The organism is Paenibacillus sp. CR_12 (genome assembly GCF_041953985.1).
GTDB lineage: Bacteria > Bacillota > Bacilli > Paenibacillales > Paenibacillaceae > Paenibacillus_AQ > Paenibacillus_AQ lautus_A.
The window spans coordinates 57,672-115,342 of sequence record NZ_JAVFHO010000012.1; the positions used below are offsets into that span (position 1 = coordinate 57,672).

Below are 57,671 nucleotides of genomic sequence, written 5' to 3' on the forward strand. Positions count from 1 at the left end.
TTCTCTACCGTTCCGTTGTTCGTATTAACGAGTATGCCTATATTACTTCCGCCAGTGACGCTTGCATCTACCATAGCTATGTTTTTAATGGTTCCGCCATTGAGATGAAATAAGCCGCCATTTTCTGATTTAAAATTGGTTAAGGATTTATTGTTCCCATCAAACGTGCCAAGGAATGGCGTCGCTTTAAATAGAGGTTCAAATAGCCGCCCTTCAAAATCAAGATCATCCTCCAATATATAATTCTCATTTGGGAATTCGGATATCGTTTTTAATTCTTGAATCGAGCGGATGATGTAGTCCCCCTCTTCATTCCGATCAAGCTTCGGTTTTGGGATATTGTCTTCGTTAATTTGCTCCAAATTACTTTGCAGTAATGGACGTTTGGCATCTTCGTTCCAGATCCAGATCGTATCAAAATCCCAACCGAGAGTCTCAATGAAAAAGGATGGCTTCGAGAATGTTTCTGCACCGACCCCCTGTCCTTTCTCATTGTTCGGATCATTCGCCGTAACGTTCTCACTGCTAACAAACATATTTTCATCGGCGTAATTATTAACTAAAGTTGCCGTCTCCCCAGCTAGTACTCTGCCGACAATTCGATTCGATGCAGTACCTGTAACAATAGATGGATTTAATGCCATACTATTTCGAATAACCGTATTGTTATATCCGTATCCGCTGATGCCGCCAGCATTTGATTCTTCTGCTATTACGGCTCCGGTTGCATAGACCTGTTCTGTTGTACTCCCCCGGTTCGTAATCCCGATCAAGCCGCCGGCTTGCTTGCCTCGCGCATGGACTCGAGCTGTTGAATAACTGTTTCTAACGATACCGTTCGAGTAACCCACAAGACCGCCAACCGTAGAATTGCCTCGAATAGATCCGGTACTGTAGGCATATTCCACGATCCCATCGTTCTGATCAACCAGGATCCCAATATTACTTCGACGAACATCAATGTCGGCATTGATGATTCCTACATTACGGATCGTCCCTTCATTAATAGCAAAGAGACCCGCTCCGCCCGAGGAGACCATAACGCCTGTAATCGTATGCCCTTGCCCATCAAACGTACCCGTGAATGGAGTGCCATTCACGCCAATGGCTTCAAAAAACATGCCCTTACCGTTAATGTCTTGAGCTAAAACAAAATGTTTGTCCGGGAACTCATGCATTTTATTGAGTCCACTGGCACTTTTGATTTGATAGGGGTTGCCTTCCGAACCATCGCCCAGCATGCCTTCTTTAGCTATTAACGGTTCCGTTAACGGCTCTTGATCGATTGGATTATTAACCACTCTTACGACGATCGTATGTTCATCGCCAAATGCAAGAGGGTTGTCAAATAAGATGATTTGTTCACGTCCGAGATGTTCTAGCGTTGCTTCTTGAATAACCGTTTCCAGCAGCTGTTCACCTGTATGATCCCGCTTTTCCCCGATAACGGTGACACGTTCAGGCGAGTTCGGATAATTCAGGACCCCAACGCCCTTCAAGACGTTATTTTCTATTATTGCGCTTGTTAAGTTCATATAATTTGCAGGTTGTTTAATCGTAAATGAATCAATTTCAACACCGTCGCTGTTGTAGGCTTTCAACGTGAGAGATTGATCGTTTGATTCTAAAATAACACCCGTCTGCTTATTTTCATCATATACGATATGATCCCAGTCAAACGATTTGTTATCATAGAACGTTGGACCTGATGAACCAACTGTCACAAAGGTTGTACCTAGATTCATCGCTTCTTCCGATATATCTTTTACACCGTTTCGTATGGTTGTCCGTTTATACACATGATCATGACCGCCAATGTACAGACTGACACCAAGCCGTTCAAAGGCTTGAGACAATTTCACTCTCATCATGTCCATACCGGTCTCATCACCTGATTGACCGCCATAATAAGGATAGTGCCCCATAACGATTTTCCACTTCTTGTCGGTTGCCCGCAAATCTTTTTCCAGCCATGACAGCTGCTTGTCGAAATCCACCACGGAATTCAGAACAGCAATGTGCATATCGCCATAATCAAACGAATAATTCGTTTCCCGATAACTGCCTTCGCCGTTCTTCGGCAGGTTGAAAAACCCGGAGAATGGCCCGAATTTCCGCTCCGTCGCATGTTCACGATCCCCGACGATATGAGCAGATACTAGCCCCATATCGTTGTTGTAAATGTTGTTAAACACATCATTCCAAGCATAATGATTGCCGCCTAGTTCGACCAAGTCTCCGACTTGAATCACCGTCTGTCCGTTTGAATTTTTCTCCTGCAGAACGTCCAGCATATTGTTAAAGAGCTGGAAGCTTTCCGGATTTCGATCCGGAACTCCAAGATCCCCCATCACATACATCACGGCTTCCTCTGAAGCTGGTGCGGTCCTAAAGCTATAACTGTCGCTCCAAGGTCCAGTCGGCGACATTCCGTACCGATAGTCATACGTAGTCCCTAAGCCGAGATCTGTTACATTCGCTTCATGAGCTGCAAGCACCCGATAGTTACTCTTGGCAAACGTATCACCATAGGCGACTTGAAAATAAGAGACTTCCGCTTGTACTACTTCCGCATTGTCCCACGTCGTCTCGGACTGAGGTTTGTACTGAACATACGACGTTTCTAATGCCTTATCCGTCACTACATTTATTCCTACTTCACGTTCATTCCCGCCTACATTAACAATGGGTTGAAATTCATTTAAAATTTGTTCGGCATCCAGATTCTGCTGATCAACAAGGATTCGAATAAGTTCAACACGCGTATTTCCTTGAGCGTCGGTTGCTACATACTTAATGAAATACTCTCCATACATGTCGACCTTGAAATGCTGATTTAGAGCCGCTACTTCTCCCTTATCATTTAGAACGATGGCTTCCACCGATAAAGATTGACCGCTGTGATCTGTCGCCGAAGCGCCCAGCACTTCTATTTGATCCCCAAGCTTAATAGTATCCGGATATTGTCCATGAACCTTAATTTCAGGCGCATGCACCGTGCCCCTCGTTTCATCACCAATCCATATTGGAGCACTTATAGCCTCTTCACCGTCCACTTGGAAAGCTCTCACGAGGAAGTAGTCCCCATCTTTACTTGCTAAGGATACTTCCTGATTAAATTGATTGCTGGCAATATTGCCGTACTCCTTGATGATTTCACCGCTGTTTTTGTAAACAACGACTTTATCCAACACATCGTTAGCATCAGGGTCACTTATCTGTATCTTGAGATTAATTTTCTTTGTTTTGGCCGGAAGAATCGACCCCATCATCTGACCTTTGGCTGAAACCGCCATTTCTAAGTTGCGATCAAATGATACATAGGTGCGGTGGTTTCGCATCGCCTCGTAAAGACCTTCTCTAGTAAGCTTTTTTCCCCACATACCGGTCACATGGGGTTGAACCATCCCCCAATTTCCTTTGTGCTCGTCCCCGCCAAACACGGGAGAAACATGCCAGCCTCGATCTAATGCCTTGGTATAGATTGCAAAATCATTGGACGATTTGTATTCCATCAGATTAAGGTTTCTGTCAACTTCCCGGTTATAGTGTTTAAATTCATTGAAACTCCAATTTCCTGATGATCGTGGATGATTAAATTGCGCAATCGCATTCGGATCTTGGGCAAGTCTTGCGTAAAAGGTTGGCAGATCATATTTGATGTCGCTCCAGCCCCAAGTGCCATCCGCACCCACTCCATGTGTTCTTGCAAACCATGGGGCATTAAACAAATTGATATGGCCTGCTTCATCATACCAAGTCACTTCCGTACCCGGCAGCGTAATAAATTCGTTATCATGATTGTGAGCATCTGATTGCTCATGCAGCAGCTTGTATTCTTCTGAATAAGAGTCTTGAACATTCGTAATAAAGTCACTGCCCGTACTGATGTCATAGGTCACGTCGTGTTCCGTCACTGCAAAAAAATCAAAATCCGTATTACTTTTCACAAAATTATAAGCATCATTAGGCAGCAATATCCCGTCACTGAGAGAAGTATGGGAATGCATATGACCTTTGAACAGTGAATTTCCTAAGTACTTAGCTCTATCTTTTTTAGAGACAACATTCTCTGTCTCTGAAGACGCCGCGAATACATTAATGCCGTAATAAAGACTAACAACCCCCGCAATCATACAAGCCATCACAATAAAAGGTAGTCTTCTTCTTTGGGACTTCACTCAAAATCCTCTCCTTTTTCGGCTTAAAGTGTCTGACTGATAAACAAACAGCCCCTAAACCAAAAAATGCAGTCTGAAGGCTGTTCTATCCTCTATCTTGTTAATCACAGTTGCAACAATGGCTTAATGATTGGTGCAAGCGACTGTGCCATGCGCAAAAACCCGAGGTCCGTTGGATGTGTTCCGTCAACCGTACAATCATTTACAACGAAATCATCGCCCAGCAGCTTAAAGCCGTCAACGAAATGGATATTACGGTCTCCTTCTGCCTGCCTCTGTTCCACATGCTCGATCTGAATCAGCCTGCGGCGATCATGAAGCCCCCTTCTCTCCATATAGAACTGGTCTTCCGCAGTGTAAATCCTAGAGACTACTAATATAGGAACTTCGGGATGCCGCTCTCTCAAAATTTGGATGAAGGCAGGCAACGTTCGTGCAATGTTACCGGCCTCGCCCGTATTCCCTTCATAATCAAGAATGAATAGAGCCGGATCATCGATTTCCGACATGATATGCGCGAGCTCCGGCTCGCCCTTTCCATTCCCCGAGAAGCCAAGATTGACGAACTCCACCGGAATCATACGGCTGAGAATATTAGAATAAGCCATACCCGGCCGGGAGGCGCATCCCCCTTGCGTAATCGAAGTTCCATATATAATAACGGGTCTACTGTTTGCATAGGCAGGTGCATCGCTTATGACAGCATCCTTATCTACACCGATCCACACCTCTTCTACCCCTTGGTAGAGCGGCAAATTTAAGGTGACGGCCACATCTTTTTGGGAATCCCACTGATAAAGCTGTGATTCATATTCACTTTCCGTTGGTTTGAATTTAGCCGTGGTGATAAAGCTCTGCTCTCCCGGCTCTCCAAGATAGCAGTCAACCCCGCACTGCCCTGTAGGCGGCATATGATACATATTGGCCGGTCCGGCAAGGCGTACCCTTATGACCAGCCTTGAAGAATTGGTGCGAAAGCGAATTTGCCCGCCTGCCGTACAATAAGCAAGCGTATCAACCGCGGGAGGCAAGACCGCCTCGGAAGCCAAGGGCAGGCGTCTGTATATCCCATCCTGCGCAAGCCAAGGGAAGCCCGCGATGTGAAAGGGCGCTTCCAACGGAGAATGCCATCTCAACTCTTCGCCATTAGTTGTCTCCTGGTGTATAGTTCCGCCCAGTTGATCTAAGTTTATCTCTTTCGATTGAACGGTCATCTATTTCTACTCCCTCATTATATTTACTAGCAAAGCTGCGTTTACTCCATGTGGAATACATATCTCCGAATCGCCAGAGCAACGCCGTCCTCGTTGTTGGTAGCCGTGATTACGTCCGCTATGGATTTGATATGCTCTTCACCGTTGGCCATCGCAACACCGAGACCTGCTGCCTTCAGCAGCTTCGCGTCATTATCACTGTCCCCCATAGCAATGACATCGGACATCGAGAAGCCTAGCGTCTGACAAACCTCGCGCACTCCGCTTTCCTTTGTAATGCCTTTAACTGAAATCTCCATATTAGTAAGAGCCGAATGGGTAACCTCGAGCGTGCCCCAGCTGAGCAGCTCTTCCTTAATTTCCGCAAGCTTCCGCTGATCATTGCTGCCAATGCCGAATTTCATCCAATCCCGTTCGAACATCTCCGGCGTCCATTCCTTGTCGCCCGTCAAGCTTTCCACGCTGTAGCCCCAGTACCACTCGCCCCGCTTGGCAGCAATGGCGTGCATATCGCGGACCGTGTCCCGAGGGAGGAAGACTCGCTTTTTAAGCCTGCCCGGTCCCTCCCAAACTTCTGCTCCATTGAGCAGCACCATGGGGGAATCGAGCCCAAGCTCATCCCAGAAGCCCTTGGCAGTTTGCAAGCCTCTCCCAGTGGAGAACATGACTTTAACACCCTGATCTACTGCATATTGAAGCCACTTTTTGGTCTCATCCGTAATGTGCTTTTCATCCGTCAGAAGCGTCCCGTCCAGATCCAATGCAATCAGCTTATATTTCGCCTTCACTTGCTCTGCAGTATTCATCCCTTTACCGCCCCCATGGTCGCGCCTTCCATAAGAAGTTTTTGGAATAAGATATAAATAATAATGGACGGTACCATCGCAATGGTTACACCGGCAAACAAAGTCACCCAATCCGCAGTAAACTCCATTTGCTTATTCGCAGAATACATTTGCACCGCAATGGGATATTTCTTGGGATCGCTCAAATAGATGAACGGCGCTAAGAAATTGTTATAGAACCCTAAGAACTTGAATACGCCAACGGTTACAATTCCCGGTGTAGACAAAGGAACGATAACACGCCAAAACTTTTGGAACAATGTAGCGCCATCCATCGTTGCGCTCTCTTCAAGCTCCATCGGCAGAGAGCTCATAAACCCTCCGAGCAGCATAAGATAGAACACGCTTTCACCCAAACTAGACAGAAGAATTAATCCGGTCAAGCTATTGGTCAAACTCAGTTCCCGCATAATGACATACTGGGGTACAAGCGCATTGATGCCCGGCAGGAACAGGGACAACATAATCAAGCCCCAAATCAATTTTCTGCCTTTGAACTGCATTCGAGTAAGCGCATAGGCGTTAATTGTCGTAAAGAAAAGCCCAAGCACCAGACTTCCGCCAACATAATAAAGGGTATTTAAGAGTGATTGCCCAAAACCGTATTGATTCCAAGCCTTCGAATAGTTCTGCCATCTTAGTTCCGAAGGCAGCGCCCATATATCTTTAAAAAACTCAGGATTGCTTTTTAACGATTCATAGATAACCCAGACTAAAGGAAATAATATGGTCAGCGACCAAGCATAAAGCAGCACACGCCACACAACGTCCATAAACGTTCGTTTTTCCTTCAAACTTTATCCCTCCGAACTTCATATGGAAACTAATACTCGTAGCCTTTGTTCGGCACAAATTTATCGATTAACAGCTTTGCTGTTACTAATATGACGAACAGGATCATACCGACTGCGGAAGCGTAGCCGTAATTCCGATACTCTACGCCAAAAGCCAAGTTAAACATGTAGAGGCCGATAACATCCGTCGACCCGAATGGGCCCCCGTTTGTCATAATGAGGATGATTTCAAAACCCTTCATCGTGCCCACGACCAGGAACAAAGCGCTGACCCGAATAATTGGCGTAACAAGCGGCATTGTAATTTTAAACAAACGCGTCATATGTCCGGCCCCTTCAAGAATCGCCGCCTCGTACAATGACTTTGGAATCGCCAGCATCGCATTGGCAAAAATAATGACGTACAAGCCGACGCCGCCCCATACCCATGCCGGGATAATCGACGCAAGCGCCGTATTTTCATTGCCCAACCAATAGAAATTACCGGTATCAATGCCAATGAACTTTAGTAGCCCATTCAGCAAACCGTACGATCCGTCATAAATAAAAGCCCAGAGGAGCGCGACTACGACCGTAGATAAAACATTCGGAAAGAAAAACAATATCTTCAAAAACTTATTTTCTTTATACGATTTATTTGTAATTAAATAGGCAAGTATCAAAGAGATGATAATAACAAAGAAGGGCACCGTTATCATTAAAATCAAGTTGTGGGTAAGCGCGCGCCACACGTATTTATCTTGAAATGCGTTGACGAAATTGGACAACCCGACAAACGTCGCATCCGTAAACCCGTCCCAATTAAGCAGCGCATAATAAACGGATAAAATGTTCGGAAACAACGTAAAAAGCAAATATCCGCCAAAGGGAGGCACAATGGCTATGAACAGAAATATCCACTTCTGCGTATTCGCTTTATCAAGACCCAGTTTGCGCAGCACAGAGGGCCTTGGTGTCTTCACAGCGGTTAAATCAGACACGAGAGATCAACTCCTATCTTACTGGACGTGAAAATCCGACTTTTTGAACACGTACTATGTGAAGCCTATAGGGTCGCAGAAGTTAAAACGGAAGAGCGGAGATGAGTCCTCCCCGCTCCATCACGTCTTATTTTTTCATTTCAGCCTCTACAGCTTTCTTCAGCAGCTCTTCAGCTTGCTCCAGAATCGGTTTCGGATCCTGCATACCCATAGCAAATTTAACAATATTCTCATTCAATAATTTTTCCGCTTGAGCAAGATTCGGATCGGAAATACTGATAGACCGGCTTGCTTTATAAGTTTGAGCATTATTATCCGCAATGTACTTCAGAACAGATTGGGCGGAACTGGAAAGGTTAGCCGTTCTGGCAGGGTCTTCCGTCAAATCCTTGCGCATTGGCAAAGCGCCTGCCTTTTCAGCAGCAAATTGTTGATTTTCAAGCGTAACCATCCATGTGATCAATTCTTTGGCCCACTTTTTGTTAAGCTCTGGCTTAGCTGCCCAGATATAGTTGAAGTTTGAAGTTCCGCTTCGAATCCAAAGCGTTTGAGTTGTGTCGTCTCTGAAAGGAACAGCCATGAAGCCCCAATCGAAATCCTCGGGTGTTGCTTCCTTCATCTCATTCTCGACATGAGTCCCTGTCGATACCATCGCCGCTTGCCCCTGAATAACCTGCATTTGCGATTGCGTATGGTTCAATGCCGGAAGTCCTTCTGCAAAATATCCCAGCTTCCCAAGCTCATAGATGCGCTGCCAGGTTTCAACTGTCTCCGGATTTGTGTATTGCGGCAGACCATAGGTTCTATAATTTTCGATAAATTCATCCACATGGCCATTGATATCAGCCAGCTCAAAATTTTTGGCTGTTCCGAAAGCCCAGTTATGGTAGCTTGGATGAATACCCGGGAACGTTATGGGAGCAATGCCGTCCGCTTTAATGTCTGCTAGAAGTGCTTTAAATTCATCCCATGTGTTCGGGTTTTGGTTCCAGCCATGCTCTTCGAATAGCTTTTTATTAAAAAACAACCCGCCAAAGCTGCTCGCCGTCGTAAATTCATATCTTTTCCCATTGATCAGCTGCGTTGACTCGTACATGCCCGGCATCATAAGATCCTTGACCTTTTTGTCCGGCACGTCTGGAAGAGGGTATTCCCAAATGTCATCCATTGGTTCAAGCTTGCCGGCTTCAGCGAGCCCCACAATACCTCCCGCTGGATCGGTATTAAATAGATCAAACATGTCATTATCATTGCCCGCAGAGATTTTTGTAGAAAGAATCGTCTTCATATCAGCTGAAGCCGTGATGTCTACTTTGACATTTGGATACTTGGCTGTGAACGATTCAACTGCATAATCGAACCACTCCCGGCCATATCCTCCTACAAAGAAGCCTACCTTTAGCGTTACTTCCTCATTCTTCGGCAATCCATTCTCATAAACTTCTACTTCTGCAGATACACCCGGCTTATCCGAACCAGCAGGAGTTGTACTTGGACTAGCCTCGTTCTTACCGCTGTTTCCACCGCAACCAGCCAGCATGGCTAATGATAATGCCGCTGCAACACCCGTGCTCATGAATCGTTTCATTTTTCCATTAAACATTATTTCGCTCCCCCGTTAATTAATAAATAAATTGGATTAACTATTTAAGCATAACTATGATTTGTTAATCAGCAATCAAATCAGGGTAAATAATTTGTAAATAAGTACTGGCTTTGGCCTTTTAAGCCTCACCTCCCATATATTCTGGAAACGCTTACATTTTAATTATTAAACGGCCAGTTGTCAACCTTTTTGTCAATCGTTTTGATCATTGATGACCCTCTTAATAATAGGGAGAGTTAATCGAAATGCCCGAATCTCCAAAAATGTTAATTTAAGCTGGAATCCCACGATGCTTCTAAGGCTTCGATTGGCGCAGAATCCGCCCTTTATGCCAAGACGATGCATAATATACTTCGTGCGGCGGACATGAAATAAATTGGTTATGATAACAAAAGATTTTAGCTGGTACTGCTCCATCAATTGCTTGCTAAAGATTAAATTTTGAACGGTGTTGTTTGACTTGTCTTCTTCTAACACTCTTTTTGCTGGGACGCCCTTCTCAATCAGGTACTTCTTCATCAGCTCCGCTTCCGAGCGACGTGAACCAACCGCTCCCCCCGATACAATGATATATTTGTGCCCATACTGCCGAAATAGTTTGTACGCTTCATCCAGTCTTTCTTTAAGCAACGGGTGTATTCGGCCGTCTTTAGATACATAGCCAAGTACAATAAGTGCATCTGCTTTACCAGGTTGTAACATAACTGCATGCAGCCAGCATATGTAAGTCAGCACCGTCATCGCTGCTATTGAAATGATCCATCCAATCCATACCATTACTTACTCCTCTAGGCGTCAAATTATTGTATTTAATCAAATCAGTTTACAAATATAATATCCTTTTTTATCACAATGTCAATACAATTGGCTGCGTTTTTTTCATTGTTTTTGGATTGAAAGTTTCCGTACTGATTGTATCATGCTGCATAAATCCGCCATCTATCATCGTTTTTAAGAAATTTAAAAAAGTACGTTCGTTGAATTAAACGAACTTGCAACTTTTATTCGCCTCGTATTAATGCTACACTTGAAGCAAAGTATGTTCCTAATTTGTCAAATGTTTTGAATCTATATTATATAAAACGTTGTTGGAAAGAGGATGCATATCGTGAGTGATTCGGTTAAACAAACCAGCCATATGTTATTAAAATCAATAAATCAGCAGAAGGTTCTTTTTCTCATTTATTCAGAGGGGCCGATCTCTCGCGTAGAGCTTGCGGAAAAGACTGGACTAAGCAGACAAACGGTAACCAACATCGTGAATCGCCTGTTGAAGGAAAAAATAATCGTGACAGGGGAGCTTATGGACTTGGAGGCAGGCAGCGGAAGGAAAAGAGTCGGCCTTCATATCAACAGCGGCCATTTTTATGCCATCGGGCTTGAGCTCGCCGGCAAATACATTCGCGGAAAAGTGTTCAACCTGCGTCAAGAAGCTGTCGCATCCGCAGAACGCACAAGCAACAAATATGGTTCTATAGATGTGCTGATGCAGCTGTTGCATGAAGTTATCGATGAGCTGCTCACCCAGGTGCCCAACGCCTCCAAAGTAAAAGGGATCGGAATCAGTATGCAGGGCCTGGTAGATTCTCAGCATGGCATCGTTCTGCGGACACCCGGCATAGGCGTTCATCGCCTGCCGCTCAAGCAGCTGCTTGAAGACAAATATGACATACCCGTGTATATCGAGAACGATGTCAATCTTCTCTCTGTCAACGAGAATATGAACGGCTGCTTGAAGGATTCCAATAACAATATCACCATCAAGTTTGATTATGGTACAGGCGGCGCGATCGTCCATGATAAACAAATTATTGCAGGATCAAGCTTTGTTGCAGGTGAATTCGGGCATTATAAAGGCTTCTATGGAGAAGATGCCTATCCATGCCATTGCGGCAGATCCGGATGCTTAACGACGCTGGCTTCCAGCAGCGGACTTAGTGTTTCCATCAAATGCACACTAGAGGAGTTCGCAGAAGGCATAAGAACAGGAGATCCTAAGTTCCTTGGTTTATACGAAAAAATTGTCGATGGCATCGCGATCGCCGTTACCAATATCATTACATTTATCAATCCAGACAGCCTGCTTATGACTGGCCGAGTCATTCCTACCATCAGTCCCGAAATGTTCAACGAGATTAAAGCTAGGGTGATGCACCAGTTGCCTGTGACAGTTAATAACGTACAATTGATCCACCTTCAGGACAAACCGGATGAAACCAAGCTTGCTGCCGGGTTAGTTATTAAACGTGCATTTGAAATACCGCTGGATACTTTATCTCTTTAATTGCGCCCCTTCATGAATTCTCTCCCCCTTGGATGGAGTTCTTCCGTTAGATTTTTGCACGGTAGGATACCTTGATTTCTGGACTATAAGTAAAAGCAGGCCCTCTGTAAACTTGCAGATGGCCTGCTTCAATAACCTTTATCCTTATGCCTTTTTCTTCAGATCAGGAACAATCCTGCAAGCGGCAGGATGCATCAGCCAACAAATAGCTGTGCATATTCGTAGCCGTATTTGGTACCTTGTTGTTCTTAAATACGATGTTATTAAAGTACAGTAATCCCACTCTCAAAAATGACTTTCAAATAGTCACCTTCAACGTGAAACTCAACGCTCAAAGTCAAATCATTAGGTTCGCCATCGGTCGTCAATGCATATTCGTAAGCAATTCCGCTTCCATCGTTAAAGTGATAGAAAGATTCTTGTTGATAAACACTGCCATCTTTATAAACAGGCCTAAAGGTGCATGCTACATCAAACCTATCGATCTGTTCCAACTCATTATCTTCCTTAAAACTCTCGATGACCTCTTTTAATAGCTTAACGTCCCAATTCTGCATATCATCAACGTTTCGGGCAATTTCCTCATATCGTCCATCTGCGATGGAGTCAACAATCTCTTTTGCGAACGCCCGAATAACATCTTCCTCTTTGCCTAACACCCGTTTAAGCATACCATGTGCTCCTTTATCTCCAGAATCATATGTATCTTACGGAGACCGTCCTTTCACTGCTCCATCACGATGTCTTACTCACCTGCAGCAACTCGTCCCGCGCTTCGGTCAGCGCAAACCCCAGCAGGTTTCGCCCCCGCCATTTCACGGGATTCTCCGCATCCGGATTGGACTGGCCCATGCCGATCCCCCATATGCGGTCCCGCGGGCTGGCTTCGACGAGGATGCGGTTCTTCGTCGACTTGAGATAATCGCCGAGCTCCGGATTCTGCGAAAACTTGGCCAAGCTGGCTCTTTTGACGATGCCGTAGCATTCCTTGTCCCAAGCATCCTTGTCAAAGTTACGGACCGCGCGCCCATAAGCCTTCATTTCCTTGGGATGCTTAGCCTTAAGGATCGACTCCAGCATTTCGTTGTCGCCGAACAGCCTTGCCTTCTCGGCCATCATAAACTGCTCGGCACAGGAATACTCCGTCCCCTCTACCGTGAACGGGCACATCCACCACTGGCTGAAGCAGCTTTTGTCGACGCCCCCGTCCTTAGGCGGCGTATGGCCCCAAAAGAATACATACTTGAACGTTTTTCCTTCGTTATAAGCTTTTCTTAGCTCATTGAGATTGTAGATCATCCGTTAGTCCTCCAGTTTTCTCCGATACAACCGGGATGGTCGATGTCCCGCATTTTCGGTGTAATGATCGGTCTCCGCCACGAGATCGGCTACCTTGCGCCGGAAGGCCGCCTTCAATAGCTCTTTATCCATAATGACCTCATAAACCTGCTGCAGTTCCGTCAAGGTAAAAAGCTTTGGCATTAAGTGCAGCGCAATATCGGTATCATTCACTTTTCCCCGCAGCCGCTCGATCGCGCATGCTATAATCTTTGCATGGTCGAAGGCCAACCCGTTATTCGATACGATCTTATACTCCGTGCTAGTCGATGTCGTCTTCACCGTCAACGTTCTGGCCACGACCGCCGAAAGCTCCTCTTCACCGCTTAGCTTGAGTTCATACTCCAGCGTCTTGACGTATCCGTCCTCCATCAACTCTTTCTGCTCCCGCAGCTGCCGATAGGAGACCTTGAACCAAGAGGCGTCGGCCGCATCGTCTCCCGCTCTAAGCTCCAACTTATCACTGTTGATCAGCGCCATGTAGCTGCAGCTCATCACCCAGGTTCGGGGATCTCGCCCGATATCGCTGAACGTATATAGCTGCTCCAAATAAACGTCGTCCACGCCGGTTTCCTCACGCAATTCCCTTGCAGCGGCCTGCTCAGTCGTCTCGCTCGGCTGGACAAAGCCGCCAGGCAGCGCCCATTTCCCCAGGAAGGGGTGACCTCCCCGGCGGATGAGCAGGATGCGGAGCTCTTTTTCCGGTAATTTGCGATAACTGTCAGCCACCCCATTCGTAACCGTGAAGATCACCATATCGGCTGCCACCGAAGGCCGCTCGTAATCTCCTGCCCGGTACTGCTCCAAAAATTCGCGTTCCGTAAGTCCGTTCCGATCCAACAAATCCAATGGGGGCGCCTCCTTGTTTTTTGATTCTAAATGAGCTGTGGTTATGGGTTCATTTTACTCCCTGCCTGCATCCAATTCTAACCGTTCAGCTCCCCGAAATAGTTTCGATAGGGCTCGAACTTCGCCAGCACCTCGTCTACCTTGCGCATGCGTTCCTCCAGGCTTCCCCGCAACGTAATGTAGGGAATGCGCCGCTCCTTCAAATCCGCGATGATCTGCTTATGAAAAACATGCCGCTTCTGATCCCCGCTTCGATCCCACGTATCGTCGTAAGGAATATCGTCGTCGCACAAGAAGAACAGATCGTAGCGCTGCGCATTCTCCAGAGCAATCCGGGTCAATAGCCCCGGTGCCTCGCCGTGGTAATCCATAGCGAACATATACGTCGTAATCGCATTGGTATCAACGAACAGAAATCGGTTCGCCGAAAGCAAAGCCTGCTCTTCACGCTCGATATGACCTACTGCGATTTCATCGAACGCCTCTAGGCCGATTCTGCGGTCCACCTGATGCTCGGTCCAATAATCGCGTCCGTATTCGCTCGCGTAGGCCGTGTTATACCGTCTTGCCAGCGCTTCGGTGATCGTCGACTTCCCCGTTGACATCGCCCCAACAAATACCACCTTCGTGATTAAGTCCCGGTACACGATATCACTTATGAACTCCCTGTACTTATATGGGTCGGAACGGATCATCGTTGCAGAGATCGGAACCCGCTTGCGGGCATCATCGACCCGCCGGTCGACCGAGCCCAAAGCGAGACTCATATGACTGCCATAAAATTCGCTCGAGTAAAAATGCGTGACTTGCTCGCCGTTCAGTAAACCGAGTATATACTGTTCTTCCCGAATCTCATGCGCTCTGTCATCCGAATACCCGTCCGGTCCGTCCCAAGCTTCGATGACCCGGACTGCCGGGTATAGTCGCCGTATCCAATTCGCCCGGATATGAAGCGGGATCGGAGTGACCGTCGTCTCGTAAATGACCACGATTAATTCATCGACCTCTTGCAGCGCCGTTTCGATCATGAACTGATGGCCTTTATGCAGCGGGGCAAACTTTCCTAGCGTTAATCCGAGCGTTTTCATGCCGCCACCTCCTTGGCCCCTTTGTTCCAATTGTAATACCCGTATACCGCATTGACCAAATACGCGCTCCACATGACGATCATCAGCATGCCTTCGCTGCTGCCCTCCAGCAATCGAATCGCCCACAGCAGCACCGTAAACAAATTCAACACAATATAGACCAGCCATTGTTCCTTGAATCTGCGGACCATTAAGAAGGTAGCTACAACGGACAGCACCGTCGTAGTCGCATCGATGTAAGGCGAGTTCTGTCCGGGGATGAACGAAAGCCCATATCCCAGCAGCAAACAGCCCAATACACAGACTGCCCCAACGAGAAGCAGGCCTCTAAGCTCCATTTGGCGCATGATCAGCTTGCCGTCTTGGCGGTTATTTTTCCACATGTAGAAGCCAATGACGTTCATTGGAACGAAGAATAGCAAATTCAGCATGACCTCTCCAAACAAACCGTTAATGTAGGCAAGATAAGCGTAACCGACGGTATTGTACATGCCGAAAACATAGCTCATCAGGTTGCCCTTCGCCGCAAGCACCACGCATAGCACCCCGGTAATAAAAACGGTAAATCCGAATAAAGAGTCCTTTGAAATCACCGTAAACCCGACAGCGATCGAGGTAAACAGCGCCAACCACGCTATTTCGAACAGGCTCCAGCCACTCGCAACCTTCTTCACATTGCATCCCCTCCGTCTTCTCCACTGAGTTTACAGAGCGAAAACGCCCAATCAAACTTAGTATCATTTTGTTAATAACAATTTGTTACTATCAAAAATAACAGAAAATCCATCGTAGGGCAAGTGAAATCTCCCCATTTATCGCAGGCTTGATTTTTACCTTCTGTAGCCCGGTCAACAGATAACGAAAAACATGGGAGAGGACGAACACCACTTGTTACAACACGGAATATACATATATATAGGCACTTATCCCAATCATGCTTATTCTGTACACTTTGCGAATCGGAATAGGCACAAAGGAGTGTGTAGGTTGGTACTAAAATCATCTCACTATTTTGCCCACGGCAACACTGCGCGCGGGGCTCATTTCTTGTATACATCCGCATTTGATGGGTTGAACAAGATCTTTGTCCTTACGGGGCCCCAAGGCACGGGGAAATCGACGGTCATGCAAAGCTTGGCGGATAGCCTGCTGGATAAAGGCTCCCATGTGCAATGCTTCCACTCCCCTCTCCGTCCCGACGAACTGGATGGCATCATTTGTACGGAATTGAAGGTTGGTATTGTCGACGGGCGAGTCTGCAAGGGGATTTCGGATAGCGGGGCCGGTGACATCGTCTTTATCGATTTCGAGGAAGCGTTTGATGACAGCCTTATTTTACCGGGAGACTTCATCACGATAGAAGATCTTAGAGTCAAGCTTGAGAGTGCCTACTCCAATGCGTATGAAACGTTCGCAGCAGCATTGCGGATTCATGACGAGTGGGAAAAATTTTATATCGATAACATGGATTTCGCGAAGGCTGACCAGATTGCGCTGGAATTGATTCAAGAATTATACGCCGGTCATGAAAGCGATACGTCAACCACTTCGCGTCACGTATTTTTCGGAGCTGCGACTCCAAGGGGGGCTTATGATTTTATTCAAAGCTTGACCGCTCAGCTGGAAAGACGGATTTTCATCAAAGGAAGGGCGGGATCCGGCAAATCGACGCTGCTGAAAAAGCTTGCCTCCGCTGCCGAACAGAAAGGAATCGACGTTCAAGTGTTTCATTGCGGCTTTGATCCGAATAGTTTGGATATGTTGATATTCCCGAAGCTTCAAACAGCCATCTTCGACAGTACCGCTCCGCATGAATACTTTCCAGATCGGGACGGGGATGAGATCCTAGATATGTATATACGTACGATAGCTCCTGGAACAGACGAAGCCCACGCTGCCGAAATAGCCGGTATCAAAGCACGCTATTCGGAAAAAATGAAAGAGGCTACCTCCCATCTGGCCGAAGCCGAAGCCATCGATTCTCAAATTAAGGCCTACTATGTTGCGGCCACCGATTTTTCGATTGTAGAGAAACTCCACCTGCAATTACAGTCCGAATTGAATGAACTGATCGGCTCCATTCAGCCTTCATAATAAGATACCACCCAAAAGCGTTCGATTTCAGACGGGGCTCAGCAGTCTAAAACAAGCTGAGCCCCGTTTGAGATTGAATCTGCTTCCGCTTCTCCTATGGTCTTCTCCAAAACGACTGTGCGTATGGGACAGCAACGGAGCGCTCTCCCTTTATTCATGAATACATCTCTATGATCTGCATGTACAATTTTAATTCGGTTACCAATTTGCATCTAATTTTCGCCGTTACTTATACTTACGGCTCAACGCGTTGTCTGTAACGGCAAGTTTGAAGGCCATCCTTTACGGCCCGTCAATGTCTACCTCTAAACCGTTTAATCGCATCCTCGGTCACCGGCTCGAAGAGGTTAAGAAGGTTGCCATCGGGATCGCGGAACAGCATAGAACGGTTCCCCCACGGCATCATGGTCGGTTCCTTTACCCAATGTTCGACAAATGGCTTCAAGCGCACATATTCAGCTTCGACATCGTCGACCCGGAACTCGATAATGACCGTGCGATTATTGGCGCCCATTACTGAATCGGCACCGAATAGCTGCGTCGTCTGGGAGTGGCCGATGGCAAGGGTGCATGATGGCAAGGCGAGTTCGGCAAATACGGGCGCGGGTCGCTCCGCCGAAACCCCCATGACTTTCTCATAGAACTCAACAAGACGATCCACGTCGTCCGTAATGATCCGTACAGAAGCGAAATTCACAAGATATCATCCTTCCTAATAATAGGTTTGGCTGTGTCCCACAGCCGTTGTAAAACATACTTTTTACTTATCTATCTCCTTTACATTTACATGTCCAATATAAAAAAACGCTACTGACAACGTTATGTCAGTAGCGTTTTAGAATTCTTTGGGCATCCTCACGAATATGATTTCGGAATGCTTCGGGTTCCAACACTGTTACGCCCGCTCCCAGCCAAGCACCCATTGCAGCAATTCATCCAGCTGATTCCGCTGCGACTACCTCTGCAGGTCCTAGACTACTTTTTTTCTTCTTGTAAAGTGGCAGCCCCACCTATTAAACAGGGAATCTCAATATCATCAATGTCAATCATCTTATCCTTCTCTGCATCATAGTACTCCCCGAATAAAAATAGTGACTCACTTTTCCTATTCAATAAATAGGGGATAATTGTTTCACAAAATTCTGTAACGCTTTTAAACATACTCTCTGGTGCAATCCCCGTTTCATCGATAACCAACAATTCTTTGTGTTCAATAAGAGCAGGGTTGCGATTTAAATGGTAAAGTTGAAAAGAAGTACCCTTGCGATACGCTTTATAAATTGGAACTTCTATGTTTTCGATGAAATCTCCTTCCGTATAATTCAAGATAAACTTTACAGTCATCCCCAGTCTCCTTTCAACATGAGTTCAGCATAAATATATATGTTTCTCTATCGGTAATCCATATTTATTGGAGAGAAACTAACGGTCGTTTTCAATTTCTCCATTGCTTTTTTGATAAAAGAAATTAAACTCATCGGGCAATTCTGCACCCGTGCGTCAAGGATATTGAATTGTTCTTTGACGCTTCAATTAGCGAGATTTTCTTTGCGCCCTACTTATGATACGGTTCCCCCCGGTTAATCTTCACCGCCCGGTAAATCTGCTCCACCAGCACCAGACGCATCAGCTGGTGTGGCAGAGTCATCCGCCCGAAGCTGAGCTTCGTCTGGGCGCGCTTCAGGACGTCCTCGGATAGGCCGTTAGAGCCGCCGATGACAAAAGCCACGTTGCTGGTCCCGTACGTGCCCAGCTTGTCCATATGGGCCGCCAAGTCCTCGCTGGACCACAGCTGGCCACCGATCGCCAAGGCGATGACGTGGGTGTCCGGCTTGATGTGGCCAAGAATGCCGGCGCCCTCCTTCTCCTGCACTTGGCGCATCTCGGCTTCGCTCATGTTCTCCGGCGCCTTCTCATCCGGTACCTCGTGCACGGTCAGGCGCACATACAGCGCAAGACGCTTGCTGTACTCCGCAATGCCCTGCACCAGATACTTCTCCTTCAACTTGCCTACGCATACCATCTGTATATTCATGGCGTATTTTCGCTCCTTAAACTCTGTTGTTATGTCGTTCATTCTAACATTGTAACGCGGCCAATTAAAGGACATACACAGACCCTGCCCTGCCTTCTACAGCAAGCTCCCTCATTTCCTTGTCAATACAAAATCAATCCTGCAAAGCATTGTATTGAGAATCGCCAACTCGTTTAATTCTAAGCTTGCTCGACCGAGTTTGACCAACTTACATGAATTATCGAAAAAAAACCACTCTCCCTAAGAGTGGCTTTTCTCTTCCTATCTATTTTAAAATGACCGGCAGCTCTTTCAGCGCAAACATCATCGTGCTGTCCATCCGTGCCAGCTCTACGGAGCGGTCCCGGCGGTATTCGGGGTAACGGTCCAGCAAAGTCTGGAGGGCGATTCGGGACTCCATGCGGGCTAATTGAGAGCCCATGCAGTAGTGGATGCCGCTGCCCAGACCCAAATGAGGGTTCGGATTCCGGTGGATGTTGAATACGTCCGGCTGATCAAACACATCCTCGTCATGGTTGGCCGAGGCCATCCAGATATAAACGAACTGTCCCTGCTTCAGCTCCTGCCCACGCAGCACCGTGTCCTGCTTCACGCTGCGGAACATCAGCTGAACGGGCGAGAAGTAGCGGAAGACTTCCTCAATGGCCCCAGGAAGCAGCTGTGAATCTCCAAGTACCGCTGCACGGACCTCCGGCAGGCTGTCGAAGGCGAGCACGGCCGATGAGATCAGGTTGGTCGTCGTTTCATTGCCGGCTACGAGAAGGAGAATGCAGAACCCGATAATCTCCAGTTCGGTCAGGTGTTCATTGTCGATACGGGCCTCGACCAGCTTCGTGATCAAATCGTCCTGCGGGTGCCGGCGACGGTCCTCTGCGATCTCGGAGAAGTATTCGCTCATCTCGCGCTGGCATTGGTAATAGGCATCGGGATTGTCGCCCACCAGAGCATCCGACCAGGCCTTGAACCGTTCCCGGTACTCCATCGATACGCCGAGCATTTCCGCGATCACCGTGATCGGTAACGGACTTGCGAGATCGGCCACGATATCCATCTTCCCCTTCTTCTCGGCTTCGTCTAACAGGGATGTCGTGATCTCCTGGATCTTGGGGGCGAGCGATTCGATCATGCGAGGCGTAAAAGCATGGGATACCAGCTTGCGCAGCTGGCGGTGCTTCGGCGGATCCTGCCGCAGCACACTGGATTCAATAGGGTCATCGGAGGATGAGGAGCCCTGGGAAGAGAACACTTCGTAATTCGTGAAGACCGCTTTGACATCCTCGTATTTAAATACGTTCCAGGCTCCGCCACCATCAATCGCCGCCACCGGAGATTCCGTCCGCATCTGGCGGAACCATTCCAGCGGGAGTAAACCGTTCTTATTCCATTCCATGCTTAACACCTTCGCTTTCCTCATCAAATTTGAACTGACTGGTCAGTTATAGGCATGTAAAAAAAGAAGGCCTTGCTTATTCAAGCGATATAAACAGGCCTTGGGTAATCATCGTGAATGCAAACCGCTCCAGATCCTCGCGCGAATACCGATCTTGATGATTCAAGTAGTAATTGCAAGTGCTCTCCAGCGTACCGACGATGCTGGCAGCGGCCAGGTTGGGATCCACGGCACGGCACAGGTTCTCCTCACACTGTCCTTCCTCAATCATGCTTGCCAGAAAGCTTAAATAATTCCTCTTAAGATCCTTTAACTCATCCAGGACATCCTGCTCGATACCGTTCGAAATCTCATTGAATACGATATGCGAGAAATGTCGGGACTCAAGAAACAAATCCAAATGATGGCGAATCGTCCGCTCAATCTTCTCCTTCATCGGCAGCGAGGAATTCAGATCCGCTTCCGTCCGCTGCATGATATCCTCAAAGCCCTGCTTCACCACCGTCTTGAAGAGCTGGGATTTGCCCGGGAAGTTGTAGTACAGCGTCCCCTTGGCAACCTGGGCGCGGGCGGCAATCTCGTCCATGCTTGCGCGGTGGTATCCGTTCTCGGAGAATACTTCAATGGCTGCTTGGATAATTTTTTCTTTGCTCACAATAGGGTCGGCCCTTTCACAGCTAAATTTAGTTCACTGTTCTTATTCTGACTGGTCAGTTCAAAAATAAGATACCATGCTGGCAAAAATTAGTCAACAGATACGCCTTTCCTCCATATGAATGTTGGATTCCATCTCGATCTATTTCGATTCTTAGGTTTATTTCCGTGGTATCCTATACATATGGACAAATACGGTGTATATTTCAACAGGGCTGGTAAAGAATCAGCATATAGGAACAAGAATATACCGTAACGGAGTGATGGTTTGAGTAAATCCAAGGGCAAGGGCGGAACAGGCAGAGGCACGGGCAAGAAAGGCTGGAGCCGATGGGATGCAAGCGCAAGAAGAGCCAAGAGTAAACCCAAACCTTATACCAGTAAAGGGACCAAGCAGGCGGACAATACAGCGGACGCCGATAATCATAAAGGTACCCCATAATGAACATATGGTTTTAAGAACCCCTGATACAACCTAATGAAGGAGATGAACGGATTGGACAATCAAGAAGTTTTGACGGACATGCCGTCGAATTATGAGGAATTGAAAAGCTCCGCCAACCGAAACGCCAATTGGAGAGAACGCTTAAGCGCCGTTGAAGAGCTGGGAAAATGGAAAAATCAAAAATCCATCGATATTTTGCTGCATAGACTGAATACGGATGCGGTTCACCAAGTACGGGAGGCTGCCTATCATAATCTCCTAGCCTTTGGCGAGGACGTGCAGATGCCCGAAAGACGCAAAGGCGAGCTGATGAAAGACGTTTCGAAGGTGCTCCTGCGCATCAAAAAAAGCCTTCCCCGTGACCACACGTATGAGGACTTCAAAGAAAAGCTGAAGAAGATGAGAATCGACATCTACGATACGTACGAGGGTGACAAAGGCGCCGACTTCGACAGCTGGCTGGAGCAAACCTGGTCTTCCTTGTTAAGAAGATAACGGTGCGCTCAGCCTTCCGGATGCTCACCATGTATATGAGAATTCCGGTTATGTTATACTGAACACAAATATTAATTTATAGGAGTGGTACTCTGAGAAAGCAAAAGCCCATGTCGTTTGATGATCTGCTGAAGGAATTGCAAGGCCAAAAATCGGTACAGGAGGATCCGGATAACATCTCTCTGGAAAAGCTGTTTAATGAATCGTTTATGCGTAAGCATTCATCCCACAACAGCTTTGGGGATTTTGTCGTAAAAGGCAACTTCCAAGTGGAAACGCACGAAGATATCGATAACATTCCGGACGAACTGTTTGACCGTCATGTCTCCAGAGAAACCGATTTCCCGGATTGGAAATCGATGCTGGAGCAGGCCAAAGCCGATCATGCGGCTGCCATGAAGTAATATCGCTGCTATGACGCAGCTATGATCAGGGGCCGAAGGCCCCTTTTTCTATTCCATCCTTTTAACGTGGTATGCATTTCGACATCGACTTGCTTACTTCGACTCGGACTTGGATTCCGAATCCGGTTCCGTCTCGGCCTTCTCTCTGAATTTCTTATAGAGCTTTGTAATATTCGCCGTATTGATCTCGATGTTGTGCTCGTAAGCGTATTTCACTGCATATCCCAGCGCCAAGGTCGTAGCACCCGCTACCGTCGCTCCTGCGACCGATCCCGCACCAGGGAACACCTTCACGATCTGCCGGAAAATGCTCTTCCCGATATTCCCGAATATCGTGGCAATGACGAGCTCCTTCGCCGTCTCCTTGCTGATCGGCTTATTGTACAGCACCGCAAGCCGGGTAAGCAGACTCACTTGAATGCCGGTAATCGGAATGATATCCGACCCCGGGATGGGGGATGCGCCTACCGCTCCCGCCGAGATCGAGGCACCGATGATCCAACCGTTGGCGGTCGCCGACTTTTCCTTGATGCTTTTGGCAAAGAGGATGTCTTTAGACTTTTTTTTAAGTATCTCCAGAATGCTGCTCCGCAGCCGATCGATGTTCTGGCCCGTCCGTGAGGACACCGGCACAACCTCATAGCGCCCTCCGGTCTCCTTCCGGATACGAGCCACCAGGCGATCGATTTCATCCGCGGCGTCGATTTTGTTCAGCACGATCAGGATGTTCGAGTTAACGCCTTGAATTTTCTGAAACGACTTCTTCTCCGCCTCCGAGAAGACGGTGCCTGCAGCGTTCAGAAAGAACAGCACGATATCCGCCTGTTTATAGTAATTCAAGGTCACCTCCGAATTGGCGGTGTTCACATCATTCAATCCGGGTGTATCGATAAAGGATATATGGTCCTTGTACTTGTGCGGATGAATTTCCGTCGTTTCCCCAGGCTCTGCCCCGACGCCGGCCACCTCTTCGCCCACGATCTGGTTCATGGTGGAAGACTTGCCCGTATTCACATCGCCAATCAGCGCAATGAGGATTTCCTGCTTCAACTGGCGGTTGATTTCATCCATTTCCTTCTCGTAGGCCTCATCGGCTGCCCTCTTGATCTCTTCCTCCCAAGCTTTTCCGTAGTCATCCATTTCTGATCGTCTCCATTCACGATAGGTTTTCGCGCCTCCGTGCAATCTATACATTCATCATACACTACGCAGGACTGTCCACCGAAGCTGCGTTTCTTCGATTCCCTTCATGATTCTCTTAAACAAAAAAAGCGTGAATTCATCACGCTTTCCCATTCGCATTATTTATTGAATTAAAAAATTCACGTTACACAATTAAAAATTCAGCATGCTTCTCGCACTCCGCGCACTTCACCGGTGGGTCCCAGTCCGAAAACTCGGTCTCCTTCAGATCAACAATATCCGGGGCATCCTCATATTCATCCACGAAATTTTCGATCGCTAGTTCCACATGTTCCTTGCATACGACGTACATTCTATGCATCCTTTCTATCTTTCGCCTCATGTTGTGTTTACCTTCAAACCAGTATAGCCACTCTTCTGTTCTACCACACTCTACGAGAAAAAGAAATGTTTTTAACCCAATTGCCCATCCTCGTTGTAATTCAACCCACAAAAGCTTCCGATCGATCCATGGATTTCACATCCAAGGCCTTCCGCACAACTTGATACAGGTGTGAGCAGCAAAAAAAAGAGCGTGAAACACGCTCTTCTTTCGCGGCCGTTTCAACGGCTCGTATCTAACCTTTTTCAATCTCTCTATATATGGATACTATTCCATGCTAACGATAATATATACCCGCTATTTGTTTCAATAAACACCGAACAAACACATCTTTGCGGGAATTTGCACACTTACTGTGCAAAATCGTCCGCCAAGACAGCCTGCGTTATTCTCCAGGCTTCTCTTCCAGCTTGACCTTCAGCGACTGCAGCTTTCCGTCACGATAGAAGGTCACGTTTAGGTCTCCGCCCACCTTCGTGTTGTAGTAAAGGTGCTTGCGGAGCTCGAGCGTCGTTGTAATCGGTTTGCCATCCAGCTTCACGATCACGTCGTTCAGCTGCAGACCGGCATCCAGCGCAGGGCCAAGCGCATCCAGCACGACCACGCCTTCGGTTACCGTCTTCGGCAGCTTGAGATCCTCCTTCTCCTTCTTGCTCAGCGGAGCATACGGATTGCTCAAGTCGACGGTGTATACGCCGAGATAAGGGCGGGCAATATGCCCCTTCAGCATCAGCTCGGTTACGACCTCCGTAATTTCGTTGACCGGAATCGCGAACCCGAGTCCTTCGACGCCGGTGTCGGCAATCTTCATCGTGTTGATGCCGATGACTTTACCGTTCAGGTCCACCAAAGCGCCTCCGCTGTTGCCCTCGTTAATGGCTGCGTCGGTCTGGATGACCTCCTGCTCCCAGTCATAAATGCCGTCCTGGTTCAGGGATACCGGAATGATGCGGTTGGTATAGCTGACAATCCCGGAGGTCAGCGTATCGCCCAAACCCAGCGGGTTGCCGATGGCGATGACCGTTTCGCCGAGACGAAGCTTGGAGGAGTCTCCAAATTCGGCAACCTCGCCGATGCCTTTGCTGTCAATCGACAGAACGGCAATATCGCTGACGTTGTCCGTGCCGACCAAGGTCGCTTTTTTCTTCTCGCCGCCTACCAGCACAACCTCCAGGGAATCGGCGCCTTCCACCACATGGTTATTCGTAATCACGAAGGCTTTGCCCTCGAGTTTCTTGAAGATGACGCCAGATCCAAGGGCATCCTCTTGCGAGCCGCCGAAATCTTCGCCGAAATCAAAATCATCGCCGAAGTCGAACCCTTCCGGAAGCTCGAAGTCGCCCTCATCCTCAGGCAGCGTGCCGGATTCCTCTTCCAGACCTTCACCCTCGATCCCTTCCTCTTCAGGCAGCGGAGTCTCTTTGTGCGTCAATACGCTGACAACCGCAGGACGCACCTTCTGGGCAGCGCTAATAATCCGTTCATATGGATCGCCATCCGACGTGGACAGCTGATGGCTGCCATTGATCATGGTAATCGGTGACGACGTCGCAGGATGACCTGTAATGAAGCTGAACAGCATCACCGCAATCAAGGCGCTGCACACGGAACTGATCGCGGAAATCTGGAATGTGGATAAACCCTTCCTGCGGCGGGTGGACCGCCACTTCGTTCGCTCAGATCGGTCCTCGCTGGTATTTTTGCTCCGTCTGGAAATTTTAGTTGAATAGAAATCATCGTCAAACAATCCCATTGCGATCCCTCTCTCCCCTTGGTTGCTACGCGTCAAGATACTTTACCAGCTTCAGACCTACCGCCATTACCGACTGACCTACTAAAATCATCTTGTCGTCATAACAACCGCCTTGCACCGCATGTATCTATCTTTCTATGAATCGGCAGCGTGCCACCTGTTAAATATCTCTCTATTGTATGACTCTTCTGCGGCTCAAAAAGTTGCATTTTTGAGCTCTGTCTTTGAACTTTTAGTGAAAAATCGCTCCTTATCCAATATTTGAACCCACAGTCAGAAATCTAGTTCCAGAAAAGGTATGTATTGACACCCGACCGTTCAAAAAAGACCCTGTATCCTTCTATTACCACAAACAGGGCGTTTTAAGCGCGAAACATCCGTTTTTTTCTAAAAAAGATGGGAATACCTGGGTTGGCTTCATTTGACGTATACAAGCACCCTGTCCTCTAGTTCGTTGCAGGTGCTTAACCACAGCCCCCAGACCTTCCGGTGCTCCTATTGTACCACACGAACACAGGTTCACGTCAGCTTTCTTTGGTAAAAACAAATGCTAAATTGATGGCAATTTTAAGAGTCTGTGTAAAGAGAGATTTTACATTCGATCCATAGCGATTGTCCGGGTGAACACAATACCCTTGTATACGAGCCAGACAGCCAAAAGGTTCCATTTTTCGAGGATATTCCATGACCCCTTCTTCCGGCATTCCCGCAATCCTGGCAGCGGCAGCCCTTGATTCGTGCATTCCCCCTTTAAAGACTATACCGGACAAATGTGTTAAGAAAATGGCAACACGGTTGGTCTTCCAGGCCAAATATGTTCATTTCGGAGTACCGCGCTACATCTCTCCGGCGACCCACACATCATTCCTATTTGGATTCACCGTCACTTATTCTTTCCTAAGCTCTCCGCTGCAAAAATACTTCCCCGTCCCCTCTGCAGTATGCCTGCAGACAAGGCTCGTCTACCCTGTTTGGCCTATCAAAAAAGCACATTGCCTGCGCAAGCCATAGGATTTCGACCTGCTTCTCCGCTTTCTGGCACTGGTTAGGTTATCCATTCATCTGCAGGTTGCCCGCAGGGAATGTTATGAAGGGGAAACCATATGCAAGGAGGGTTAGGGATGGCAAGAAGATCACGGCGGCACCGGAGTCCCGAAATGCAGCAGTTCATGACGAACGTGATGCGAAACGAAGGCTATCAAGTCGACCCGCAGCGGCAGCAGGACCTCAAATATGAGGTAGCCAAATCACTCGGCGTACCGCTGAAACCCGGCGACAACAGAGACCTGACCACCGAACAGGCGGGTAAAGTCGGCGGTGCCATCGGCGGTTCCATGGTTCGGGAAATGGTTCGTATGGCGCAAGAAAACCTCAGCAAGCGTTAGAGACGAGCCGTTTCTCAGCATGTGATGCGTCCGTCCGCAACAGCAAAACAGCCCCACGTCATCATGGGGCTGTTTTGCTCATGCTTATTTTAAGATATCCATGTTATGAATGCTGAATTCGTCCAAGGCAAGCTGTCTCACTAAACTATTCCCCGACTTTATCCCAAGGGGTCGGACGGTCATAATACGTATCGCACAATTTAAACTCGCTGTCCTTGAAGAAGCAGCCGCGGTCTTCCATCGTATCGCGTACGGTCATTCTTGCCAGGTCCATCATGTTATGATCCAGGCTGAGATGGGCCAGATACGTCCGTTTGGTATCGCCCGTCAGCAATTCGCTTAACGCATCGCCTGCCGAATTATTCGACAAATGCCCCATATCGCCGAGAATCCGGCGCTTGGTATTCCACGGATACCGTCCCATCCGGAGCATCTCGATATCGTGATTGGCTTCCAGCACCAGCACATCCGATCCATCCAGCGCTTTCTTCACCTTGTCGCTGACATAACCGAGGTCCGTGGCAACGCCCAGCTTCTCGTCGCCGTCATAGAAGCAGTAACCGACCGGTGCCGCAGCGTCATGGGATATTTCAAACGGCTCCACCCGCAGCGTGCCAAAATCCTTGACCTCATGACTCTCCAGCACAATCCGGTTCTCTTCCGCAATCTTGCCCAGCGACTTGCTCATCGCTTCCCACGTCTTCTCATTCGCATAGATCGGCAGATTGTATTTGCGCGCCACCGCGCCAAGCCCCCGGATATGATCCGAATGCTCATGCGTGACCAGAATTCCGTCGATTTCTTCTCCCATCATTTCGCGTTCCTTCAACAGCTCATCGATACGCCTTGCACTTAGGCCCGCATCGATCAGCAGTGTCGTATCCTCATTGCGGACAATGGTCGCATTGCCCGTTGAGCCGCTCGACAGCACGGAAAATGAAATCCCCATAGTCTTGTTACTCCTTTGTCGTATCGCTTTTTGGCGTCAGCACGTCCCCGCTGATGCCCTGCACATAGATCATCTCGCCATGATCCAGCGTAAACCGCCAGGTCGGTGCTGCCAACTGATCCTCTGTATTAAACAACTGCCCATAATAACCAAGCTGAATATCGCGTACCGCCGAATCAGGCGGGATGAAATTACGTTCGATAAGGGTTTCCAAAGCCTTCGATGCAGGCAGAACCTTCTGTTCCTCCATATCGCTGCTTGGCAGAATCTCAAACACGGGTTCGCGAAACGCATGAATCTTCTGGGCTTCATGGATAAACTCCAACTCCACGTTAAACAGCGGCCATTCCTTCTGCACCAACGGCCGGAATATGAAGACATTCTCCTTGTCCGACGGCTCGTCATGGCGATAGTTCCCGAGATCCGCAATCTTGCCTTCCAGCGCATTGCGCAATTCCTTCTCATCGGCATAAATCAGCTTCGTGTCCACCGGCTGCTCCAGTCCTACCGGCTCGCCCTGGGCTTCCGCGCTGTAGATATAATTAATTTTGGGCAGCTGCGGCGTTTCCGTCGGGATCGGACTCAGCAATTGAATCCCATTCTCCTCCATCACCTGCTGGGTGCTCTCGGAAAGCGAGGTGAAATCCAGATTGGAGCCGACCTGCTCGCGGTAATCCATCCAGAGCTGATAGCCCAGTACCAGATTCAGCAGCAAAAACGCGTAAATCAGAACATTTTTGGCACGGCCCCAATCCATGAATATCCCTCCTTGTGATTCAATGTACCCCGTATGATTACTCGAGTATGACAACCGAGCCGTTCTGGAGCTTTAAAGCCCATACCGGCTTCAGCAGCAGCCCTTCTCCCGTCAGCACCGGTAAATAGGCGGGATCCAGACCTGTAACCACACTCTCCTCGTAAGGCTTCAGCTTCGCTTCCAAGGCCTCGCCTCCCGTAAGCTTTACCATCTGTTTCTTCAAAGAGGCCGGCTCGAGATATAACAGCGAGCGCTCATAGGAGGTTACCGTTCCCTGCTGCAAGTCCAATTCCATGACGCCATATTGGAAGCCTGGCGTATTCAGGATCGGAAATCCGCCGTAGTATTGCTGGAATTTCACCAGCGTCCGATCCTCGGATTCACCCGCTTTAGCCAGCCTGTATGTGCCGTTCCAGCCCCCGTGCTGATTCACGAAATCGATGGCGGACAGCACATCCTTGCCGGGACTGCTCTCTCCGGATGGCGGCGCAGCCGGATCGGTATAGCTGATCCATTTCTGTCCCTGGTCTACCTGGAGGCTCCGCTTACTGTCCGTATAAATCTCGGAGCCGTCTTTTTCCCGAATGTTGCGGGTGATGCTTGGGTCAAAAAACAGGCTGCGCTGCATTTGATCAACCGTATATTCCCCGATCGGCAGCTCAATGCTGACCATATTCAGCTCCTTCTCCGGGGTATAATACCGGCCTTCCACCATCTTATACGGCGTCCAACTCAGCCCGAAGTCCACCAGCTGATCCACGTCCTGTACGGTCAAATCCGCCTGGGCGGCTTCATAGACGACATCGCCCTCCGTACTGAAAAACATGACATGGATCTTCGCTTCGCCTTCCACGCTGTACAGCCACATTTTGTTGATGTTTTCCCCTTCAAACAGGGTGTCCGGGACGATTTGCATCACTCTCTGGAGCAGCGTTACCGGAATGCCTGAATCAAAGCTCAGCTCAATGCCTCGATTCTCGGAACGAACCTTGGCCCAATCGATGTTGCTGACCATCCGCCGCTGGAAATTATCAAAGGTCCGGCCTTTAAGCCGGTTATACACGAGATTATAGAACGTATCGTTCGGATAGAACACCGTATGCTTGTCTTCGCCCAGATGAATGACCATTTTGTCGGGAAAGAGCAGATTCTCGGGCTTCTCTTCCGGCCCCATCTCCTCGGTTCGGATATAGGCGTCCTTTGATTGCACAACCGAGTCGCTGCCCGGAAAACGGAAAATCAACACATAACTCTGTACCAAGCTGCCAACGACCAACAGGACCAGCAGCACGGTTTTCAATCGTTCCTTCACGCTAACACCCTCCCCTCATCGTCCAGGGGCAAGGTAAAGGTCACCGTGGTGCCCTTCTCCAATTCGGATTGAAGCGTAATGAAACCTCCATGTGCCCTGACAATTTCCCGGGCAATGGACAGACCGAGGCCCGTTCCGCCTAAATTGCGCGTCCGTGCTTTATCCACCCGATAGAAGCGCTCAAAGATCCGATCCAGATCCTTCTTCGGAATACCGATCCCGGTATCCTTAACGGATAAGGATAACATGCCTTCCTCCGTTATGCTTGCATCCATGGTGATGGTGCCTCCGTCCGGCGTATATTTAAGGGCGTTGGATATCAGGTTATCGAGAACCTGGTCAATGCCGTCCCGGTCCAGCATCGCCGTGGATACGCCCGGCTTCACTTCGATAATGGTGCGAATATGCTTTTGCTTCATTTGGAAAGAGAATCGGTCCTCTACGTCCTCCAGCATTTCCACGATGTCCGTCCGCTCCTTATGCAGAGCGGCCTCCTTGGAATCCAGCCGGGACAAATGCAGCAGGTCCGTCACCAGCCGGATCATCCGGCCGGTCTCATTCTGGATGACGCCGACGAATCTCGGCCCCATCTGTTTATCCTCCAGCGCGCCATCCTCCAGCGCCTCGGTATAACTCTTGATGGTGGTCAGCGGCGTGCGCAGCTCATGGGATACATTCGCCACGAACTCCCGCCGGGATGCCTCCAGCTTCTCCTGCTCGGTGACGTCCTGCAGCACGGCAATCGTACCCGTGATGCCGATCTCCCGCCGGTGAATCGGCGTGAAGGTCACGCGCATCATGAACGGCTCGCCGCCCTCGCGCGGCGTAATCTCAAGCAGCTTCGAATCATGGCCTTCGCCGCGCGCCAAGGCTTCGGATTCGGATTCTTCCAGGCCCAGCAGGGACACGATATCGTGTCCTGCCAGTTCTTCCCCCTCCACGCCCAGCATTTCGCCGGCGCGCCGGTTCATCAGGATGACACGCCCTGCCTCATCGGTAGCGATCACGCCGTCGCTCATATTCGTCAGGATCGAAGCAAGCTTCTCCTTCTCTTCTTCGTTCTGCGAGAGAGCTTCGCGCAGACGGCTGGTCATATAGTTGAACGCCTGACTGAGCTGGCCGATCTCATCGCTGCCGAATACCGGCGTTTTCTCGGTAAACCGGCCGTCCGCGACGGCCCGTGCGTGCTTGGTCAGCTCCTTGATCGGATGAGTAATCGTATGCGACAGGATGACGCCGAGCACCGCGGTCAAGCCGAGGGCCAAAAGAATGCCCGATATAAAAATATTGTTGATCCGCTGCATCGTGCTGTACAGCTCGCTCATGCTGGCTACGATATATATCGCGCCGACGATTTTCTCGTTGTACATGACGGGCTTGGCCACCACTTTTTTGCGGATATTATCATCGTCGATGATGTACTCTTCATTATCCTGTATTCCCTGCAAGGCCCGACTGACAACCGTCTGCGTGTTCTTGGTGCTCACATAATCGGCATGGGAGGGCAGCGAGGTGGTCAGCACCCGCCCGGTGGAATCCAGCACCTGGATCTCGGCGCCGTTCAGGTTGAACAGATTGTTCACCATGACGCGCAGGCTCTCGATCGGATCCTCCTCGGTATCGTTCTCGCCGCCAAGGGTTTTGGCCGCCAAAACCGACATCAGTTCGGCGCGTTCCTGCAAGTCCTTCGTGAAGTTGCTGGTCAGCGAGTTCTTCATCGCACTCACAAAATACACCCCGATCAGCTGCATCGCGATCAGAATGAGAAGGACATAAATGATGATGACCTTCGCCTGGATGGTGCGGAAGAAGGACAGCCACTTCATTACAGGCCTCCGTTTTTCGCGCTGCGCATCAGGTAGCCCAGTCCGCGCCGAGTCAGGATATATTCCGGTTTGCTCGGATTCTCTTCAATCTTCTCGCGAAGCCGGCGGACCGTCACGTCCACGGTTCGCACATCGCCAAAGTATTCAAAGCCCCATACCGCCTGCAGCAAATGTTCCCGAGTCATCACTTTGCCGGCATTACGGGCCAAATAATAAACCAATTCATATTCGCGGTGCGTCAGATCGAGCGCTTCCCCGCTTTTATATACCATGTACATGTCCGTATCAATAAACAGCTCAAACAGCCGCAGGCCTTGTCCGCCTGCACTTGTGCCGCCTGTGTTATCCGCCGAGTTGTCCGGCTTCTGCTGACGTCGCAGATGCGCCTTCACGCGTGCGAGTATTTCTCTCGTGCTGAACGGCTTCGTCACGTAATCATCCGCCCCGAGCTCAAGCCCAAGCACCTTGTCGATCTCTCCGTCCTTCGCCGTCAGCATGATGATCGGGATCTGCAGGTTAGCGGCACGTACCTCGCGGCACACGTCCATTCCGTCTTTGCCGGGCAGCATCAAATCAAGCAGCATCAAATCCGGCCGCTGCGTGAGCGCAATCTCCACGGCGCTGATGCCGTCAAAGGCGCAGATGACCTCATAGCCCTCTTTTTCCAAGTTAAACTTTAAAATATCGGCGATGGGCTGTTCGTCATCCACCACCAGAATGGTTCCCTGCATCTTCCTGTTCACCTCATACCTTCTTAAAGAGGATGTTCAAAAAGTCCCTTTTTGAACTCACACTTAAACGGTCTTCTTTTCATTTTACCACACCTGCCGCCGCTACACACCCACTGGTCCGCCATTCGGAGAGCGGCAGCGATCGCCTTTGGATTCGGAAAATCTCATCATAAGCGGCATTCCTATTTTCCGAATTCAACAGCGACGGAGGAGGATACCGCTTGCGACACCACTGCAGACTATTTTCCCGTTCGGCCCCACTCACACCGCCTCCCCTACGGCCGCCCCGATTCAGGGGGCGGCCCCCCGCTTCGCAGCTTAGCTGGAGTGCATGGGGATGGATCCGACAGATAAGGGAAATACCCTCTACCGCAGCATGCGGTGTCATTCGGAGAGCGGCAGCGATCGCCTTTGGATTCGGAAAATCTCATCGTAAGCGGCATTCCTATTTTCCGAATTCAACAGCGACGGAGGAGGATACCGCTTGCGACACCACTGCAGACTATTTTCCCGTTCTGTCCCACTCACACCGCCTCCCCTACGGCCGCCCCAATTCAGGGGGCGGCCATCCGCTTCGCAGCTTAGCTGGAGTACACGGGGATGGATCCGACAGATAAGGGAAATACCCTCTACCGCAGCATGCGGTGTCATTCGGAGAGCGGCAGCGATCGCCTTTGGATTCGGAAAATCTCATCGTAAGCGGCATTCCTATTTTCCGAATTCAACAGCGACGGAGGAGGACACCGCTTGCGACACCACTGCAGATTATTTTCCCATTCTGCCCCACATCCCCAAATCACCGCCTGCAAGACGCAAAGATGGCCGCCCCCGTTAAGGAGCGGCCATCTTCACTATTATGATATATGAACCAATAATGGCTTATGTCGCATTGGTTTACCTAGTATAACACAGAACTACAGATATTTCATCGGATTTTGGGCAACTCCATTTTTTTGCACTTCGAAGTGCAGATGCGTCCCGGTGGAACGGCCCGTATTACCCATGACGCCCAGCTTGGAGCCTTGTCCAACAGACTGGCCGTTGCCGACGGAAATCTTGCTCATATGCCCATACAGCGTGCGATATCCATTGCCGTGATCGACAATGACGACGTTGCCGTAACCGCTCTGCTGACCCGCGAAGACCACTCTTCCGGAGGCCGCTGCCATAATGGTGCTTCCGCCAACCATATCAATGCCCTCATGGCTTCTTCCCCACCGATGTCCGAAGGAGCTTGTAATGCGCGCCCCGCTCACCGGCCAAGCGAACATGCTGCCGCTGGACTTCTGGGTCACCGCTGCCGCTTTTTTCTTCGGTGCTACCTTGGTTCCTTTGTACACCACTTCCGGCAGGGATTCCTGAACCACCTGTTGGCCTGTCCACTGCTTGGAGATAACCTTGCCGTTCTCTTTGGTCACGATGTAATCCACCGTCTTCACGCCGTCGCGTCCGGGACGGACGACCTTCCGCTTGCCCAGCGGGAGCTCGCTGCTCTTGCGAACAATCGTCTCTGGTTTGCTAGGCTGCTTCACCGACACCGTCTCCACCGTTCTGACCGTCAGCGGCGCTTCCGGCTTCGTCACCTGCAGCTCGGCCCCGATCTGAACGTATTTCTCTTCGAGCCCGGGATTGAGCGCCATGACGTCGGCAGACTTCATGCCAAAATGCTGTGCGATCGAGGAAATCGTATCCCCCTCTTTCACCGTGTACACCACCGGCTTGTCCTTCGTGCCGGTCAGCACCTTGACCGCTTCTTCCACGTCCAGCACCTTGTTCGGGTCAGCCTTCGTGTTGGCAAGCGAAATCTTCTCCTTGATGTCCACGGACTCGAGCCCGCTTGCGTCATCCTTCTTCTTGCTCGATGCCGATGCGGACGTTTTCGTGAAAGCGACTCTCTGCGTCTTCTCCCTCTGCGCAGCAGCCGGAGCGAACTTCAGCTTAGCCGCTTCGACGGCAGCCTTGGCCGTCTGTTGATCCTTCACGATCGCCACCGTCTTGCCATCCACCTTCAGCTCCACGCCGCGGGCATATGCTTTCAGCATGCCATCCAGCTTATGAAGCGTCTCCTCGCTGTTCACGACCGGTTTATAAGAACGGTCGGCCTTCGTGGTGATGCCGTCGGTATGAAGCACCATGGGCACATCAGGGTACTTCTCCTGATATTCCTTTTGCTTCGCTTTCAGCAGCTGGTCAAGCTGGGCATCTTCTTGAATGGTACCGATCGATTTCCCATCGACATACACATGATAGAACGGAATTGTATTCGCGTTCACGTAAGCTTTTCCGCCGGTATATATCGATCCTGCTATGAGCAATACCCCTGCCGACATCCAAATCCATCTGCGCGGTGATGTCCACCCCCGCTTTGGCGGATTCGACGACATCGGGGACTCCTGATTTGAGTTGTGATTGAGGGTAGACTGATCGGCCGCTTGCTTGCGCAAGATGCTGTCCATCCACCGTTTCCCCTTAGAACCTTTCATGTCTCTCTCCTTTAAGCCTTGTCCATATGTAAGAATCCGTTATTCGTTCATCTGAACTTGCTGACTTAGCATTGAATATGACACAACCTGTCAAAAGGTATCAAAATTTTAACCTTTTCGATCTTCGTATACTTTAACATAGCCTTTACAATCATTTCAAGTTTACGAAAATAGCGAAAAACCCGCGCCCCGCGCGGGTTTCCTGATATTTTCCAATATGGGGCTTTTGCATGTCGGTGACAAAACGGTGACAGAGCCTGCCTGAAACCCGTCATACCACTATTCTTTGAGCATGGTGATCAGTTTATCGAATTCATCCGGATTCAAATATTTGGATATGCCCTGCTCGATCTCCGCAAGCTCCGCAGCGGTCAGACCGTCCTCCATCGCCTCAGAGATCTTCTGCATTTCGGATTGGGGCAGCTTGTTCATCAGCATGGTGAAAATCTCTTCCTTCTCCTCCGTTGGCAAACGGTCCTTCCGGTCCACGATGTCCCCCGGTGTCATGACAATCTCCTGATCTTCCAGGGAGGAGTCGCCAGACTCTGTCGTATTCGTGCCCATGACGGGCAGGGAATTATCCGGTGCCTCTTCATCGTTCGAAGTCTCCCCTGACGTTCCCGTTGATCCTGAACTCGTCTCTTCGTCCTCCTTGGCCCCTCCATTCGTTTGGGTGCCGGCTTCCGATTCCGGTTCATCGTCCGCAGCGCCCTGATCTTCTTCCAATTGGCGATTGTCCTTCGCGGCATTGACGCTGCCTGCATCCGGCTTGGTGCCGGAGCCCACGCCCAGCATCGACTTCATAATACCTCCCACCCCCATTGGCTCCGCTTCCAGTTGAATGTTAAAGCTGGATAACACCGATTGAATATAGGCATTCACGACGATGCCCGTGGTCACAATCGTAAGCGTGCTCACCAGAATGGCGGTCAAGCTGATTTTCAGCAGCCATTTCATCCACTTCATCCGTATCTCCTCCTTCCTCATGCACGCTGCAATGACATGACGATGATTGCTTTCTTTTTCCAGTATTGACCACTCGGTATTGCTTCAATCGTGGGAATCGCCAATTTTTCTACTTCGAATCTGATATATTTCATGATTCGGTTCCTTTTAGGCCACACTACTTCCATGCGATAGAGCGCTCCATCGACCGCACCAGGGAATGTATGATACATATATAGTCATTGGAACGCTTATGAAGGAGGTCAATCTAGCAATGATTCATATATTGATCGCAGATGACGACGCGCATATTCGAGAGCTCCTGCTATATCATCTTCAAACCGAAGGATACACGGTATTCACTGCAGCTGACGGGGAAGAAGCTTCTGCCCTTTTGGCGGAAGAACAGGTTCACCTGGCTGTCGTGGATGTCATGATGCCGAACAAGGACGGGTATCAGCTCTGCGAAGAAATCCGGCGTTATTATGATGTACCCGTCATTCTTCTGACCGCCAAGGATCAGCTTGTAGACAAAGAGAGAGGTTTTGCCGTCGGCACGGATGATTACTTAACCAAGCCGTTTGAACCAAGGGAGCTCCTGTTTCGAATCAAAGCCCTGCTGCGGCGATATCAAATGGTCAGCGCGGACAAAATCCGTCTGAACGAAACGACCATCGACCGCAAAAGCTACGAAGTTCAGGGACACGGAAAAGTACTGATGCTGCCGATGAAGGAGTTTGAGCTGCTCTCCCAGCTTGCGAGCTATCCGGACCGGACGTTCTCGCGCGAGGAGCTGATTCAGCTCATCTGGGGAACGGATTTTGACGGAGATGACCGGACCGTGGACGTTCATATCAAACGACTCCGGGAACGCTTCGCGGACCGAAGCGGCGATTTCCGAATACGGACCGTCCGGGGCGTAGGATATAAATTGGAGGCGGCGCCGCAGTGAAAACCCTCTATTCGCGCATCGTCCTCACCACCATCGCCATCATGGTGATCAGCAGCTTGATTGCTTTTGTGCTGTCTAATCTGTACTACCAATACAATCTCAAGCCCTTTAACGATCAGAAGGTCACCACCATGGCCAAGGATATCGGGGACTTTTATGACAGCCACCCGGAGACGGACATCCATGATTATCTCCATCACATCGGCCAGCTCGGTTATCAATTCTATTTGGTGAATGATCAAGGCAAGGAGTGGTTCTACGGCGGCATGTTCCGTGAACAGGACCTCTCGCCCGAAACGGTACGGCAAGTGCTGAACGGGAAGGTGTACCATGGCATTGCGGAGTTTCCGTCGGAGCTGTTCATTACCGGCTTTTTCGACAATGTCCTAAGCAACTCCATCGGCATCCCCATACAGGTAGAAGGCAGCCCTCACGCACTCTTCCTCAGGCCCGATATTACCGTCCAGTTCGGGGAGATGCGTATCTTCTTCTCCATCATTATGGTCATTGCCATCCTGCTGAGCATCCTGCTTGTCGGCATTATTACGCGCTATATCGTGAAACCGATCGTGAAGTTAACCGAGGCCACCCAGAGCGTGGCGCAGGGCCAATATGACATTAAGCTGAACGTTACCCGGCGTGACGAGCTGGGGCAGCTTGCGGACCATTTTTCCCAGATGGCCAAAGGACTAGCGCAATTAGAGCAGATGCGCCAGGAGTTTGTATCCAATGTCTCGCATGAAATCCAGTCGCCGCTGGCCTCCATTCAGGGTTTCTCGCAGACGCTGCAAACCAAGCGCTTGTCCGAGGAACAGCAGCAGCATTACTTATCGATCATTGAGGCGGAGAGCCGCCGGATGTCACAGCTCAGCAAACAGCTGCTTATGCTGGCGTCCCTGGATAAGGAAGAGAACATTCTCGATAAATCCACCTTCGACGTGGCCGAGCAAATCAAGCAAGTGCTGCTCCACACCGAATGGAACTGGCGCAGCAAAGATTTGACCATCGATATGTCGCTGCCGCCGACCTATGTTTACGGCGATCAGCAGCTGCTGCATCAGGTATGGACGAACCTCATCACCAACAGCATTAAATTCACCGCACCTGAGGGCGCCATCTCCCTGCGTGTGAACGAACACAACAAACAATGCCGCATCGAGATCTCCGATACGGGCATTGGCATTCCGCAGGAGCATCTGCCCCACATCTTCAACCGGTTTTACCGCGTGGATGAGGCCCGTGACCGCTCCGAGGGCAGCAGCGGATTGGGTTTATCCATTACCCAGAAAATTGTCGAACTGCATGGCGGACGTATTGAGGTCACGAGTCAGCCTGGAAAGGGAGCCACCTTCACCGTGATCCTTCCTAACGTATAATGCAGCCTAATCTCAAGTTCATGCTCTGTTCATATTCCATTCCTATACTTGGGGCATATCCCGCAGAGATTAATAACCGAGGGATGTGCTGCTTAATGATCAGGAATGGAGATGAGAAACATGTTTCTTGCACTGCGTGAACTTCAACATGCGAAGCTGCGCTATCTGCTGATTGGCTTCATTATGGTACTGATTGCCTGGCTCGTCCTGTTCGTCACGGGATTGGCTCAGGGGCTCTCCTCCGATAACGCCTCTTCCATACAAAATATGAAAGCCGACTACCTGGTGCTTCAGGAGGAGTCCGATCATCGGATCAATCGTTCCGTACTAACCGGCGAGATCTGGAACGAAGTGCAGAGCCGCCCGGGTGGAAACCCGGCCACTCCGCTCGGAGTACACATGAACACCTTGACCAAGGAAGGCTCCGCAGCCAAATTCGATGCGGCTTTTTTTGCCATTGATGTGGAGAGCATGCTGGCACCCCGAGTCGTTGAAGGCACCATGATTAGCAATACGGATGCCGACCTTGTGATGGCCGACCGCTCCTTGAAAGAGGACGGGTACCGGCTGGGCGACCGGATCGTGGATCAGGCTACAGGCGCCACGTTTACGATTTCTGCCTTTACGGAGGGACAATCCTTCAGTCATGCCCCGGTCATTCACATGAACTTTGAGGGGTGGAAGGCGCTTCAGCCAAACCCGTCGAAGCCAGCGCCTATCTATAATGCCATCGCTTGGAATGGAACTCCGGAGCAGAAGGAAGCCTTGGTCCGGGACGTATCCGGCATCGAGATGATCACGAAAGAGGAAGCCCTGCAGGGGATTCCCGGTTTTCAGGAGGAGCAGGGTTCTCTCATCATGATGATTGTGTTCCTGTTTGTGATTGCAGCCTTCGTGCTGGCCGTGTTCTTCTACGTCATGACGATTCAGAAAATGAATCAGTTCGGAGTCCTGAAAGCCATCGGCGCGGGGACCGGCTATCTGGTGAGGAGTCTGATCTTTCAGGTCCTGACCCTCACCATCGTCAGTCTTGCGATCAGCATCGGCTTGACGTACGGGGTTTCTCTCCTGTTGTCCGGGATCGTGCCGTTTTCGTTAACGCCTTCGGTCGTTCTGCTCTGTTCCTTGCTGTTCCTGGCGGTTTCCCTGATGGGATCGCTATTATCGCTATATCGGGTCATCAAGATCGATGCAATCGAAGCTATCGGGAGGGCTGCATAATGACATCATCCAAGCTGTTGATGGATCAGGTAAGCAAAGAATTCGGTGACGGGGACACCTCAGCTAAAGTACTGGACAACATTTCACTGGATATCAAGGGTGGGGAATTTGTCGCGGTGGTCGGACCTTCCGGTTCGGGCAAAAGCACCTTTCTCTCCATTGCCGGGGCACTGCTATCCCCTACCCGGGGACGAATATGGATGGGCGATCAGGAGGTCACCCGGCTCCCCGCCAAACAAATGAATCAGCTGCGGCTGCGCCATATCGGATTTGTCTTTCAATCCTCCAATCTCATTCCGTATCTGACGGTCCGCGATCAGCTGCTCTTGATGGCCAAGCTGGCTAACCAGCACGGCCAGGAGCCGCATCGGCGGGCAGATGATCTGCTTCACCGGCTGGGCTTGTCGCATCGCAAGTCTCGGTATCCCGAGAGCCTGTCCGGCGGCGAACGGCAGCGGGTTGCCATTGCCCGGGCATGGATGAACGATCCGGAGCTCATATTGGCAGACGAGCCGACGGCAAGTCTGGATTCCGAGCGCGGCCGGACGGTCGTTCAAATGCTCGCCGATGAAGTGAAGCTGCGCCGGAAAGCTGCCATCATGGTCACGCATGACAAGCGCATGCTGGATCTATGTGACCGGGTCGTCTATATCGAGGACGGCAAGCTGTCCGAACGGACGCAGCCGATTGTGTTGTAGCATGACAAAAACCGGATTCATCCCTAGGCAACCTAGTCGATGAATCCGGTTTTTTACTATGCTGGACCGCCGTGTACCTTGTCCAGCGCTCAAGAAGGCCATACGTCTATTCGAAGGTTCGTATGGCTTCTGTCCCCCCTACATGGATCTGACTGCATTCATCCGCTGTTTTTAGCCCCAATTCCAAATGATCAGCGTGCTGCCCTCTATGTCTATCTCCATTATAGGGTGGATGGGCGGATGACTAGGGGATAATATTCTTTAGCTGAAGGGACAAATTCTTCTACCTATTGACCAGCGATGGTATGATCGAAAGTCATCTCCTATCCCGGATCTTTCACAACCATAAAAAAAGCCCCGCCGAATCCAATCTTCGGCGGGTGTATTTCACATATCTTAAGGTTGAATTTTCACTCTCTCTATTCTTGGGCCAACGCTTGATTACTTCTCATAAATCGGCAGCACTTGATTCGTCTGCTCCCGGTTGCGGCCGACGGAGAAGATGGCAATCGGAATGCCGGTCAGCTCCGATACCCGCTCAACATAACGGCGAGTGTTCTCAGGCAGATCCTCCAGCGTCTTCGCGCCGGTAATGTCTTCGCTCCACCCTGGCAGCTCTTCATAGATGGCTTCGCACTCGGCTAGCATTTTCAAGCTGGCCGGGTAGTGCGTAATCTCCTCACCGCGGAATTTATATGCGGTACAGATCTTCACGGTCTCCAGTCCGCTGAGCACGTCCAGCGAGTTCAGGGACAGGCCGGTAATTCCGCTTACGCGACGGGCATGGCGCACAACTACGCTGTCGAACCAGCCTACGCGACGAGCACGCCCGGTTACCGTGCCGTACTCATGTCCTTTTTCACGGATATATTCGCCGATTTCATTATCCAGCTCCGTCGGGAATGGTCCGTCTCCTACACGCGTCGTATAGGATTTGGCCACGCCGATGACTTGTTGAATCTTCGACGGCCCTACGCCGGAACCGATGCAGACGCCGCCTGCAGAAGGATTCGAAGACGTAACAAACGGGTACGTCCCTTGGTCGATATCCAGCATGACGCCCTGCGCGCCTTCGAACAATACCTTTTGATTCTCATCGATGGCATCATTCAAGACAACGGAGGTGTCGCGCACATATTTACGAATAACCTCGGCGTACTCCAGGTATTGCGTCAGGATCTCTTCAACATCAAGCGCTTCCCCGCCGTACATCTGGGTAATCACTTGGTTCTTCTCCTTCACCATATGGCGAAGCTTCAATTCGAACTCTTCCGCATCCATCAGATCTGCGATCCGGATGCCGTTGCGTGCCGCTTTATCCATGTAGCACGGGCCGATCCCCTTGCGCGTTGTACCGATTTTGTTCGGACCTTTGCGGTCCTCTTCCAGAGCATCCAATACCATATGATAAGGCATGATAACATGAGCACGATCGCTGATTACCAGGTTGTCCGTGCTGAACCCGTTATCATGAATATAATTAATCTCTTCAATGAGTGCAGCCGGGTTAACGACCATACCGTTACCGATTACACAGGTTTTGTCTTTATAGAATACTCCGGATGGAATCAAGCTAAGCTTGAATTTTTTACCGTCAATCAGAATGGTGTGGCCGGCATTGTTGCCGCCTTGGTAACGGGCTACCACGTCGGCGCTTTCCGCCAAATAATCCGTGATCTTCCCTTTCCCTTCATCTCCCCATTGTGTTCCCACAACGACTACCGTTGACATATTCATTCCTCCGCCCGGGCTGTTACACCCTTATGATTTCGCGTAACACTGATGAAATAAATCTCTGCAGGCTGATTAAGTTCAACCTCACTGCACTAAAGCAGCAATACCAGTGTAACAGTCCCCATTTTTAAAGTCAAATACAAAAACGAACAATCGCACATCAGTGTGTACGATTGTTCGGAATTAGGACGAGATTATAGATGGATAACCGTATTATTCGGGGAACTCCCATAAGAAATGCCCTATACTTACAGCGAGCGGCAGGTATTGGCCCGATCTCCGAACTTTAGTTTAGAAGCTTCCTGTTTCATAAGCAAACATGAAAGCCCGGCTAAGGGTGAATACCGTCGCTACCCGGCGGCAAAGGCATCGGCATGCGTTCGCTCGTAATTGACGAATTTATTAAAGTTCTTCAGGAAGACCAATTCCACTGTGCCTACCGGACCATTACGCTGTTTGGCAATGATGATCTCGATGATATTCTTCTTCTCGGTTTCCTGATTGTAATAATCATCCCGGTATAAGAACGCAACGATATCGGCATCCTGCTCGATCGAACCGGATTCCCGCAGGTCACTCATCATCGGACGCTTGTCCTGACGCTGCTCCACGCCCCGGCTGAGCTGTGACAGCGCGATGACCGGCACTTCGAGCTCACGGGCAATTTGTTTGAGCGTACGCGAGATCTCGGATACCTCCTGCTGCCGGTTCTCTCCGGGCTTGCCGCGCCCATGAATGAGCTGGAGGTAATCGATCAGAATCATGCCGAGCCCCTTCTCTTTTTTCAAACGGCGGCATTTCGCACGGATATCGGCTACCGTGACGCCAGGTGTATCATCAATGTAAATCTCCGCCTCGGATAAAGCGGCGATACCCATCGTTAGCTTGGACCAATCTTCGTCGCCTTTGAAATCGCCATTCCGCATCACGCCCGCATCGAGGTTTGCCTCGGCACAGATCATACGCTGAACGAGCTGTGGCGCGGACATCTCCAGACTGAAGATGGCTACCGTTTCTTTGGCGCGAATGGCCACGTTCTGGGCGATATTCAGTGCGAAGGCCGTTTTACCTACGGAAGGACGGGCCGCCACGATAATCAAGTCGTTGCGCTGGAATCCGCTTGTCATTTTGTCCAGATCCACAAAGCCGGAAGGAATCCCTGTCGTATTCCCCCGGTTCTGATGAAGGACCTCCACCTTCTCGAAGACTTCCATCAGCACGTCGCGGATCGCAATAAACCCGCTGCCCGTGCGTCGATTGGAGATCTCGAGTATGCGGCGCTCCGCCTCGCTGAGCATACCGGATACATCTTCTCCTCCGGTATAGCCTTCACTGACAATCTGCGTTGCCGTTCGGATCAAACGCCGCAGCATCGATTTTTCTTCGATGATTTGGGCGTAATAATCCACGTTCGCAGCCGTCGGGACGGCATGAGCCAGCTTCGCTAAATAGCTGACTCCACCGATCTCTTCCAGCTGTCCTTTATCTTGAAGAAGAGATGTAAGGGTCACCAGATCGATCGGTTGATTGCCTTCCCCGAGCTGCACCATGACTTCATAGATCATCTGATGTGATTTATCGTAGAAGTCCTCAGCCTGCACCCGCTCCATCGCCGTGATCAGCGCTTCACTCTGCAGCAGAATGGCACCCAGCACGGCCTGCTCTGCCTCAAGGTTCTGCGGGGGGACCCGATCGAAATAGAGTTCTCCTCCCATATTACTCCTCCGTAATTTGAACCTTGAGCGTCGCCTTGACGTCAGGATGCAGCTTCACCGGAACCTGGGTAACGCCCAGGCTGCGGATCGGATCGCTAAGCTCAATTTTGCGTTTGTCGATTTTGATCTTCTGTCCTGCCAATGCTTCCGCAATTTGTTTGCTGGTAATGGCGCCGAACAGACGTCCGCCCTCTCCAGCTTTGGCTTTCAGGACCACCGTCATCTCTTCCAGCTTCTTGCCGAGCGCCTGCGCCTCTTCCTTCTCCTGCGCCTTGCGCTTCTCCTCGGAGGCCTGCTGCTGCTCCAGCGTTTTCATGTTCCCGTCGGTAGCCGGACGAGCGACTCCCCGCGGAATCAGGAAGTTTGTTGCATATCCTTCCGAAACTTCCTTCACTTCGCCTTTCTTGCCTTGGCCCTTCATATCTTTTATGAAAATGACTTTCATTCAAATAACCCCTCTTTCGCTTCGATGTCCTTCAGTACCTCCATCAACTTCTCCTCGGCTTTCTCAGGCGTTGTATCCAGTTGTACTGCGGCGTTCGTTAAATGTCCGCCTCCCCCGAGACGTTCCATAATCATCTGAACATTCATCTTGCCCATCGAACGGGCGCTAATGCCAATCTTGCCGTCGGTGCGCTCGCTAATGACAAAGGATGCCTGCACATCCGTCATATTCAGCAGCATATCCGCCACTTGAGCAATGAGCAGCTGCGGCATGGGCTCCCCGCTCTTCGCCACCGCGATAGCGATATGGTCAAATACCATTTTAGCATGTTTCACGATTTCTGCCTTCGCTATAAATTCTGTCAGATCTTCCTTGAGCACCCGCTGGATCATCATGGTGTCCGCTCCGTGACGCCGCAGGAACCCGGCCGCCTCGAACGTTCTCGATCCCGTGTGGAGGGCAAAATGCTTGGTATCCACCGTAATCCCTGCCAGCAATGCCGTGGCCTCAACCGGAGTAAGGGATACCCGGTCGTGAATATACTGCAGCACCTCCGTCACGAGCTCGCAGGTTGAAGAGGCATACGGCTCAAGATAGATCAGCACCGCGTCATTAATAAATTCTTCGCCGCGCCGGTGATGATCCATCACGACCACCCGGCTTGCGCGATGAACCAGCCTCGGCTCCATCGTCATGGAGGCTTTATGGGTATCCACGACAACGAGCAGCGTGTGCTCCGTCATCATCTGCATCGATTGCTCGGTCGAGATGAATCGGCTCATCAAGGCTTCATCCTTGCGGACCTCTTCCATAATCCTCGAAATGGACGGGTTCATTCCCTCCATCACGATATAAGCCTCGACTTTATACATTTGGGCTGCTTTCAGGATGCCGATCGCAGCGCCGACCACGTCCATATCCGGCAGCTTGTGGCCCATGATGATCACTTTGTCGCTCTCCTGCATCAAATCGCGCAGCGCATGGGATATGACTCGCGCTCTTACGCGCGTTCGTTTCTCTACCGCGTTGGATTTACCGCCATAGAAGGAGAGCCTTTGGCCGGCTTTGACAGCGGCCTGATCTCCGCCCCGGCCCAGTGCCATATCCAGACTGGATTGGGCTAGCTGTCCCAGCTCCGTGATATCGTCTGAACCGAAGGCAAGACCGACGCTCAGCGTAAGCGGTACCTTCAGATCGGCCGTCATCTCCCGGACTTCGTCCAGGATGAGAAAACGGCTGTTCTCCAGCGCATCGAGCGACCTGTGGTTCAGCATCATCAAATAGCGGTCCGAGGAGAGCCTCCGTAAGTAGACGTTGAACTCCCGGGCCCAATTCGTAATCTCGCTGGTGACCTTTGCAATGAGTGCCGTCCGCTGTTGATCATCCATTCCCTGCGAGGCCTCATCGATGTTATCCATCATGATAATGCCCAAGGCCAGCCGCTCATCCTCGTACCGCTGCCTGAGCACCGCCAGCTCGGTGATCTCATCCAGATAAATGAGTCGCTCATCCGGAATTACCGTGGCTCCATAGTACTTATCCTCATGGGAAATCTCCAGCCGAATTTCCTTCGGCGGCTTCTCTTTGCTATCCTTCTTCTCCTGGATTTCCTTTAGCGCTGTCACCAGCTCGGGGAACAGCTCCTGCAAGGAAGCGCCCACCAGCGGCTGTTGGGGAAACATATTGACTACGAATCGGTTATGCCATTCCACGGTCTTATCCTCGCTGTACAGCACAATGCCAAATGGCAGCACGCTGACCGCTTCGCCCTCGACCCGCTGAATCCGAAACGACAGATCTCCGATATAATCGACCAGCTCGCGGCGAAACTTCATCTCCGCCTTCAGCATCGCGTAGCCGCCTACCACCGCAAGCAGCAGCCCGACCAGCCCCAGAATCGTATTGTAGAACGACAGAAAAATAACAAGCAGAAGCACCAGCGCAAACGCCCAGACGGTATGATAGCCGTGCCAGCGTTTCTGCAGAAATTTAGGCATGACTCATCACCCTATCTTTTGTTTTTACTAAATGCCTGACGAAGTGGGAACGCCAGATCCAGGATTCCGATAATCATTGCCGGCGGGAACAGAACAATCGGTATGGCCGTCAAAAGCGGCGCGATGGGATGCCACTTCCGCTCGTGTGCCAGATAATAGAAGAAGCTCAGCGCTTGAATCATGAAGCAGATTTGCAGCAACGGCGTAGCGTTGGCTACTATCATCTTCATGAAGGTATTGTCCGAATTGACGGTTGCTATGTTGATGAAGAAAATGAGCAGGTAGTACCAGATCAGGGAACGCGGAAGCATCCATTCTCTGGCCGGCTTCAGCCGCGGCACGGATAAGCCCATGCTGTTGAGGGTGGGCCGTGCCAAAGCATGAGTGACCACCGTCATAAGGAACGAGCTGATAATCATCGCGAACGGAACCAAACGCATCGTTTGATCTTTAATGAGTTGTGTATCGAGTTCGGTGCCAAGGAACTGGCCGCCCAGGCCGCCTTCAACACCCATCTCGGTGAGCGGAGCGGTCGTCATCTTTACGATCTCATCCACATATTCCGACAGATTCAATTGGAAGAAGGCCGTGCTGATCATCAGCAGGACAAGCAGTTCCACCAGCATGACGGCCATGCCATACTTCAACACCTGCATGGCTGCCTTCCGTTTCCGGTATAAATACCCCATCACGATCCCCGGAATCGCAAAATAGATCGCAAGCAGTAAATAAATGGGATGAATCAGAAGAGCAATCAGCCACACCGGCACCACATGCATGATAAATGATTTTGTATTCAAAGCCGTAAACAGAATCGCAACCGGCAAAACCAACAAGAAAGCCGTTACGATCGAAAAGGGTGTGAGTAGTGACAGCAGCAGCAGCAAATATACAACGCTCCATACCGCCGTAGTCCAGCGCAATTTCAATATGTTCACCTCTTACGCAAATGTTCTTCGAGCGCGGAAATATCCTGGTACCAATCCTCCAGCTGATGTCCTTCCTGCTTATGCTTTTTCAATTTCTCCAACAAGAGATCGTCCAAATCCCGATAGGTCAAGCCGAGCCTTCGGCCCAGTATGTAGGAGCTCATCATCAGGCTTGCCAAACTGTCTCCAACCTTTGTAGTGCTGCCTTCCCATAGAGCTTTGAATAACCGGGATACATGATCAATTACTTCGGTTTTAAGCCATTCAATCACTTTGGCGCGTTTCGCTACATCCAAGTCCTTCGGCATATTCGGCATATCCATCTCTCCCTGAAAACAGCTTTATTCTCCATTATAGCATAAAAAAAAGCCGCCCACACAAAGGCCCCGGGGCACCCTGTCCAACCTTAGTCCCCATGGCGGAGATAACTTACCTTCTCTTTGTACTCCAAATGGCCACCGGTTATTCCCACTGCATGCCGGCTGCAGCCCCGTCTCTATAGAAATAGGACGTGTTACCCACGGTGTCCCCGTGGTCCCACGCCCTTTGTTGTTTGCGTTCCTACATGATTATGTTGCCCCTTGGGATTCCATCGTCTCCTTGGAAACAAAGCGTTCACAGTACTCGATGATAAGGCTTCTGCGGACAATCCCGATAAATCGGTTCATGTCGTCCACCACCGGCACAAAGTTCTGTACCTTGGCCAAATTAATCAGATCCTCCATCCGGGCATCGATCGATACCGGCTTGATATCCATGCGGAACGGAACATCCTTCAGCAAAAATTTCGAAGCGTTCTCAAAAGTGATTTTGCCTTCCGAGTTCTTCATATGCCATAACAGATCGCCTTCGGTTACGGTGCCTGCGTATTGCCCGTTCTTATCCAGCACGGGCACCGCCGTGTACCGGTGAAACTCCATCCGTTCCAGCGTCTGCCTGAGCGTGGAGTCCAGCGTTAAACAAATCACTTCCTGCTTCGGTAATAGAAAAAAAGCGATATTCATAATGCATTATCCTCCTTATGACTCCAACTTCATGGAGTCATGTTAAGTAACCTTCCTGATCCAAAAGCTTGGTATGCAGGTTACTCCTTCCCCTATCCATACTCATACATACGTTAACTCCGTCGTTTCGATTCCCTTGTATAGGGCACAAAATCAGCAGCCAGGCAATCCGGACTGCTGATTGAGATGAAGCAACGTACTATGACATCATCCGGATGTACCGGTGTTTATGTTACTGCAATTTCTGTTTCTCTGCATCTTTAGGCTGCAGCAGCTGGTCTGCCGGCGTATCCGGGTTCATCCAGTTGTCGATTAGGTCGCGGGCTTCCTGCACGTCCTCCATGTCGGCCTCATTATAATAGATGCCGTTAATTTTCATGCCTTCTCCCATGATCGTATAGCTCGTCATATCCACTTTGCCCCCGGTCAGCATCTGCTTCGCCAGGTCGATAATGAATTTAGGCTGCATATCGGTCTGGAAATTATCTCCCATAATCTCGATCAGTTCAGGCACCTTGCCGATCTGATCCAGCTTCATGACCCGCTTAGCCGCTACATCCAAAAATACCTGCTGTCTCTTCGCCCGATTAAAGTCGCTATCTTCACGATAACGGACATAATTCAAGGCTTCCTCGCCATTGTAAATCGGTTTGTTGGCTTCAATCGTGAACTTCTCATGATCCCTGCCTTTGTTGACGATATCCTTGCGGATCGGCAGCTCAACGCCGCCAAGGGCGTCAACGACATCCTTCAATCCTTGAAAATTAATGGAGGCATAATAATCAAGTTCCTCATCGAAAAATGCTTCCATCGTATCTTTCGCCATTTGATGACCACCATATGCAAACGCATGGTTGATCTTGTCTTTCTTGTCCTTGCCGATAATATCGACGTACGTATCCCGCGGTACCGAGATTAGGAGTACTTTGGACTCCATGGGACGTACAACCGCATAGATCAACGTATCCGAACGGGCCGGCTCGTCTTCCCGTTGGTCGCTTCCCAACAGCATGACCGAGAACGGCTTGCTCTGGAGTACGACCGGTTCAGGCGTCTTGTCGCTCTGGAGCGGCTTATACGATTTCTGTAACGATTCCTCTACGTCCTTTGCCATAAACAGATCAAATGCCACGACCGCAAGCTGCGTTCTGAACAGAAATGCAGAAGAGCCCAGCAATATGACAACAGCGAGCGTAATATATAATGATTTCCTCTTCATGAGTTCAATTCCTTCTTTATTATAAAATAAATTAATGGATAAGTCAGATCGTTAAAGGCCTTTGCTTGCACCCTAAGCTGCTTGGCTCACCCTCCTCTCTTATTAAACGGGAACTCCTCCCGTTGACTCACTTCATACTAGTAGGCCAGTTGCAACACATCATCTATTGTAAACCAGAATATTGTCAAATGTGAACCCTTCACGGGCAGTTCTATAAATCTACCAAATCCTCATTGATCCGTTAAACCGGTCTGTTCTCATGCTGAAGAGCGGCTGCGGTTCCCGAATATTGGAACCAGTCGTCCAGCCGCTCTCTCCACGTCAAGGTCTTGGAAAATCCGTAATCGAACAGCTTTCGCGTCTCTTCAAACCTTGCTTCTTTGGATTCGGTACCCATGACAACGGCAATAAGCCGGCTGCCTTGCTTTTCGGCTGTTCCCGTAAAGCAGTACCCTGCATTCGCCGTGTACCCTGCTTTTAATCCATCGGTGCCTTCGTAGGAATAAGGGCCGCCAAGCGAGGGCAGCATCCAATTGGTGTTGCTCAAATATAAATTGCGTCCGCTTATCTTCGTCTGCGTTTTGCTGGAAGTGCTTAGAATATCCGGATGGCTTCTAATGAGATGCGCGGCTAGTTTAGCCGTATCTTCTGCGGTCATTACCGTTTCTCCATCCGAGGACCAGGCGTGACCATTGGCATTGGCAGTGCCCTGCTCGACGCCTGATGCGTTCACGAAACGGGTCGCGCTGGATAAGCCAATCTCCTTGGCCTTGGCATTCATCTTCCGAACGAACGCTTCCTCGGAGCCCGCAAAATGCTCGGCAAGCGCCACGGACGCATCATTGGCGGAATAAACCGTTATGCTCTGGAACAATTCGCGAACCGTCAAAATTTCGCCGGACTTCAAAGCGATTTTAACGCCTCTGACGTCGCTTGCCGTATCGCTTATCTTGACTTCATCGTCCCAGGATCTCCTACCGGTCTTAATATCATCCAGAATGACCAATTCGGTCATCAGCTTGGACATGCTAGCAGGCGGTAACGGTACGTCGCCATTCTCGCTGAGCAAAATACGCCCGGTGTTTAAATCCATTAAGACGACGGCTCGCGCGTCGACCTTCGGTTTAAACCCCGCTCGTTCTATATTTCCTATGACAACCGCCCCTATGGGGACGATAATTAGCAACATCATGACCAGCCAAAGCCACCGTTTTTTCATAGAATTAGCCCTCCATAGTTATAGACGGTTGAAAGAGGCATTTGGTCTGCTTTTTTTTGAATTTTCTGTTTAGAAATTTTTGTAAATGAAACGAATGTGCCAGGAAAACAAAAAAGACCTCCAACCGTCCGCAGACGATAGGAAGTCCTTCTATGAGTCTGTAAATCTTCTAATCATCACGCTGATTGCTGTCAGAAAACCTGAATATGAAGAGTCCTATTAAGCGTAGTGACAAGCAACAAAGTGATCATTTCCTACATTGCGGTATTCCGGCACTTGCTGTTTGCACAGGTCTGAAGCCAGCGGGCAGCGCGTGTGGAATTTGCAGCCTGAAGGCGGGTTCGCCGGGCTTGGAATGTCGCCTTTCAGTACGATCCGGTCACGCTTCAGCGTTGGATCCGGGACCGGTACGGCAGACAGCAATGCTTTCGTATAAGGATGCAGCGGGTTGCGGAACAGCTCTTCCTTGCTGGCCATTTCTACCATCGATCCCAGATACATTACCCCAATTCGGTTGCACAAATGCTCTACAACACTGAGATCATGAGAAATAAACAAGTAAGTCAGCTGCTTCTCGCGCTGCAAATCACTTAATAAATTGATGATTTGTGCTTGAATCGATACATCCAATGCAGATACCGGCTCATCCGCGACGATAAAGTCGGGATTCAGAATCAACGCGCGGGCAATCCCGATCCGTTGTCGCTGTCCGCCGGAGAACTCATGAGGATACCGATCATAGTGATAGGCGGCAAGGCCGCAAATTTCCAGCGTTTCAATCACGCGGTCTTTAAGTTCCTTACGATTAACTAACCCATGGTCAATGAGTGCTTCGCCGATGGCTTCGCCCACTTTGATTCTTGGATTCAGTGAGCTGAATGGATCCTGGAATACGATCTGCATCTTTGGACGCAAGGCACGCATCTTCTCCTTGGACAAGGAATGGATGTCGGTACCATTAAAGATGACTTTGCCTTCCGTTTTTTCCAACAATCGAAGAATGGTTCGTCCAATAGTGCTCTTGCCGCAGCCCGATTCACCTACGAGCCCGAAGGATTCCCCTTTGTTGATGGTAAAGCTGACTCCGTCAACGGCCCTTACATTGCCCACGGTTCGTTGAAATACGCCGCCGGTGATGGGAAAGTATTTCTTCAAACCGTCTATTTCGATCAGTGCTTGACTCATTAGGCTTTCCCCTCCTCTTCATACAGCCAGCAAGCGACCTTATGGCCGTTAGGATCCGTACCGAGCGGAGGCGTTTTCTCCTTGCAGATCTGCATGCAGAATTCGCAGCGATCATGGAAATGACAGTTGTCTCCAAGATCTACCGGGTTAGGCACTTGTCCCGGAATCGAATACAGACGTTCTTGCGTCTGATTAATGACCGGCTTCGCCTTCAGAAGACCTTTGGTATATGGATGCTTCGGTTGTTTGAACAGCTCGATGACCGGTGCTTCTTCTATGACTTTGCCTGCGTACATAACAACAACATAATCCGCCATCTCGGCAACAACGCCTAGGTCATGCGTAATAAGCATAATCGAAGTGTTGAGTTTACCCTTAATGTCACGCATCAAATCCAAAATCTGGGCCTGAATCGTTACGTCAAGAGCGGTTGTAGGCTCATCCGCGATCAGCAGCTTCGGATTACAGCTAAGGGCAATCGCGATCATGATCCGTTGGCGCATACCGCCGCTGAGCTCATGCGGATAAGAGTCGAAAATCTTCTCCGCACGCGGGATTCCAACCAAATTAATCAGATCGATGGCGCGTTGTTTTGCTTCTTTACGGTTAACGAGCTGATGAAGCAGGATCGGCTCCACAATCTGCTCCCCGATCGTTAATACCGGGTTGAGCGAGGTCATGGGTTCCTGGAAGATCATGGCGATATCGTTGCCGCGAATCAAGCTCATCTCGCGCTTGCTCATCTTCAGCAGATCCTTGCCTTCATACAGGATTTCTCCCCCCACCGGAGGTGTATCGATCAAACGCATAAGAGACATGGCTGTTACGCTCTTACCACAGCCCGACTCACCCACCACGCACAGTGTTTCACCTTCACGGATTTTGAAGCTAACATCGTCGACGGCTTTCACGGTGCCTGCGGAGGTTTGAAAATGCGTTTTTAAATTGCGGAATTCTACTAATTCTTTTGCCATATTCGCATCTCCTACTTCTTCATTTTCGGGTCAAGTGCGTCGCGAAGCCCGTCACCGATCAAGTTGATTGCAACTACGGTAACAAGAATACACATGCCTGGCGGTATCCACAGCCACGGCCGCTTACGGAAATCAATCAAACTGTTTGCGGCCGAGATCATGTTCCCCCAAGAAGGTGTTGGCGGAACGACCCCAACTCCCAAGAAGCTTAACGCCGATTCGTAAATAATGGCTCCGGCTACGCCAAGCGTTGCGGATACGATAATAATCGGAATTGTATTCGGCAGCAGATGGCGGAAAATTTTGCGTCGGTCTTTAAGTCCCAGCGCTTCCGTTGCCTGCATAAACTCTTGTTCACGTAGCGTCAATATTTGTCCGCGTACAAGGCGGGAAATTCCACTCCAGCCTAAGATACCTATAATCAACATCAAGAAATAGATTCGCTCAGAAGGATCAACCTTTAAGTCTGACAGCACCGCGCCCAAAATGATCAGGATCGGGAGCGTCGGAATCGCCATAAATATATCGGCAATACGCATAATCAGAGTATCGACCCATTTTCGATAGAACCCGGCCAGCGCGCCAAGCGTCGCTCCCACGATGACCGAGATACCCGTTGCGACAAGACCGACCGTCAGGGAAATCCGGCCTGCAAGCATCATACGCAGAAGAACATCGCGGCCGAGCTTATCCGTACCTAGCCAATATTTGGAGCTTGGAGGCAAGTTTTTATCTTTTACACTGTAGTCATACAGTGAATATGGCGAGAACAATGGACCAATAAAACACAGCAAAAACATAAATACGATTATGATAAGTCCGATGACAGCGAGACGGTTTCTGGAAAAACGGCGAATAGCGATCCGCCACGGGGAATCCGGCTGCTTCTTCGGTACTGGTAGATTCGTTTTTAATGGTGCAGCCTCTGCGGACAAATGAATCTCCTCCTACTTTAAGCGAATTCTTGGATCTGCAGTTCCATACAGAACGTCAGACAACAGGTTGCCCAGAAGTGTCAGTACGGATATGAACACCGTGAAACCAAGCATGAACGGATAGTCCCGCATATTGATCGATTCCAGATAAACTTGACCGACCCCTGGCCAAATGAAAATTTTCTCCATGATGATGGCGCCGCCAAACAAAGCTGGCAGCTCAAAGCCCATCAGGGTGATCGCAGGAAGCATGGCATTACGCAGAGCATGCTTGAAAATTACCGTACGTTCCTTCAACCCCTTAGCACGAGCCGTCCGGATGTAATCCTGACGAATAACTTCAAGCATGCTTGTACGGAAATACCGCGTCAAGCTGCCTGTGCTAAGCATCGTGAGTACCGTAACCGGCAAGAACATATGCCAAGCGATATCAACCAATTGTTCCCACGTATTTCCATTCATTCCGGATGTCTTCATACCGCCAACCGGGAACCACCCTAGATCCAACGCCAAAAATTTGATGAGAAGAAGTCCGATGAAGAAAGAGGGCAGTGACATACATAAAAAGATTAATAGCGTAATGATTTTATCGAATAAAGAATACTGGAATTTAGCCGAGAATACGCCGGCAAAAATAGCAATAATCCAACTCAATATCAAACTGAAAATAGCGATGAAAAAGGAGTTCCATACATAATTGCCCATAACGGTTGTAACAGGTTGTTTGTGCACAAGGGAATCTCCGAGATTACCCTTCAGCATATTGCCGACCCATGTAAGATAACGCTCTACTGGCGGCTTATCTAAACCATAAATTTCCCGAAGCTGAGCTGCCTTCTCAGCAGTCATCGTCGGGTTATTCACTGCAGTGATATAGTCACCTGGAACCAATGCTGATATTGCAAATATGATAATCGAAATCCCGATCATTGTCGGGATAATCTGCAGCAGCCTCCGGATAATGTACTGCTTCATAATATTCCTCCCGGCTTATAAGTGGATATGCCCAGCTCTTGCGAGCTGAGCATATGTTTCCTGCTGTTATTGTTGAATTTCGGCTTTATAGAGATCGATGGTGAAGTCTTTGTATGGAGTGATGTCCATGCCGTTGATTCTGCTGTTAATACCCCACATATCGCGTCTTTGATAGATCAAGAGATCCGGAACGTTTTGGTTCAGCACTTGATATGCTTCAGCGTAAGCTGCTTTACGTTCTTCAAGATCAAACGCGTTCAGACCTTTTTTCATAGCTGCATCGTAATCTGGATTGGAGAAGCCGATATCGTTCTGCTGTCCATCTGTAATGTAAACCGTGGAATCCGGATCCGGAGTCAAGCCCCAAGCTGCGAAGAACATTTCGAACTCGCCTTTGTCCTTCTTATCCATGATAGCGTTGAAATCCAACGTTTCAGCAGTCAATTTGATGCCAAGCTCTTGGTAGTTTTGCGTCATAACCGGAATCAGAGCATCGATTACCGGGTTGTCGGCTGTTGCAGAGAAATGAATTTCGAATTTTTTGCCGTCTTTTTCGCGAGTACCGTCTGCGCCGGCTACCCAACCTGCTTCATCAAGCAGCTGCTTCGCTTTTTCCATGTCGAACTCGTACGGCTCAATGCCTTCGTCCGTGTAAGCCCAGGAAACGCTGGATTGTGGAATATTCAATACGTTCGCATAAGGACCGTAGATGATTTCTACTACTTCTGCACGGTTCAAACCGTACATCAATGCTTGACGAACCTTAACGTCTTGGAATTTAGGATCATTGTGGTTCATGGCAACATATCCGTAACCGTTGGTTGGGAAGATGTTGACGTCCAGGAAGCCCATGCCTTTCAATTCTTCTACGTTGTCTTCGTTAACGGTAACCATGTCCATATCGATTTCGCCGGACTGGAACATGGCCAATCTGGTTTCTTCAGTTGTAGTCTTGTAAATAACGTTCTTGATTTTCGGTGCGCCCAGGAAGTAGTTAGCGTTAGCTTCGAGTACTACCTCTTGACCTGGGGAGTAGCTCTTCAATACATATTGACCGCTTCCGATTGGTTTAGCGTGCAGATCTTTCATGTACTCCAGGTTGCCTTGCTTGTAACCTTTGCCATAGTAGGCTTCTGGTGCAAAAGCAACCGTACCGAGGTTATCCTTGGTCATTGCATTTGCTTCGGTAACTTCGATTTCAATGGTATTGTCGTCGATGACTTTAATACCGGAGATATCGGTAGCTTTGCCTTCGTTGTACTCTTTACCGCCTTTGATATGAACGGACAACAGATCGGATTGGCCGTCATAGCTGGAATCATGGTAAACTTTCATTGCAAAAGCATAGTCTTTTACAGTAACAGGAGTGCCGTCGGAATACGTCACGCCTGGCTTCAATTTGAACGTGTACTTCAATTTATCCTCGGAAACTTCTACGCTTTCTGCCAAACGGTTCTGGTACGTTCCGTCGCCTTGAACTGCGAAGAAAGAATCAAAGATAGCGTCTACGACATATTTGTCATAAGCAGTCTGCCAGTAAAACGGGTTAAATACCCCTTTAGGTGCAGTCATACCGACAACAAGCGTGTCTTTACGATTCAATGCAGTTGCTGGATTCAAAGATGGGTCTTCAGCTTCAAAATAGCCTTGGCTTTCGTCACCAGATTCAGCTGGCGGTTCTGTAGTTTCTTCGCCATCGCCTTCAGCTGGTGGAGTTTGCTCCGTTTGATCCCCTTGACTTGGTGGCTGTTCTGCTGTTCCTCCGCCTCCGCAAGCTGCTAATACCGTGATGGCCAGAAGCATGATTGCCAGCAGGAGTGACATTCTTTTCTTCATGCGAATCCTCCTCTTAAAAAATGTTGTTGCAATATAAATTATCAGGACGAATATTGAAATCATCCTTAAATAATTTCGGTACTGAACGTTACGTTCTCTAGGATGTCATTGCATGATGTGAAATAACTTGAAAGTTTTACAGAAAATATACCATTGGTCAATTAGTGCCAAAGTCTCTAGCAATATCTTCTTGCCTATAAAATTAATGTTATGATACGTGTAAATTTAGGTAACGTCAATTACTTTTTTTCATATTTCTCAAAAATCATGTTTTTATCGTCGTTTTCGAGGTTAATAATTAAGTTTATCTCCGTTGTATATCCTTAGTTTACTGAAAATGTATGTAATATCAAGATTTATTTACAATTTATAACTATAATCACTTTCGGTTTTGTTGAAATGATGTAATGTTATATTACAAATAATTTGAATTCAGATTTAAAACCTTGATTAAAAGTGCTAAAAGATAAGTTTTATGTTAAATTATATCACACCATCCTAGTCTATCTCTGCTCAATCTAAATAAAGCCCATTTTTATGTAATATTTCATCCTAACCGTATGCTTCAATTCCGTATTAGATGACGCCTGTTTGAAGGTATTGCCTTTCATGGTTTCGTCCCTCTACTGCATTAAAGCCTAAAAAAAGCAATCCGGGGGCATCTTCCGGATTGCTTTCATGTTCTGTTTTATGTCAGATAAATCAACCTCGTTCTTTCATACTTACGAACTACAGGTTCTTCACCCAAGCAAGCTTCAAATCCATTTCTTCAATGCACTGCTGATGATCATGCGTATCGTCGGCCACTAAAGGCGTTACCGGATATATGCGCATCTGTCCGCGGTAAGTATGGAGCAGCGGATGAACCGCATGCCTTCCCTGGATTTCCGGGTCC

52 protein-coding genes (2 of these 52 cut by a window edge) are annotated in these 57,671 nt (G+C 49.4%); 10 read left to right on the forward strand and 42 right to left on the reverse strand.

Annotation, left to right across the window (positions count from 1 at the left end; genetic code table 11):
- The 7 genes from RB297_RS28820 to RB297_RS28850 form a co-directional block, all read right to left on the reverse strand.
- A protein-coding gene (locus tag RB297_RS28820) for a CehA/McbA family metallohydrolase (RefSeq protein WP_375121988.1) crosses the window boundary here: on the reverse strand, positions 1–4,181 show its 5' portion. The gene continues 1,885 nt to the left of window position 1, outside the view; the window shows 4,181 of its 6,066 coding nt (coding positions 1–4,181); its start codon is at positions 4,179–4,181; the stop codon falls past the left edge of the window.
- Positions 4,182–4,285: 104 nt separating this feature from the next.
- Positions 4,286–5,395, reverse strand: coding sequence for an SGNH/GDSL hydrolase family protein (locus RB297_RS28825; protein WP_375121989.1), 1,110 nt, complete (start codon positions 5,393–5,395; stop codon positions 4,286–4,288).
- A gap of 41 nt (positions 5,396–5,436) precedes the next feature.
- Entirely contained in the window at positions 5,437–6,201 is a 765-nt protein-coding gene (locus RB297_RS28830) for a Cof-type HAD-IIB family hydrolase (protein WP_096777232.1), read from the reverse strand.
- Positions 6,198–7,034 (reverse strand): carbohydrate ABC transporter permease, encoded by an 837-nt coding sequence (locus RB297_RS28835; protein ID WP_015738071.1) that lies wholly within the window; start codon positions 7,032–7,034, stop codon positions 6,198–6,200. Before RB297_RS28835 ends, RB297_RS28830 begins: the two co-directional genes overlap by 4 nt.
- Positions 7,035–7,063: 29 nt before the next feature.
- Positions 7,064–8,014 carry a carbohydrate ABC transporter permease gene (locus RB297_RS28840; protein ID WP_096777234.1) on the reverse strand — a complete coding sequence of 317 codons (951 nt, stop codon included), beginning with the start codon at positions 8,012–8,014 and terminating at the stop codon, positions 7,064–7,066.
- 127 nt (positions 8,015–8,141) lie between these two features.
- Positions 8,142–9,617 (reverse strand): ABC transporter substrate-binding protein, encoded by a 1,476-nt coding sequence (locus RB297_RS28845; protein ID WP_375121990.1) that lies wholly within the window; start codon positions 9,615–9,617, stop codon positions 8,142–8,144.
- 195 nt (positions 9,618–9,812) lie between these two features.
- Positions 9,813–10,397, reverse strand: coding sequence for a YdcF family protein (locus RB297_RS28850; protein ID WP_375121991.1), 585 nt, complete (start codon positions 10,395–10,397; stop codon positions 9,813–9,815).
- Positions 10,398–10,719: 322 nt separating this feature from the next.
- On the opposite strand from RB297_RS28850, the gene RB297_RS28855 reads away from it, so the two are divergent.
- Positions 10,720–11,904, forward strand: a complete 1,185-nt coding sequence (locus RB297_RS28855; protein ID WP_277747393.1) for an ROK family transcriptional regulator — start codon at positions 10,720–10,722, stop codon at positions 11,902–11,904.
- A 263-nt stretch (positions 11,905–12,167) separates the two neighbouring features.
- On the opposite strand, the gene RB297_RS28860 is transcribed toward RB297_RS28855, so the two are convergent.
- The 5 genes from RB297_RS28860 to pnuC form a co-directional block, all read right to left on the reverse strand.
- Positions 12,168–12,575 (reverse strand): DUF7668 domain-containing protein, encoded by a 408-nt coding sequence (locus tag RB297_RS28860; protein ID WP_192570174.1) that lies wholly within the window; start codon positions 12,573–12,575, stop codon positions 12,168–12,170.
- A 64-nt stretch (positions 12,576–12,639) separates the two neighbouring features.
- Positions 12,640–13,203, reverse strand: coding sequence for a riboflavin biosynthesis intermediates N-glycosidase (locus RB297_RS28865; protein WP_375121992.1), 564 nt, complete (start codon positions 13,201–13,203; stop codon positions 12,640–12,642).
- Positions 13,204–13,206: 3 nt separating this feature from the next.
- The gene (locus RB297_RS28870; protein ID WP_096777240.1) at positions 13,207–14,091 is read right to left on the reverse strand and encodes an NUDIX hydrolase; all 885 of its coding nucleotides are present in this window, start codon (positions 14,089–14,091) and stop codon (positions 13,207–13,209) included.
- 77 nt (positions 14,092–14,168) lie between these two features.
- Positions 14,169–15,179, reverse strand: coding sequence for an AAA family ATPase (locus RB297_RS28875; protein WP_375121993.1), 1,011 nt, complete (start codon positions 15,177–15,179; stop codon positions 14,169–14,171).
- Positions 15,176–15,853, reverse strand: coding sequence for a nicotinamide riboside transporter PnuC (gene pnuC / locus RB297_RS28880; RefSeq protein ID WP_375121994.1), 678 nt, complete (start codon positions 15,851–15,853; stop codon positions 15,176–15,178). The genes RB297_RS28875 and pnuC overlap by 4 nt, the downstream gene beginning before the upstream one ends.
- 313 nt (positions 15,854–16,166) lie before the next feature.
- On the opposite strand from pnuC, the gene RB297_RS28885 reads away from it, so the two are divergent.
- Positions 16,167–17,273 (forward strand): PRK06851 family protein, encoded by a 1,107-nt coding sequence (locus tag RB297_RS28885; protein WP_375121995.1) that lies wholly within the window; start codon positions 16,167–16,169, stop codon positions 17,271–17,273.
- A gap of 292 nt (positions 17,274–17,565) precedes the next feature.
- Here the strand turns inward: RB297_RS28885 and RB297_RS28890 are convergent, their stop codons facing one another.
- From RB297_RS28890 to RB297_RS28910, 5 genes are all read right to left on the reverse strand, one after another.
- Positions 17,566–17,970, reverse strand: a complete 405-nt coding sequence (locus RB297_RS28890; RefSeq protein ID WP_375121996.1) for a VOC family protein — start codon at positions 17,968–17,970, stop codon at positions 17,566–17,568.
- A gap of 278 nt (positions 17,971–18,248) precedes the next feature.
- The gene (locus tag RB297_RS28895) at positions 18,249–18,617 is read right to left on the reverse strand and encodes a hypothetical protein (protein ID WP_192570169.1); all 369 of its coding nucleotides are present in this window, start codon (positions 18,615–18,617) and stop codon (positions 18,249–18,251) included.
- Between the two features lie 211 nt (positions 18,618–18,828).
- Positions 18,829–19,308 carry a 23S rRNA (pseudouridine(1915)-N(3))-methyltransferase RlmH gene (gene rlmH / locus RB297_RS28900; RefSeq protein ID WP_375121997.1) on the reverse strand — a complete coding sequence of 160 codons (480 nt, stop codon included), beginning with the start codon at positions 19,306–19,308 and terminating at the stop codon, positions 18,829–18,831.
- A 265-nt stretch (positions 19,309–19,573) separates the two neighbouring features.
- Positions 19,574–20,698 (reverse strand): cytochrome P450, encoded by a 1,125-nt coding sequence (locus RB297_RS28905; protein WP_375121998.1) that lies wholly within the window; start codon positions 20,696–20,698, stop codon positions 19,574–19,576.
- 76 nt (positions 20,699–20,774) lie between these two features.
- Positions 20,775–21,353 (reverse strand): TetR/AcrR family transcriptional regulator, encoded by a 579-nt coding sequence (locus tag RB297_RS28910; RefSeq protein WP_375121999.1) that lies wholly within the window; start codon positions 21,351–21,353, stop codon positions 20,775–20,777.
- A 267-nt stretch (positions 21,354–21,620) separates the two neighbouring features.
- Here RB297_RS28910 and RB297_RS28915 point away from each other — a divergent pair, with 267 nt between their 5' ends.
- The 3 genes from RB297_RS28915 to RB297_RS28925 all read left to right on the forward strand — a co-directional run bounded on the left by RB297_RS28915 (position 21,621) and on the right by RB297_RS28925 (position 22,696).
- A complete protein-coding gene (locus RB297_RS28915; RefSeq protein ID WP_015738091.1) occupies positions 21,621–21,794 on the forward strand; it encodes a DUF3934 family protein in 174 nt (57 codons plus the stop codon).
- A gap of 54 nt (positions 21,795–21,848) precedes the next feature.
- Positions 21,849–22,292: a HEAT repeat domain-containing protein gene (locus RB297_RS28920; protein WP_375122000.1), complete on the forward strand. Its 444-nt coding sequence runs from the start codon at positions 21,849–21,851 to the stop codon at positions 22,290–22,292.
- A gap of 110 nt (positions 22,293–22,402) precedes the next feature.
- Positions 22,403–22,696, forward strand: coding sequence for a hypothetical protein (locus RB297_RS28925; protein WP_090909598.1), 294 nt, complete (start codon positions 22,403–22,405; stop codon positions 22,694–22,696).
- Between the two features lie 93 nt (positions 22,697–22,789).
- Here RB297_RS28925 and RB297_RS28930 read toward each other — a convergent pair whose 3' ends face one another.
- The 3 genes from RB297_RS28930 to RB297_RS28940 all read right to left on the reverse strand — a co-directional run bounded on the left by RB297_RS28930 (position 22,790) and on the right by RB297_RS28940 (position 25,974).
- The gene (locus tag RB297_RS28930) at positions 22,790–23,836 is read right to left on the reverse strand and encodes a GTPase (RefSeq protein WP_375122001.1); all 1,047 of its coding nucleotides are present in this window, start codon (positions 23,834–23,836) and stop codon (positions 22,790–22,792) included.
- 187 nt (positions 23,837–24,023) lie between these two features.
- A complete protein-coding gene (locus RB297_RS28935) occupies positions 24,024–24,191 on the reverse strand; it encodes a CxxH/CxxC protein (protein WP_007129186.1) in 168 nt (55 codons plus the stop codon).
- 415 nt (positions 24,192–24,606) lie between these two features.
- Positions 24,607–25,974 (reverse strand): S1C family serine protease, encoded by a 1,368-nt coding sequence (locus tag RB297_RS28940; RefSeq protein ID WP_015738095.1) that lies wholly within the window; start codon positions 25,972–25,974, stop codon positions 24,607–24,609.
- Positions 25,975–27,095: 1,121 nt separating this feature from the next.
- Here RB297_RS28940 and RB297_RS28945 point away from each other — a divergent pair.
- Complete coding sequence (locus tag RB297_RS28945; protein ID WP_192570166.1) at positions 27,096–27,359, forward strand: alpha/beta-type small acid-soluble spore protein; 264 nt, start codon at positions 27,096–27,098, stop codon at positions 27,357–27,359.
- A gap of 145 nt (positions 27,360–27,504) precedes the next feature.
- Here the strand turns inward: RB297_RS28945 and RB297_RS28950 are convergent, their stop codons facing one another.
- The 7 genes from RB297_RS28950 to RB297_RS28980 form a co-directional block, all read right to left on the reverse strand.
- Positions 27,505–28,308, reverse strand: a complete 804-nt coding sequence (locus RB297_RS28950) for an MBL fold metallo-hydrolase (RefSeq protein WP_009591509.1) — start codon at positions 28,306–28,308, stop codon at positions 27,505–27,507.
- Positions 28,309–28,315: 7 nt separating this feature from the next.
- Complete coding sequence (gene yycI, locus RB297_RS28955; protein WP_009591504.1) at positions 28,316–29,065, reverse strand: two-component system regulatory protein YycI; 750 nt, start codon at positions 29,063–29,065, stop codon at positions 28,316–28,318.
- 37 nt (positions 29,066–29,102) lie between these two features.
- Positions 29,103–30,377 (reverse strand): YycH family regulatory protein, encoded by a 1,275-nt coding sequence (locus RB297_RS28960; protein WP_096777253.1) that lies wholly within the window; start codon positions 30,375–30,377, stop codon positions 29,103–29,105.
- Positions 30,374–32,203, reverse strand: coding sequence for a cell wall metabolism sensor histidine kinase WalK (gene walK, locus RB297_RS28965; RefSeq protein ID WP_015738098.1), 1,830 nt, complete (start codon positions 32,201–32,203; stop codon positions 30,374–30,376). Before walK ends, RB297_RS28960 begins: the two co-directional genes overlap by 4 nt.
- Positions 32,203–32,934, reverse strand: coding sequence for a response regulator YycF (yycF, locus tag RB297_RS28970; protein ID WP_375122011.1), 732 nt, complete (start codon positions 32,932–32,934; stop codon positions 32,203–32,205). The genes walK and yycF overlap by 1 nt, the downstream gene beginning before the upstream one ends.
- Positions 32,935–33,848: 914 nt before the next feature.
- Positions 33,849–35,417, reverse strand: a complete 1,569-nt coding sequence (locus RB297_RS28975) for a peptidoglycan DD-metalloendopeptidase family protein (protein WP_213580866.1) — start codon at positions 35,415–35,417, stop codon at positions 33,849–33,851.
- Between the two features lie 279 nt (positions 35,418–35,696).
- Positions 35,697–36,383 carry a hypothetical protein gene (locus tag RB297_RS28980; RefSeq protein WP_213580867.1) on the reverse strand — a complete coding sequence of 229 codons (687 nt, stop codon included), beginning with the start codon at positions 36,381–36,383 and terminating at the stop codon, positions 35,697–35,699.
- A gap of 253 nt (positions 36,384–36,636) precedes the next feature.
- Here RB297_RS28980 and RB297_RS28985 point away from each other — a divergent pair, with 253 nt between their 5' ends.
- The 4 genes from RB297_RS28985 (at position 36,637) to RB297_RS29000 (ending at position 40,609) form a co-directional block, all read left to right on the forward strand.
- A complete protein-coding gene (locus RB297_RS28985) occupies positions 36,637–37,314 on the forward strand; it encodes a response regulator transcription factor (protein ID WP_096777256.1) in 678 nt (225 codons plus the stop codon).
- Positions 37,311–38,690 carry a sensor histidine kinase gene (locus tag RB297_RS28990; protein ID WP_375122002.1) on the forward strand — a complete coding sequence of 460 codons (1,380 nt, stop codon included), beginning with the start codon at positions 37,311–37,313 and terminating at the stop codon, positions 38,688–38,690. The genes RB297_RS28985 and RB297_RS28990 overlap by 4 nt, the downstream gene beginning before the upstream one ends.
- A gap of 120 nt (positions 38,691–38,810) precedes the next feature.
- Positions 38,811–39,911, forward strand: coding sequence for an ABC transporter permease (locus tag RB297_RS28995; RefSeq protein ID WP_375122003.1), 1,101 nt, complete (start codon positions 38,811–38,813; stop codon positions 39,909–39,911).
- The gene (locus RB297_RS29000; RefSeq protein WP_096777259.1) at positions 39,911–40,609 is read left to right on the forward strand and encodes an ABC transporter ATP-binding protein; all 699 of its coding nucleotides are present in this window, start codon (positions 39,911–39,913) and stop codon (positions 40,607–40,609) included. The genes RB297_RS28995 and RB297_RS29000 overlap by 1 nt, the downstream gene beginning before the upstream one ends.
- Positions 40,610–41,050: 441 nt before the next feature.
- Here RB297_RS29000 and RB297_RS29005 read toward each other — a convergent pair whose 3' ends face one another.
- From RB297_RS29005 to RB297_RS29075, 15 genes are all read right to left on the reverse strand, one after another.
- Entirely contained in the window at positions 41,051–42,340 is a 1,290-nt protein-coding gene (locus RB297_RS29005; protein ID WP_375122004.1) for an adenylosuccinate synthase, read from the reverse strand.
- A gap of 353 nt (positions 42,341–42,693) precedes the next feature.
- A complete protein-coding gene (gene dnaB, locus RB297_RS29010; protein ID WP_015738106.1) occupies positions 42,694–44,058 on the reverse strand; it encodes a replicative DNA helicase in 1,365 nt (454 codons plus the stop codon).
- A 1-nt stretch (position 44,059) separates the two neighbouring features.
- The gene (gene rplI, locus RB297_RS29015) at positions 44,060–44,503 is read right to left on the reverse strand and encodes a 50S ribosomal protein L9 (RefSeq protein WP_015738107.1); all 444 of its coding nucleotides are present in this window, start codon (positions 44,501–44,503) and stop codon (positions 44,060–44,062) included.
- Positions 44,500–46,500 carry a DHH family phosphoesterase gene (locus RB297_RS29020; protein ID WP_036659567.1) on the reverse strand — a complete coding sequence of 667 codons (2,001 nt, stop codon included), beginning with the start codon at positions 46,498–46,500 and terminating at the stop codon, positions 44,500–44,502. Before RB297_RS29020 ends, rplI begins: the two co-directional genes overlap by 4 nt.
- Before the next feature lie 11 nt (positions 46,501–46,511).
- Positions 46,512–47,429, reverse strand: coding sequence for a DUF2232 domain-containing protein (locus tag RB297_RS29025; protein ID WP_009591515.1), 918 nt, complete (start codon positions 47,427–47,429; stop codon positions 46,512–46,514).
- 5 nt (positions 47,430–47,434) lie between these two features.
- Positions 47,435–47,737 carry a MazG-like family protein gene (locus tag RB297_RS29030; RefSeq protein ID WP_175320760.1) on the reverse strand — a complete coding sequence of 101 codons (303 nt, stop codon included), beginning with the start codon at positions 47,735–47,737 and terminating at the stop codon, positions 47,435–47,437.
- A 261-nt stretch (positions 47,738–47,998) separates the two neighbouring features.
- Positions 47,999–48,433 carry a CBS domain-containing protein gene (locus tag RB297_RS29035; RefSeq protein ID WP_009591456.1) on the reverse strand — a complete coding sequence of 145 codons (435 nt, stop codon included), beginning with the start codon at positions 48,431–48,433 and terminating at the stop codon, positions 47,999–48,001.
- Positions 48,434–48,665: 232 nt separating this feature from the next.
- Positions 48,666–49,652 carry an LCP family protein gene (locus tag RB297_RS29040; RefSeq protein WP_009591478.1) on the reverse strand — a complete coding sequence of 329 codons (987 nt, stop codon included), beginning with the start codon at positions 49,650–49,652 and terminating at the stop codon, positions 48,666–48,668.
- 241 nt (positions 49,653–49,893) lie between these two features.
- Positions 49,894–50,871: a D-alanyl-D-alanine carboxypeptidase family protein gene (locus tag RB297_RS29045; protein WP_096777262.1), complete on the reverse strand. Its 978-nt coding sequence runs from the start codon at positions 50,869–50,871 to the stop codon at positions 49,894–49,896.
- 219 nt (positions 50,872–51,090) lie between these two features.
- On the reverse strand, positions 51,091–52,056 hold the full coding sequence (locus tag RB297_RS29050) for an ABC transporter ATP-binding protein (RefSeq protein ID WP_009591536.1): 966 nt from the start codon (positions 52,054–52,056) through the stop codon (positions 51,091–51,093).
- Positions 52,056–53,030, reverse strand: a complete 975-nt coding sequence (locus tag RB297_RS29055) for an ABC transporter ATP-binding protein (RefSeq protein ID WP_009591511.1) — start codon at positions 53,028–53,030, stop codon at positions 52,056–52,058. Before RB297_RS29055 ends, RB297_RS29050 begins: the two co-directional genes overlap by 1 nt.
- An 11-nt stretch (positions 53,031–53,041) precedes the next feature.
- Positions 53,042–53,965 carry an oligopeptide ABC transporter permease gene (gene opp4C / locus RB297_RS29060; protein ID WP_015738112.1) on the reverse strand — a complete coding sequence of 308 codons (924 nt, stop codon included), beginning with the start codon at positions 53,963–53,965 and terminating at the stop codon, positions 53,042–53,044.
- Positions 53,966–53,977: 12 nt separating this feature from the next.
- Positions 53,978–54,940 (reverse strand): ABC transporter permease, encoded by a 963-nt coding sequence (locus RB297_RS29065; protein WP_009591558.1) that lies wholly within the window; start codon positions 54,938–54,940, stop codon positions 53,978–53,980.
- 66 nt (positions 54,941–55,006) lie between these two features.
- Positions 55,007–56,776, reverse strand: coding sequence for an ABC transporter substrate-binding protein (locus tag RB297_RS29070; protein WP_036659571.1), 1,770 nt, complete (start codon positions 56,774–56,776; stop codon positions 55,007–55,009).
- 729 nt (positions 56,777–57,505) lie between these two features.
- Positions 57,506–57,671: the end of an SOS response-associated peptidase gene (locus RB297_RS29075; RefSeq protein ID WP_096777264.1), read on the reverse strand. 509 nt of this gene lie beyond the right edge of the window; 166 of the gene's 675 nt are visible here — the last part of the coding sequence; its start codon lies off the right edge, out of view — the gene reads right to left on this strand; it ends in the stop codon at positions 57,506–57,508.

Coding starts and splice junctions, on each gene's coding strand:
- RB297_RS28935 (WP_007129186.1), bottom strand. CDS start 24,191: ATGTACGTCGTATGCAAGGAACATGTGGAACTAGCGATCGAAAATTTC.
- RB297_RS28850 (WP_375121991.1), bottom strand. CDS start 10,397: ATGGTATGGATTGGATGGATCATTTCAATAGCAGCGATGACGGTGCTG.
- RB297_RS29045 (WP_096777262.1), bottom strand. CDS start 50,871: ATGAAAAAACGGTGGCTTTGGCTGGTCATGATGTTGCTAATTATCGTC.
- dnaB (WP_015738106.1), bottom strand. CDS start 44,058: ATGGGAGGAGAACTCTATTTCGATCGGGTCCCCCCGCAGAACCTTGAG.
- RB297_RS28940 (WP_015738095.1), bottom strand. CDS start 25,974: ATGGGATTGTTTGACGATGATTTCTATTCAACTAAAATTTCCAGACGG.
- RB297_RS28945 (WP_192570166.1), top strand. CDS start 27,096: ATGGCAAGAAGATCACGGCGGCACCGGAGTCCCGAAATGCAGCAGTTC.
- RB297_RS29055 (WP_009591511.1), bottom strand. CDS start 53,030: ATGGCAAAAGAATTAGTAGAATTCCGCAATTTAAAAACGCATTTTCAA.
- RB297_RS29070 (WP_036659571.1), bottom strand. CDS start 56,776: ATGAAGAAAAGAATGTCACTCCTGCTGGCAATCATGCTTCTGGCCATC.
- RB297_RS28830 (WP_096777232.1), bottom strand. CDS start 6,201: ATGAATACTGCAGAGCAAGTGAAGGCGAAATATAAGCTGATTGCATTG.
- RB297_RS28865 (WP_375121992.1), bottom strand. CDS start 13,203: ATGATCTACAATCTCAATGAGCTAAGAAAAGCTTATAACGAAGGAAAA.
- RB297_RS28930 (WP_375122001.1), bottom strand. CDS start 23,836: ATGGATGACTACGGAAAAGCTTGGGAGGAAGAGATCAAGAGGGCAGCC.
- RB297_RS28860 (WP_192570174.1), bottom strand. CDS start 12,575: ATGCTTAAACGGGTGTTAGGCAAAGAGGAAGATGTTATTCGGGCGTTC.
- RB297_RS28925 (WP_090909598.1), top strand. CDS start 22,403: ATGTCGTTTGATGATCTGCTGAAGGAATTGCAAGGCCAAAAATCGGTA.
- RB297_RS28845 (WP_375121990.1), bottom strand. CDS start 9,617: ATGTTTAATGGAAAAATGAAACGATTCATGAGCACGGGTGTTGCAGCG.
- rplI (WP_015738107.1), bottom strand. CDS start 44,503: ATGAAAGTCATTTTCATAAAAGATATGAAGGGCCAAGGCAAGAAAGGC.
- RB297_RS28975 (WP_213580866.1), bottom strand. CDS start 35,417: ATGAAAGGTTCTAAGGGGAAACGGTGGATGGACAGCATCTTGCGCAAG.
- RB297_RS29035 (WP_009591456.1), bottom strand. CDS start 48,433: ATGAATATCGCTTTTTTTCTATTACCGAAGCAGGAAGTGATTTGTTTA.
- RB297_RS28905 (WP_375121998.1), bottom strand. CDS start 20,698: ATGGAATGGAATAAGAACGGTTTACTCCCGCTGGAATGGTTCCGCCAG.
- RB297_RS29050 (WP_009591536.1), bottom strand. CDS start 52,056: ATGAGTCAAGCACTGATCGAAATAGACGGTTTGAAGAAATACTTTCCC.
- rlmH (WP_375121997.1), bottom strand. CDS start 19,308: ATGAATATACAGATGGTATGCGTAGGCAAGTTGAAGGAGAAGTATCTG.
- RB297_RS29040 (WP_009591478.1), bottom strand. CDS start 49,652: ATGAAGAGGAAATCATTATATATTACGCTCGCTGTTGTCATATTGCTG.
- RB297_RS28950 (WP_009591509.1), bottom strand. CDS start 28,308: ATGGGGATTTCATTTTCCGTGCTGTCGAGCGGCTCAACGGGCAATGCG.
- RB297_RS28985 (WP_096777256.1), top strand. CDS start 36,637: ATGATTCATATATTGATCGCAGATGACGACGCGCATATTCGAGAGCTC.
- RB297_RS28980 (WP_213580867.1), bottom strand. CDS start 36,383: ATGAAGTGGATGAAATGGCTGCTGAAAATCAGCTTGACCGCCATTCTG.
- RB297_RS29020 (WP_036659567.1), bottom strand. CDS start 46,500: ATGCCTAAATTTCTGCAGAAACGCTGGCACGGCTATCATACCGTCTGG.
- yycF (WP_375122011.1), bottom strand. CDS start 32,934: ATGCAGGGAACCATTCTGGTGGTGGATGACGAACAGCCCATCGCCGAT.
- walK (WP_015738098.1), bottom strand. CDS start 32,203: ATGAAGTGGCTGTCCTTCTTCCGCACCATCCAGGCGAAGGTCATCATC.
- RB297_RS28825 (WP_375121989.1), bottom strand. CDS start 5,395: ATGACCGTTCAATCGAAAGAGATAAACTTAGATCAACTGGGCGGAACT.
- RB297_RS28895 (WP_192570169.1), bottom strand. CDS start 18,617: ATGACTGTAAAGTTTATCTTGAATTATACGGAAGGAGATTTCATCGAA.
- RB297_RS28855 (WP_277747393.1), top strand. CDS start 10,720: ATGCATATCGTGAGTGATTCGGTTAAACAAACCAGCCATATGTTATTA.
- RB297_RS28995 (WP_375122003.1), top strand. CDS start 38,811: ATGTTTCTTGCACTGCGTGAACTTCAACATGCGAAGCTGCGCTATCTG.
- RB297_RS29000 (WP_096777259.1), top strand. CDS start 39,911: ATGACATCATCCAAGCTGTTGATGGATCAGGTAAGCAAAGAATTCGGT.
- RB297_RS28875 (WP_375121993.1), bottom strand. CDS start 15,179: ATGAAAACGCTCGGATTAACGCTAGGAAAGTTTGCCCCGCTGCATAAA.
- RB297_RS29030 (WP_175320760.1), bottom strand. CDS start 47,737: ATGCCGAAGGACTTGGATGTAGCGAAACGCGCCAAAGTGATTGAATGG.
- yycI (WP_009591504.1), bottom strand. CDS start 29,065: ATGGATTGGGGCCGTGCCAAAAATGTTCTGATTTACGCGTTTTTGCTG.
- RB297_RS29065 (WP_009591558.1), bottom strand. CDS start 54,940: ATGAAGCAGTACATTATCCGGAGGCTGCTGCAGATTATCCCGACAATG.
- RB297_RS29005 (WP_375122004.1), bottom strand. CDS start 42,340: ATGTCAACGGTAGTCGTTGTGGGAACACAATGGGGAGATGAAGGGAAA.